Source organism: Bradyrhizobium xenonodulans, assembly GCF_027594865.1.
GTDB lineage: Bacteria > Pseudomonadota > Alphaproteobacteria > Rhizobiales > Xanthobacteraceae > Bradyrhizobium > Bradyrhizobium xenonodulans.
Window position 1 is genome coordinate 4,523,594 of record NZ_CP089391.1, and the last position, 54,880, is coordinate 4,578,473.

Here is a 54,880-nt window from a genome sequence, read left to right on the forward strand (position 1 = left end):
AACTGAGCGGCCGTGCCCGACGACACGTTCCACAGGTTCGACTGGCCGTTGGTCGCCGTCGTCTCATCCTGCAACGCGAACGAAGCAGTGATGCCCTGGCCGAAGTCAGCCGTGTAGGCGACCTGGTTCACACCGTTGGTGTGGTTCGAACCGCCCGGAATGGTGTCGGGACCGCCAGCCGGATAGCTCTGCCACGGGGCATCGAAGATCGAGACCGTGCGGCCGAAGGTGAAGCCGGCGAACTGGATGAACGCATGATAGAGGCCGAGCGCAGCCGAGCCGGTCGAGAACGCCGACGGGTTGCTGCCGGTGACCGACTGGGAGTCCCAGGTGAAGACCATGTCGGCGTAGGTGCGCACCACGCCGTACTCGGTCGCCGTGCGGGTGTCGACGTTGAAGTCGAAACGGGCGCGGCTGGCATAGTAGTTGGTCAGACGGTTGTTCGAGCCGGCGTTCGCGCCTTGCTGGAAGTTATAATCGCCTGCGCCGCCAAGGATCGCGTCGGCACGCAGATAGCCGCCGAGCTTGATGCAGGTGTCAGTGCCCGGCATGTAGTAGAATCCGGCACCGTACAGCGAGCAGATCTTCACGTATTCGACCGCCTTGGCCTTCACGGGAAGATCGGCCGCCTGCGCCCCGCTCACGGCGATCAGACCCGCCGCTGAGCCGAGCAAGAGGCTCTTCACCAATTTCATATTCAATCTCCAAGTTGCTCATTTGCGAAGGAGCCCGAACCATTCGCGGCCCCCATGCTCTTTCGCTTTCAAATCCGCTCTGGGGGCTTCTCGACTTCGCACCCACCGCATCGACGCGAGGGACTTGGACGAACCACCTGCAACGGGACGATTGAGATTCCCCCACCGCCGCGGTCAATATGCATATGTATCTTCGGTAATTAAAATAGTTTATCAGCTCAGCTATTGGATTCCGGCCGCATTGTGTCGCACGAGCAACACCGCTGTCGACGCAGCCAAATTGCTGATCAGCTCATATTTGTAAAATGACTGACACAATTACCTTGCCCTGCACTTGCGTCAGAGCAGACTTGCGTGAACAATGGTCATCAAAGCGTCAGTGGCGAATGATCGAACCGGGAGCGCAGGGATGTCCACGTCGAGGAAGGAGGTCGCGCGATCTCGTCCCATCGGCAATCTGGATCTCATCAGGCGCTTCACCTGGGAGATATCGTCGATCAACATGTATCTTGAGGAGCTGCGTCAGTTCTGGGCGAGAACGCTCGGCATCAGCGGCCCGCAATGGCTGATCCTGATGGCGATCTCCGACCTCGACAAGGACGACGGCGTGCCCGTCAACGTGGTCTCCAAGCTGCTCCACGTCGATCCCTCGTTCGTCACCACCCAGTCCAAGCTCCTGGAGAAGAAGGGCTTGCTCCGCCGGCGGCCCTCGCCGACCGACGCCCGGGTCGTGCGGCTGTCGCTGCTCGACAAGACCCAGAAGCACATTGCGAGCCTCAACGAGCAGTACAAGACGATTCGCGAATTCGTCTTCGAGGAGTTCAACGAGAACGAGCTGACGGAATTCACCACCAAGCTCGCGACGCTGAAGGACCGGCTCGAAAAAGCCTGCGTCAGGATATCGCTCGACTTCTGAGACGCGAGACCGCGCTCAGGTCCGCCGGACGGTGGCGCCGAGTCGCGATTCGAGCCAGTCGAAGATGTATTCGTTGGCTAGGCTCGGATTGTCCGCATGGGCCTGCGCGGCGCCGGTCTCCGCTGCCGTGAATACCTTCAGCACGATATCGGAGCTGCCGAGCCGGGATTTCTGGACGATCTGACGCGCCCGGTCGGCCTTGAGCCAGCCATCCTCGCCGAGCGTGATCAGCACCGGACAGTCGGCGCTGGAGACCATCAGCGGCGCATGCGGCACCGGGACGATGCCGATGCCGCTCATCGCGAAGCGGCTGGCGAAGAAGGATCGTTCGTGCATGTCCCACAGGCCGCCATCGCAGACGGCGGCGGCGAGCCGCGGCTCCTGCAACACCGCGCGCGCCACGAAAGAAGACCCCCACCCGTCCGCCACGATGGCGACGCGATCGAAATCGACGTCGCCGCGCGTTTCCAGATAGTCCATGACGCTCGCGATCGAGCTCTCGAGGTCGCGGCGCTGCAAGAGCGTGTCGGCATAGTCATCGCGCTCGTCGCCGAGCAGGTCCAGCGCGAGCATCGACAGTCCGCGCTCGCGCGCATGGGGCGCGAGCTTGAACAGGAATTCCTCCTTGCGGTGTCCCGGCTCGCCGATGCAGATCACCGTCGGGGCCCGCCCGCTCGCCGACGGCGCGGGCAGGAAATAGCCCTGCAAGGCATGATCGTCGACCCAGGGAATCGTCACGACCTCGCCGGCCGGTGCGCGCGCCGTGAGGTAGCGGCGGGCGCATTCCTGCATCGCCAACACCGCGACCCAGCGTCGCTCGTCGGCCTGATCGAGCGGCATTGCCGCTGCACTATAGTAATTCATCGCCCGCAGCCAGTTGCGCTGCGCGGTCGCCATATGGCCCTCCGCGAACGCGGCCTCGGCGCGCTGCCGGTTGGCTTGCGCGAGCCTCTTCCACTCGCGATGCCAGGATTGCTCGTCGTCCCGCTTGAGCTGCCGCGCGATCATCAGGCATTCCGCGATCGTGGCGCCGCCCTCCTGGGCTGCGGTCAGGAGCCGCGTGAATTCAGCGGAGATGTCCTCTCTCTCCGGGCACAAGGTCCAGCCGTCGGAGAGGCATGCGGGTATCATCGGAGCTGCGCTTTGTGATGGCGTTACCCCTGATTGAGTAAACCATTTCAGTTCGACAACCAAGCTGCCGTGCGCCGGATGAGAGCCGTTTGACATCACCATCGCTTGAACGATCGGGCATGCCGCATGCGTGACATTCCAAATCGTCATAAGGCGGCAACGACTGGCAACAGATGGCACGTATTATTACCTGCGCACCTCTTGCCATGATGACCATCATACCCATATTGACGCGCGCTCACCGACGGTCTCGGCCAACAATCTCAGCCGAGCTTCCAGCCGACCTCTTGCGTAAAACTTTCGTAGAAGGCGCGGTCATAGGCCTGCTCCGGCGTGGAGCGTACGCGCGCGTCGAGGCGTTGGGCGTCCTCGCCCACGAGAATGCGCCACCGCTCCGCCCTGACGCCGTCCAGGATGATCTTCGCGGCCTGCGCTGCGGTCGTCGGCGCATCCTCGAGGAAGCTGCGGGCGCGCTCGGCGAACGCCGCCTGGATGTCCTCGTCCGACATTTTGTCGGCATCCGGCACCCCGGCGGCGACCATGCGCTTGCGGGTCAGCGCGACCTCGTCGGCGTTGAGTCGCTCCGACCCGTCACTACTCTGCACCTTGCGCGAATTCGAGACGATCGAGGTGCCGATATGGCCGGGCATCACCACCGAGCATTTGACGTGCGGCGCGTGCAGGCGGAGGTCGTTGATCAGCGCTTCGGTAAATCCCTTCACCGCGAACTTGGCCGAGCTGTAGGCGGTGTGCGCCTGGTTCATGCCGATCGAGGCCCAGAAGCCGTTGACGCTGGCCGTGTTGACGATGTGCGCCTCGTCCGCCGCGACCAGCATCGGCAGGAACGTACGCACGCCGAGATAGACGCCGCCCCAGCAGATGTTGAAGGTGCGCTCCCACTGCTCGCGCGTGTTGGTGAACAGGCTGCCGCCGCCACCGATGCCGGCATTGTTGAACAACAGATGGATGCGGTCGGTCTTCTGCTGCTCGGCGAGCTCGTCGCGAAAGCGCTTGAGATGATCCTCGATCGAGACGTCGGCGACGTGCGTCGTGACGCGCAGGCCCTGCGGCAGCTTCTCGACCTCGCAGAGCCGCCTGGTCTCGGCCATCGCGGCCTCCGAGACGTCGCACATCGCGACATTGCAGCCCTCGGCAACGAGTTGCCGCGCGAGCTCGCGTCCCATTCCCGTGCCGCCGCCGGTAATGACGGCAATCTTTCCTGCAAAATCCTTCATGGGACTTCGGTTCCTCCCCTTGTCGGTATGTTTCTTCACAGCTGGCGCCGCGCATCGGGGCGCGCGCGAAATGTAGCAGCGCCGCATCCACAGGTAAAAGCGGATCGGCGCTGCATCTTCACATCAATTATTTCGGCCGGCGGATTATTCCGCCGCCTCGACGCGCGCTCCGTTCAACGCACCGAGCGCCTCGAGCGCCTTGCGGGTCGCCGCCTGCTGCGCCGGCGAGGCCTCCGGCATCGGCGCGCGCGGATAGGTCTTCGGCAGGCCCTGGAGCGTCTGGGCGTAGCGCGTGCAGGCCGGCAGATTGTCGGCAATGATCGCGTTCCACAGCGTCAGCAGCTTCCTGTGCAGATCGAGCGCGCGCGGATGATCGCCCGCTTTCACCGCATCCCACAGCGCGACCGAGGCATGCGGCGCCGCGGTCAGGATCGCGGCGATCGAGCCATGGGCCCCGAGCGTATAGGACGGATACATTAGCGCATCGACGGCGCTGTAGATCAGCTTGTCCGGCGCCATCATCATGAGGTCGGCGAACAGCTTTAAATCGCCCGCGCTCTGCTTGACGCCGACCACCAGCGGCACCTCGGTCATGATCCGCGTCAGCAGCGCCGGCGACAGATACGACCACGGCACCACGTTGTAGATGATGATGGGCATGCCGGTCTCGTCGGTCATGGCGCGGAAATGTGCGACCATCGCCTCGTCATCCGGCTTGAACAAATAGTGCACCGGCGTGACCTGGAGGGCTGCGACGTTCATGTCGCGCACGAGCTTGCCGCGGCGGATCGCATCGCGCGTGGAGTCCACGATGATGCCGGCGATCACGGGGATGCGGCCGTTCACCGCCTCCACCGTCGCTGCCATCAGGTCGCGATATTCCTCGTGATCGAGCGTGTGGCCCTCGCCCGTCGAGCCGCCGGCCGCAACGCCATGCGCGCCGGCGCCGATCATCCAGTCGACCTGCGGCGCCACCAGCTTGCAATCGATCTCGCCGTCCTTCCGGAACGGCGTCGTCATCGGCGGGATCACGCCGGTCGGTCTTGCTTTCATGGTCTGCCCTCGCGTTTCCAGAGGTCTTGTGGCGGTCCCGCTCTCATGACGAGTATCCGCAACGCGTCCGAGCCTATCGGCTGCCCGGGCCCTGTGAAGGGCCGCCGGCGCGGCGCTGCCCCCACAATCGGTCATTCCAGGCTCATTCGCGCGGCATTCCCTGTGGGTTCCCCGTATTTGTCCGGCTTCGGTTTAAGGGCAATTTTTTTACAATCCGAATCGCCAAATGGGGTTGGACGCTGGGTCGAGTCGGCCAGGCCAGCGTGTTGTTCGTGTCACAGGCTCTGGCACTCCGCTTGCATCCTCTTCGTGGTCAGAAACTACCGATGAGGTGACTGGAATGTTCGTGACCGTCGTAGCCGTGCTCTGCCGGCTGAGCGCAGCCAGCTCAGGCAGTTGCATCGAGGAAATCGTGACCGACAGCAACATGACGCCCGAAATGTCGATGATGCAGTGTGCGATCGGCGCACAGGCGCCCTTGGCGAAATGGATGGGCGAGCATCCGATCTATCGCGCCAACTGGCGCCTCGAGCGTTACAAATGCGTGCCGGGCCACTACGAGATCAAGGGTCACGCCTAAGGCCCCGCAGAATTACGGACAGCGAGGAAACGCCCGGGGGCCGCATGTCCCACCGCACGGGCTCAAGCAGCGCCAGACCCATCGCGGCAGCGCTTTGTGACAACGATCACGCTCTCCAATTAAGCAACCTCACGCAAAATGATCGCACGCGCCTTGCGCCCCTCCGGCGTCGGCATCAGCGCATAATTGTGCGGCTGGTCGCGCAGCAGATGCAGCTCCACCGGCACACCCACCGCCCGCGCCCGCTCCGCCAGATCGACGCTATCAGGGTAGAGCAGATCGCGCGTACCTGCGAAAATCGTCATCGGTGCCAGCGCGCGGAAAGCGCCGTTGAGCGGACTGACGAAGGGATGGCCGACATCGAGCTCGCCGGCATAAAGCCGCCCCGCCTCGACGATCCCCGGAATGTCCTGGATCGGATCGCGGCTTGCGATCTCGACCTGCTCCGGGCGGCTGACCGATGCATCGGCCGCGGGCGAGATCAGCATCATTCGGTTCGGCTGCCGGTGCCCGCGATCGCGCAGCCACTGGCAGGCAGCGAGCGCAAGACCCGCGCCGGCGGAATTGCCGACCACCGTGACCTTGGCGGGCCCCGCATCCTCCAGCAGCATGCGCAGCAGCTCGGCCGTCGCCGGCACGATATCCTTCGCGGTCGCACGCGGCGCCAGCGGGTAGATCGGCACCACGCAGACGACGCCCGCCTTGCGCGTCATCTGCCCGACGAAGCGCCAATGCGCCGGCACGATCTCGTTGATGAAGCCGCCGCCATGCAGGAACATGACGAAGTTGCAGCCCTCATGGCCCGACGACGGCGCGGTGTAATAGACCGGCCAGCCGCCCATCTTGGTCAGGGTTGCCTCGACACCGCGCCCCAGGCCTGTCGGCTCGAATGAGGTCGGCTCCAGTGCGAGCTTCTGCACGCGTGCCTGCACGGCCTCGGCGGATGCCAGCTGCTGCTTGTAGGGAAGCTGCCCGAGCAGCAGGTTGAGGGCGCGGCTCTGCAAGCTCGGCGCGGGATCGCGCCGGGCCGGTGGACTGAACACGCAGCCGCCCGGGCAAAACTGCAAGGCCGACACAAGTCTTGCAACGCTCATGGCCACATCCCCATCTGGCTCTTTCGACACCGCGACAAAGAGGCTTGCCGACCCGCCGCCGCTTGCCGATATAATGCGAGCATTCACTCGCTTTTCCTACTCGCATTCAGATCACAAGGCCGTGGCCCGCAAACCGCCCACAACACCCCGGAAAAATGCCTCGCAGGAGCGATCCCGCGGCACCGTCGACGCATTGGTCGAGGCAACTGCTCGCATTCTGGTCAAGGACGGTTTTGAGAAGACCAGCACCAACCGCATCGCCGAGATCGCCGGCGTCAGCATCGGATCGCTCTATCAATACTTTCCAAGCAAGGAGGCCCTCGTCGCCGCCGTGATCGACCGTCACAACGAGGAGATCATGGCCATCGTCCGCACCACGCTCGCCGAAGTCGCGGACATGCCGATCGAGAAAGCCGTGCGCCGCCTCGTCACCGTCGCGATCGACGCGCACCGCATCAAGCCCGAACTGCATCGCGTCCTCGCCGAGCAGATCCCGCGCGCCGGAAAGCTCGACGTCGAAGCCTTCGACCGCGAGGTCCACACCCTCGTCCGCGGCTATTTCGAGAACCACCGCAAGGAAATGCGCAAGATCGACCTCGACGTCGCAACCTTCATCTGCGTCAGCACGATCGAAGCGGTCGCGCACAACATTGTGCTGAACCAAGCCGAGGCGCTGCCGGAGAAGAAGGTGAAGGTGCTGGTGGACGAGACGACACGGATGGTGGTGGGGTTTTTGAGGCCATCCACCTAACATTGGCTATTGGACAAAGCTCCGGCGCCCAACGAAATCCACGAGCGTTAAGTTCAGCCACCCAAGCAGTCGGTTTGCACGTATCGAGCCTTTGCAATCATCTGTTACGCCATTAAAGATCAATGTCGCCCAGACGCAACTATTGATTGCGAAGCGTACATTTCATATCGTTCAACTTGTTTTGCGATGCCTACAAGCCGAGATGCTCTCGAAGAAACCGATGGGAGTCTGTTGGACGAGACGAAGGATGGTGGTGGGTATTTGAGGTAGGCGGGCCTCAACCCACGGCACGCGTGCTGCTAGGGAAGCCGACGCTCCGTTAGCTCCCGAATCTGCCGCCCGATCGCGATCGCCCTCTCCTGCGCCCAAAGCTGGTCGTATTGCGCGACTTCATGCCTGACGAGATCTTCCGTCGTCGCCCCCTGGACGATCCGTTCTCTGTTTTTCTGGCTGCAGAAGTAAGCGACGAGTCCGGCAATCTTCTCCTGCTCGTCCAACGTTTGATCGGACAATCGCGCCAAGCTCTCGCGCCACAGACAATCCTCGCGCGCGATTTCGTCACGAAGGACCTGCGTGAGCCGATCCATTTCTCGATCTGCTGGCCGGTCGCCCGCCAACGTAGGCGAGGCGGTCAGTGCGAACATGCAGAGCATTGCAATCCGATACGTGACCCGACAGGCTGGCATGATGACATCATGCCCCTGTTTTGCCCGACGAGTCAAATCGCTTCGGAAAAACCTCATCCCGCCAATGACATCGCTACTGTGCATGGGGTTGTTTTCGGCATTTTGATTTGCCGACCACCAATGCCCCCACCCGCGACTGATCGGCGCGCATGCGCCACTCGGCGGGAGCGAACTCCAGTCCCGGTCAATCCACCCGACAGATGCTTTGGAAAAATGGTCGGAGCGAGAGGATTTGAACCTCCGACCCCTAGTCTCCCAGCGCTGTAGGCTAGACCTGACATTTATATGTACTTTCCGATGGTTAGCTGGCCTTGCGAGCCTGTTTTCGGGACTTTCTTGGGGACTTCTGGAACTGGTCGATACCGGCGGCGAGATCATCGTCGACTACATGGGCGTACTTCGCCGTCGTCTTGATGTTGGCGTGATTGAGCGCGCGCTGGACCAGCTTCAGGTTTTGGGTCTCCCTGAGGAGCTTTGTCGCGAAGTCGTGGCGGTAGTCGTGAAACCGGAAGCCAGCCACTCCAGAAGCCGCCCTGATGCGCTTCCAGGCCGACTTGAGGCCCGAGTAGGTGATCGGGTAGCGCTCGCCCTTGACGAGCCCCTGCGCCTTCCTGGTCCGCTCCGCCACGTAGGTGAATACAAATTCCTCATGGTGCCCACGAAGCGGCCATAGGATCTCCCGAACGGCGTCGGTGATGGGAAACGAGATCCGGCGCCCTCCCTTCCCCTTCTTCTCGATTCGACGGGCGTCCCAATTCACCTCAGGCCACCGAAGAATGCATTCCCGCATGCGCATCCCGGACTCGGCCACGAAGTCCATTATCGGCCGATAGTCGTCTCGGGTGGCTTGGTCCAGCTGGTCGGCCTCATTGCCGTGGAGTTCCCGGACAATCTCATCCGGCTCAGCGAGGATGTGGCTCTTCCATGTTGGCTCGGAGTCGAACTTGATCCCCCACGCCTTAGCTCTGGTGAAAAGCTTTTTCAGCATCTCGGTGGTGCTGCGGTTCACCGTCGCTGGAGCGATTAGCGGTGCCAGGTGCTGCCGCTTCCTGCCCTTTCCGTGGCGTGTGACGCGATGACCGCGGCGCCAAGCCACGAGCTCAGCGACGTCGTTGTCGGCGATCTCGGTTAGCAATTTCGTCTTGCCGAAATAGTCAATCAGCCTAGCGATGTCGCGGAAGGTCGTATCCGCCCCGGCATGGTGCTGCCCGATCTCGGACCAGTACCGGCCGCCGACGTATTCGAGATCCGACGACGGGCCGCGCGATTGCCTTACTTGCTGTTTGGCCTCGTCGCGCCGCGCGCGTTCGAACGCTTCAGCTTCTCGCTTGTTCGTTGCTCCCGTAGAGCCGTGAAACCGATTACCTTTGAATTGAAAGTCGTAGTGGTAAAACGGGCTGTCCTTGTGCTTGTAGACTGACATGCTCCATCTCTCTGCCGGCGATGCTCGACAAGTTGGTCGAGATCAGGATCGGTAAACATGCGGCGGGGCTTCTTCGTCCCCCGCCCCATATTGATGTACTGAAGCTCGCCAGCCTTCACGAATTCCAGCAAGGTTTTGGTGGAGACGCCAAGGCGTGCCGCGGCCTCTTTTGGAGTGCGTAGAGAGTCGCTCACCCTCGATCTCCTTTCTTCCCTGACGATAACGAACGCTCGCGAACGAAACTGATTTGCGACAATGGGCAAACAGGGAAATTGATTGATTTGGGCCTGCGCGGCCCGATCATTGGCTAAGTCATTCATCGCAGATGAAATTTCGGCATAAAAGAAAGCGGGATTAGTGGGGAAAAGCCGCCGGGCTAGAGAGCCCGGCGGCCCGCACACCCTCAAGAGGCTGTCCGGCTGCGGAAAAACGCAACTTGGCGCCGCAGCTTGCGGATCTCCGCCGCCGCCCAGTAGGTGCCCTTCGCCTTGATCTCCTCGCGGACCTCGGCCTCTTCCGCCATGTCACGGTCGATCACCGCGTTGAAGGCGTCGATGATGATGCGATCGAGAACGTCAGCCACGTCAGCCCCCTGCCTTGGCGACGAACCGATCGAGCTCAATGCAGAGGCCGCGGAGGTGGTCTATTCGCGGGTGCGATAGGTTCCTACAAAAATCCGCACTCGCACCGAGATGTTGACATCAACGGACCGGCGGAGGCGATGGAAATCGTTCTGTTGGCCAACCATCTTCTTCGCATCGTTGATGGTCGAGTGAAGATTAATCAGCCCTCACTTCCTTGCTCGGGGCCGTTGGTGTCGTCATCCGCAAGTAGCGAGCCTTAGTCTGAACAGCAAATCCGAGTTAGGCCGATTGCCCAATCGCGTCAGGGGGCGTCGGTAAGGCAACTTCTGTGTGCCTGGACCAGCCGCGCGGTTGGCCCGGCAACTTCGCGGCTCCGGCGTTTCCGCCAGCCCCAGCGCCGGGGCCGATCCTTTACTTCCAAGACAGAAGCAAAAACGCCGCCCGCTTAAATCAAGCGCGGACGGCGGCGTTCCAGCCCCGGGTGGGATGGCAAAGATCCCGGTATGGATTGGTCTCACGACTAGGCCTCGGCGCGGCCGCTCTTCCATCCAGATGGGCAACTAAGCATGATCGAGATGATGCAGTCGCGGCTTCGTGGCCAGAAAAACCGCCGCAGACCGGAGGTGGTGAAAGTGTTCCGCCGTCATCCGGATTTCGCCGGGTAATCGCCCGATGCTTTCCATGTTGCTGTCAGACAGGCGCAACAATTGCGTGACTTACTTCACACTCGGAGGTGAGGCATGTCTGATACAACCGGCCAAGCAAGCCTGGGGGCTGACGTGACCACGCAAGAACTCAACGTCACCAATAAAACGACGTTTCGCGACCGCGCCTTCCTCGCTGCCTACGCAATAGCGGTTGGTGTCGCGACGGCCGGCTGGCTCTACGCTATCATGCGTGCTGCACTAAAATTCGCCGGTTGGCTCTTGGGCTAAACGGCCGCTGCTAGTTGGCTGATCTTGATCACAACACAAACGATCATGCCCCACAGGGCGAAATTGATCTGCAACGCCTCCGCCATTTCCATTCCCCCTTTTTCCCGGGCAGCCGCGTTCTTGGTGACACGGGTCCGCGTTCGCAATGAAAGGTCAGTGCGACGTTTAACCTGACGCAATTGCTGACGGTTGGGCAAGCCCGGACGACTACTGACCACAGCCCTGAAGGGAATGAACAGGAACCAACGACGCCCCCGCAGATTGTTGCTGCGCGGATTTTTGCTCGCTCAGATTTGAGCGCGCGGGAGCGGTTCGAACAGATCACGGCTGAAGCGCGACGAGGTACCGACCGGCACAGAGGTTGCAGTTTAGACAGTGCTGGGACTTCGGTGTCCCAGTTCAAGAATAAAACTGCCGCCTGGTGTGTAAATTTGAAACCAGCGGCCCGACCAAGTGGGAGGCTAACGTTGGCCAACAACACACCGCCGCCAAGCCCTAGGTTCATCGTTCGGAAGGGAAGCGTTGACTGGATGGTCTACGATCGAGAACTCAAGAGGCCAGCGCAGTTGGGAAAAGATGGTCACTTCGGCGAGAGGTTGACGAAGGAACAGGCCGAACAGCTAAAGCAGAGGCTGATGGACGACCTCGTTAAGCAGCCGGGAACGCGCTCTGCCGCTCAGCCAACGCGCCCGGCCGAGCGTGGGCCATAATGCATCGTTCAAGTTCCACACTGCCATCATGAGCCGGCGCACCTGCCGGCATTGAAAATGCCGCGGCAATTGGACGGATGAACGGTCGGTTCGAGACGGATGAACGGTCGGTTCGAAACGGCATCGACAAGAAGTCATCTTCGCGACCGTGGAGCATTTGCTGATCTTCATGAGCGCAGAGCGTCGATCGCGTGCGCGATCAAGATCGCTACGCTGACTGCGATGAGCACTACAAGCAGCCACGTAATCACCGTTCACCTCTGTCCTGGGAAGGTGAACGCGCTCAGCGGTGCACAGTCAAAAACAACCAGCCGAAACTCTTAATTTCGGCCTTCGGCTGAGGATTAAAAGCAACTGTTGCGTCCGTTGTCGGACCTATCGGCAGAACGTAATGAAGAGCAGAACCCCAACAACGCACGCCGCGAGAGACAGTAAGAAAATACCCACGGCTCAGTTCCCCGACTCACAAGATGAGGGAACTTGAGATTTTAGGCCTCCAAGTGGTTATTGCCAACTTTTCCCCAGAGAAAAGGTCCCCTAAAGTTTTTGCGTCGGAAGGTTTTCTAAAGATGCCAGCCAGGCGTAGACGCTCCTAGTTTTAGGACACCCGACAAGTCGAATTAGGACACTCCGGAAAATCAGAGTTACGTCGGGTGCTCCGTCGCATACGCGCGACGATCATGCATGTTGATGTGCCCGGACCGGCGAAAGCCTTGGCTGGTCCGGCAACTTGGCCTCAAGTCTTGGGGCCAATTTTTTGCGGGACACCGGCAGAGAGGGGATTAGGACACTCCGAAGGGGTGCCTCTTTCGAACAATCGTCAGACTCAGTCCGTGGCCGTAGAATTGGGCCAGCCTTCGGGTTCAGGCGTCCAGCCGGCCCGGAGTGCAAGGCGGCCTCGCCATATGTAACCGCGTTGGCGGGGCCGCCGCCCAAGTTCCGCCACCCGTGCTGTCAGATTAGACACTTAGGAACATTCGCCCCGCTGCCAACTTTTCCCGATACCCTTCCCCAAGGGTGACCCCAAGTCGGCCCCAGCTCCATCGCCCCCCATTTGCGAGCTGGGGCCCCTTTTTTGGTCGCCTGCCAGAGGGGGATTGGGGCCCCGGCTTTACGGCAACTGCCGTGCTACCGACTAGCGTGGCGGTCACTTCTTTTTCCGGCCCGACTGTATTTGCCGCCATGCAAATCGACTATGTAGCTGGTTATGATACGCAATTTGCTAGTTGTGGCGGCTTGGACCGCACTCATCGCCATCACTTTTATGACCTTGTCGCCTATCGGTCTCCGACCAGAGACCGGCCATGCGGGGCCAGAACGCTTTGTGGCATACGGCGTGTTGAGCGCGCTTTTTATGAGCGCTTACCCTCGGCACTTTACCCGCGTCATGATCTTCGTCTTAACGGTCGCCCTTTCGCTTGAACTTGCGCAACACCTAACCCCCGATCGGCATGGCCACATTGCCGACGCCTTGGAAAAGCTCGGTGGCGGAATAGCAGGCTGTAGCCTCATGCGGCTTATGCAGATACTTACCGCTGAGGGCCGCCGATAATGACCCGTAGCCTCGTTTACATTGTGCTGGCGATCGCAGCGATCATCACGCTCGGCATTGGTGCGCGGTACGGTGGGCTCGTCTGGTTGCTCGTGAGCCCAGACTAGAAGGAGCGATCCTGAGGCGAGCAACCCGACACCCCTCGCTGGCCGCTATGAAGAGATCACGCCTGAGGCGCAACGCACTTAGAACAGGCTGCGCCCGGCAGCTTCAGAGATTGGGCAGGAGCGGCCCCGGTCTACCTCAAAAGTCCCCCTGTTCTGGTGCTGTCCCTATTTGGACGCTCGCGGGAGCAATTTAGGACAGGGCAGTCAGCGACCATCTTTCGACGGTGGCTTGTCGCCGGGGGCCGGGGTGATGAACACGAAGCTGAACACAGGCGCCGGGTATTTCGCTTTCAAGCGACGCACCGCCTCGGCTGCGGAATCCGCAGTTGCGCGTTCTAGGATAATCCTTCTATCGGCCTTGCTCTGAAAGCCCAGTATGAAATCTGGCAAGAGACATCGGTCTCCTAAGATTACTTCTCGGAGAGAAGGGTCGCCACACCGCACTTCATAGCCAATGAGCGAAAGCGTGTTTCGTCAGCAGGAGTTCTGTGAATCTGATTGGCTAACCACTCAAAGTCGAAAGTCTCGTCTGGAGTGAGCCCAGCCAGAATGATTTGGCCGCGCCCGTTGGTACGGTAAGGAAAATTTCGCCACATCGGATGGGTACTCGGCGAGGTCTAAGCTGGGCCGGATCGCCACAGTTATGCTGCGGCAATCCCTGGCCACCCGCCAACGCGCTAAAGAGATGGCCCCTGTTGTGAGCACAATAGAAGCCTCTCTAAATCACCGACAACTTAACTCCCCTGTTAAGCTTGATGTCCGCGCGGCGCGTTAATTCTGGAACGCGAGATCGCCGGCCCTAGCTTGCGTGAAGTGGCTGCCGTGTCCGTCTCGGACACGTTGCCACCGGTGACGGCCGATGACTCGTACCCCACGCGGCACATGAACATTCGCTAGGCGGGCCACCCTGACGTAAAGCCGCTTGGCACCGTCCCAACAAAGGCCGATGCGCCGAAGTTTGCCGTGAAGTTGTCGCCAGACGATCCCATGAACGCTACCGCTGGAGCATAACTGGCGGCGGCCGGGATAGAAGCGCCGTTTGCATTCGTGGCCGGGTCAGCCGATCCGTCGTTATTCCAATTCCCGCCGTTGCGTCTCCACCACGACTTGAGATTATCGATGTCGATAGCCACGCCGATGACATCGCCCGCGGCACCGGCGCCGATGGCCTTGGTTGTCCATCCGCCGTTGGCAAAGATCGGTCCCGCGCTGCCGACACTGCTATTCGGATAGTACCCGATTTCGTTTCCGGAATTGATGTTCGTCATGTTGGTGTAAGTGTACGAAGACACGGCGACGACCATGCAATCGAGACTGCCGTGCGACGCTCCAATCGTGATCTCGAAATAATATTTTCCCGAGTTCTTATAGGCGGTGGATCTCGCACCACCGACGCTCGTATTGCTATGCGTTGCGGTCAAGTTGCCGTTGGACAGAGTGGCGTTCGAGACCGTGCCAGTGTCAAACGTTGTGGAAGTAATCCCTCCGCCACCTGGGCCGTCCAGCGCGGCGCGCGACGACGTGATAAAGCTTGGTCTCAAAATCCAAATCAAACCATTTACTCCTGCTGATCATCGTCAGTTGCGGCTATGCGAGCGCGTCCCACGACGAAAAGCCGCTCGGCACCGAGTGTGCGAAAGCTGTCGCACCGAAATTCGAGGTCATGCTCGATCCGCCCCCTGACAATCCGCCAAATGCGTAGAACGGTCCGGTCGCAGGAGAGAACGAAATTCCTCCAAGACTCGTCGCTGGATTATTGGCGCCCGAGCCATTCCAGGGGCCGCCATTTTTTCGAAACCAGATCAGTTTCGATCCCAAATCAGCTGCAGTCGTTGAATTTGGAGGGCGGCTGAGGTAGTCTCGGTGCTGTTGACGACGATCTCATTGCTGGTGATGCTGCGATGATAGGGCCGCGCACGGTGCCCGCCGTGTCGCGGCCTTCGCTTTTCTGGAGGTGGGTGCGAGCTCGCCAACATCTTAGCGCCCTCCTCCAGCGGCCGCCCGGGCCTCTTCCGTGCGGCGCTCGGCGTCCGCTTCGAGATCGCGCCGGAATTTTAAGAGCACAGTCTCCGGCCAACACCGCTTGCCGCCAATCAGCAGAGGCGCCGGCGGCAGCCCACGCTTCACCCATCTCGACACCGTGGATCGCGCAGGCGGCGCTGGCAGTCCGATAGGTTCGTGCATCTGCACATAGGGTATCAGCTTGCTCATGATCGAAGGCCTCCAACGACAAGCGCCCCGCGGCGGGGGTCGCGCGCAGGGCGGTTCAAAGATGATGGTATTTCGAGCGAAAAGCTGGCGGTGTCAGAGACGCCGGGAATCTCAACCGCTTCTTTGCGGAAAGCCGAAATGCTCGCGAAGGCGACCCTCACGACGAATGTTGCAGCTATTGCGGTGAGTGCTGTCCCAGAAACGAAAAAGGCCCGTCGGAGCGTTCGACGCTCCACGGACCCAATTCCCGAGCACACCGGAATATATCGCTTAACCCTTGGGGTTGCCAAGCAACTGCGATCAAGCGCGCTGTGGACAAGTCGCAATCGGTGTGCCTCAGCGTCTGCTGAGGCACGTTGCGTCAACCCGAACGTCCCGGGAACAGCCTTCGGGACTATTTCGGGAGTTTTGGCGCCGAACCTTGCTTTTCGGTGCCTAAACGTTCTCTTTTTGCAAAAGTAGCGGCGGGACACCGCGTGCAGAAACCCTTTTGATTCAAAGGGCTTGATGGTCGGAGCGAGAGGATTTGAACCTCCGACCCCTAGTCTCCCAGACAGACGCAGGTGTTTGTTCCTCCATGGTAAAATCTGGAAACTAGCGAGCGGGGTCCTATTGCGCTCGCAGGACTTTTTATCTCGATTGTAAACCATTGGCGGGCCCTCCGGGAGCCGACGGGTCCCAGGGCAACTCGCTAAAGGAGCAACGTCAGCGGTCGGCAGTAGGGGGAGCCAGATCGAGCGCCCAGACCGCGGTTTTCGCAGCAAGATGCCCTAGATCCTCTAGCGCCGCGGGACCTTCAATTATCTCGATAGCGGGCGTTGTCTTCAATGCATCGGTTACAAGGTAAATGTGGTAGCGAGGACCATGTTCGAACGCTGCAGCCCACTCTTTTGCCGTGATCAGAAGCCCATTAATCTCGGAGCCGACGCTGGCTTTCACCTCAATGTAGATCGTTTCTCCGGCGGCATTAAGAGAGGTAATGTCCCATCCAGGCGTTTCACCATCCCTCGCGAGCCACCTCACCTCAGTCTCGTCAAAGCCGAGCTGACGGACTTTCTGGATTTCATAGTCGAACACGATCTGCTCACCAGCATCTCCGACCTTTTTTGACTCCTTCGACAAACGATAACGTCCATTTCCGGAGCCCGACCCTTTAGCTCTACGAGGCGCTCTAGGCTCGAATAACTTGACGTTTGGCTCAGCCTGTACAGCAGCTGGGGCAATTTCGGCCTCTAGTAGCTGCTGAAGATTGGGGAGGAGCGGATTTGCTACCAGGTCTCGATAAAGTTCCAGCATGAAGACGTAGTCAGTAACGAGATGCGCATCATCAGGCAGCGCATCCAAGTCATACCCAATTGCCACGATGCTCGACTGTTCGTAGTCGAAATGCATCCGGTCTCGGGGCTCTGCCGCAAGATCTAACGGTTCAAAATGAAGGTTTCTACCGGGATGAATCAATGCGCCGACATGTGCTGCGGCTGCACGGAGCGCAAGATGACGCTCCTGAACATTGGTGAAGTACTCGCCAAACTGGGTCGTGCCGAAAGCTAAAGAGAGATAAAGCCGCCTGAGGTCGACCGAAAAGAGATACACCAGGTAGAACCCCTGGGTTGCTGAGTTGGTAACGCTGCGATCGAATGTCGCCACCCAGGGCGCAGAGGTGATATTTCCTTTGCCTGTAGAACCTTCAATCCGGTAGGACCGACCGGCTCCAATGTGGAGCTCCAGCTCTCGACGAAAATCTCGCACCACCCGCGTGTATTCGGGATGCGCTTTCGATACCGTCCCTTCTGCTCGGTATGCCGCCCAACCCGCACGAATATCGTGGATGATCTCGTTTAGGCTCACGTCTTAGTCCCTTCTGGCAGCTCGATTGTTGGAGCTGCTGAATTTGCTCAAAACCTGAATTGCTCGGTGGGATAAGGGATCCGCTCGCCCTCAAGTGCCAGCCCAGCAGGCGTCTGATTCGATGCTCTGCTCATTAGTAAGCCACACAACTGAATATTTCATCGATTGCCCCTCGCTCTGCACAGTGGATTGTTGAAGGTTGACGTCGTTCCGGATCTGCAACGCCGGCGCCATCCAACTACATTGTCCGGCACCGCTAGGGAGCGCCACCGCGCCAGAGCGCGAAAAATTTCAGCCAGGAATCAACCTGTTACGCGTCGGGCAAAACGGCTGATACACAGTCTGCTACACAGTTTTCGCCTCGCGTTTGTTCTCCCTGCGTTCACGTGCCATAACAGCGGTACGGTCGAATGCTAGTTTCATTCGAGGAACCGAATCTCGCGCGTGGCGTTTTTGTGTCGAGGAGGGTCGCCATGACGCAGCGTCGTAGAGTGATACAGACCCGATCACTTGAAGAACGAATGGCCGAACAGGCCACGAAGCTCAAGGAACAGGCTAACCTCTTGCCCCCTGGTGCAGAACGCGAAGACTTGCTTAAGCGCGCCAGGATTGCCGAAACCGGCGCGCACCTGAGCGACTGGCTGCGTTCCCCCGGCTTGCAACCGCCCAATTAGTCTAAGCGCTGCGGCGCGACGTTTCCGCTATGTCCCGCGATCGTCTCTACATTCACTTGTCACTGATCTGGTTAGCCATCGTCGCAAGCTTCTTCCTGTGCGTGCTGATGCAGTGATCATAACACCACGCCATGACTGAGTCCGCCCTCACCCGCCGCCGCAGCGATAATCCACAGCAGGAGACCTGGCACGTCTATTTCGGAGACGTCCATGTCGGCACGATCGGCATGCGCGCCGGCGTCCCGACGACGGCCGACCAATGGGCCTGGAGCGTCGGCTTCTATCCGGGCACAGAGCCAGGCGCGCACCGGTTCGGCTCGGCCGCCAGCTTCGAGGCCGCCGCCACCGCCTTCAAGGCAGCGTGGGACCGCCTGCGCCCCACCCTCACCGAGGATAGTTTCGAGGCTTGGCGCCGCAGCCGGGACTTCCACGCATGGAAATATCGTATGTGGAGCACGGGGCGCCGGCTTCCGACGCAAAACCGGGATGGCTGGTCGACCTGCTTCTGTGGCGACCGCATCCCCATTGCCAGCGAGGCGCACATCTACACGGCTCACCGGGGCATCGGCGCATGAAGCTCGAGGAACGCCCCTATGCGGACCCGCAAGCCGCGGCCCGGAAGATCGTCGAGCTCGCCACCGCCATCGAGCCGGTCCAGGACGGCCGCATCTATATCGAGCTGATCAACGCGCCGTTTCTGTTCACACTGAGGGGGAGCGCCCGCGAGTTCGGCGCCGGGCTCGCCTGCGCGATCAAGCAAGGCTGGCTCTGGAAACACGAAAGCGGCACCTATGTGAAGCTGATGCCGCCGGGCAAAGACCTGCTGGTGCGCTGATGGGCTGGGCCGCCGCGATCGAGACGCCGAACCGCACTACCGGACGGCGGCCACGCGAAGAAGACCTTCAGGGTCGGTACTTCGTGGCAAAGTCGCTTTCCGGCATGTGCGACCTCAGTGGCCTAGATTTAAAATCGCAGTGGCCTGACTTGGTTTTAACGCGGCCATCTAACATTTGTTGTAGCCTGCATTTTTTGCGCGGACGGCTGCGATGAACGACACAGATCAGACCTGGAAGGTTTGCCCTCAATGCGAGGATTGCCACATCGCGACGCAGTTTCGGGCAAGGCTGTTTGACCCCCGTAAAAATGGTCATGTCCACCTCTACGCCTGCCCAACCTGCAAGCGGCTGTATTGGAAAGATTAAGGCTGCCCCAGTGGGCTTGATCTATTGAGGCCGCTTCAGCACCCAGAGTTCCCGGATTCGCAATCGGCAGCAGATGCGCCTATCTGCATTTTATGAGTAGCGCGTTCGAGTTTTGCCTGCCGACGCCCGCCAAGGCGGTCCCGACCGGCCCCGACTGGATTCACGAAATCAAATATGACGGCTACCGCCTGCGCGTCGAGCGCCAGGGCAAGACCGTGCGGCTATTCACCCGCAACGGCCACGACTGGACGGCGCGCTTCCCCTGGATTGTCCAGGCCGCGCTGAAGAACCGCGAAACGCACTTCGTCATCGACGGCGAGGCCGTGGTGCTCGGCGTCGACGGCGTCTCCGACTTCAACGCGCTGCACTCGCGCCAGCACGATGACGAGGTCCAACTCTACGCGTTCGACGTGCTCGCGCTCGGCGGCGACGACCTGCGGCCGCTGCCGCTGTCGATGCGCAAGGCCCACTTGGCGCGCCTGCTGCGCGGCCGGCCGGACGGCATGTTCATCGCGCCATTCGAAGCCGCCGCGATCGGGCCGGATCTGTTCGGCGCCGCCTGCCGCATGGCGCTCGAGGGACTGGTCTCGAAACGCAAAGACCGGCGCTATGGCGCCGGCCGGTCGAAAGACTGGATCAAGGTGAAGAACCGGACGCATCTTGCAATGACGCGCGTGTTCTGAGCCTCATTCCTTGTGGCCATCCTTCCCCGGTACGCCGCCGAGCATCCGATTATATAGCTGCTCGAGCGGAACAATGACCCAATCAACCCCGCATTGACGCGCGAAATACAGCAAAAAAATTAGAGTGAGTAGTGCAAGAAACACCGTGACCGCCCAAGGCGTATGCTGAAAAACCAGCGCATCCATCGCGATTACGAGAAGCAGTCCCCACCCGAACCTCTCCTCTTTTCTACCGTCGATTTCGGATTGTAGGCGACTCTGAAGTGCCGCGATATTCTCGTCAGACTTGGTAGGCTTGGTATTATCGAGAAGAATCTCGAAATCGTCAGGGTGTCGCGGCGACCGCTCGGCCGGTGCGGGCTCCGTACTCGGCAATGATGTCGGCATCGGGAATGACTTTGGATCGGACTCCTGGGACATAGTGCTTCGCCCACGCTCCATTTTCACTGTGAGTCATGGCGACAAGTTCACTCGCTCGTCGACCGATCAACAGTTCGCAAGCCTCTCGCAAAGTCTCCTCTTCTGGCGTGCCGAATATCTGAGGAGAACCAAAGAACACATCTTTGATGGGCTCATCACCGAACATGTTGACTGCTCGATAGAGCTGCGGGTTCACGGGGCCGTAGTCCCACGCCTGAAACTCGCCATCGATCAAACGTTGACCAGTCCGGCCAAGATGAACCATATGGGCGAGATAAAGGATCTTTTGGAGTGCGAGGTTGGTCACGCCCCAATCACCCCATGCGCAGATATAACGCGCTGCGGAATTCACGGGCACCGGCATAGCGGAAGCGCTTCCTCTTGGCCGTCGGTCGGCTGCTGGCACTATATATAGGATTCGTTTCCAGAAAGTCACCACTTCCAGTCGATCCGGCCTCAATTACTCGCCAAAAAAGCCCGGCGCGCAGGGTCATTGCGCGCCGGGCCAGGCCGAGGCCCCCGCCTCGGCATCCGTCCGGGAGGCGAACGCGGACGAATTCAGATTCTCAGTCCAGCCGCTCGACCCGCACGAAGCCGAGCCCGCCGATGCCGAGCGCATTGGCGCCGGCGCGGCCGAGGTCGACGCAGCGCCCGGCGATGAACGGGCCGAGGTCGGTCGACAGCGCCTCGATCGCGGCGCCAGTCTTCAGATTGGTGATACGGAACCGGCGGCCGAGATCGGCGCGCGACGGCCGCGCAATGGTGTAGGGGTTGCTGGCGTAGGTATCGAAGCGCTTGCCCGACGCGGTGGGGCGGCCGTGATGGCCGTCGCCAACGCCATATTGCGAGGCCGTGCACACTTCGGCCGCGCGCGCGGACGTCAAGGTCCCGGCCAGAACGGCCATGGCAATGATCGCGACGAGCGCCGCGCCGCAGAGCAAGCCCGCGGTCGTCGACGGCCCGCGCCGCGCCTCGACAACGGCCGCGATCGACACCACCAGCGCGATCACGATCGCAACCGCGACGACGACCGCATGCGGGTCGACAGCGTCGCGGTAGAGCAGCAACACAGGCTCGAGCTTCATTTTAGCGCCACCGAGATGTTGAGATATTTGACAACCACCCACGCCGCGCCGCCGGAGGCGATGATCGCGATGCGGTAGAGCCAGATGCTCACCCAGGACGCCCCGACCGCACGCTGCTTGACCACCTCGACGGCCTCGACGACCGGCTTCATCTCGGAAATGTCCTTGATCGCCGTCGCGAGCTGCCCGCCCATCAACGTCATGTCGTTGCGCATGCCGTCGACCTTGGCCGAGACGTCAGCACGCAGCGCATCAACCTTCTGATGCAGCTCGCGCCGGCCGCTCGACGCGCTCTGCTCCTGCTGCTGCCAGGTCGAGGTCATCGTCTTGACGGTCGACTCGAGCGCGCCGATCGAGCGCGCCATGTCTCGCAACGCCGCCTGGACGTCGTCGCTCACTTGCCGGCACCCGCCGGCGCGGCGCCCGCGCGCGATCGACAGACCGCGATCTGGTCGCGCAGCCGCTTGTAATCGCCGATGAACAGCCGCAGCGCGGAATCCTTCGGCAAAGCCTGGTACTCGGCCAGCGCCTTGTCCTGCGTCGCCTGATCGTACTGGTTGATCGTCGGGCAGACGATCTTGACCACGACCTCGCTAGAACCGTCCAGATCGCAGGCTGTCAGCGACAGCATCATCGGAAGGGCGGCTAACTTGATCCATCGCATCTTGCGTCTCCACGGTTTCGGCATTGACCTTGGCCGCGACCTCGGCGTTGCCGGCTTGCTTCAGCGCCTGGTTCGACTGGTAGGAATTCCAGCCGTCCAGGAGCAGCTTGGCGAGAGCGCCGAGCAGAAGCCCGACGCCCTTGCTGGCCAACCATGCGGTGACCGCGCTGGCGCTGAACACGGGTCAGGCCGCCCTGCTCAAGGCCACAGGGGTGCCAGGCGTCGCCGGGTTGTGGACGTCGAGCGCAATCGCCTGCGCCTGCGCCACCGCCGGCTGCTGCGGCAAGAGGTCGAGGATGCGCTTCTGCAGCGCCTCCGGCGTCAGGCCAAAGAACTTCAGCGCGTCGGGGATCGCATGCAGCGCGGTGTTGGCGGCAACCGCGAGCGCATCGTTCCCGACCTCGACCTTGAGGCCCTGCAGCTTCACCGCACCCTTGGCGACCAGGCTCGACGCCTGCCGGTTGAGGAACGCAGTCAGGGCCTCGCGGTGCTTGGCCTCGATGTCGATGTTGAACTTATTCCTGATGACGACGCAGACCCAGCCGACCAGCGCCGTGATGCCGGCCATCACCGCGCCGTTGATGGCGTCGACCAGGCCGCCGGTAAAGGCCTGGCCGACGTCGATCGTGGCGGCCGTCACCGGCGTCGCCAGAAACAACGCGGCCGCCAGCAATACGGGCGCAGACAAGGCCGCGCGGAAACAACGCTTCATAGTTCACCTCTGTGCTTTGTGATGCGTAGGGAGCCGCTACGCGCGGAACTTCAACTGTGCCGCGTCAGGTCTCGCTCGAGACGGGCTTGCCGGCGGCATTCACGATCGGCAGCGTGTCGATGGCGGTCACAGCGGGGAGCGCCGCGCCCTTCGGCCAGAAGAAGCCGACGAAGACATCGGGCGAATACGGCGAGTTGTTCACCTCGTCGTTCTGGTTGCCGCCGCAGCACACCAGCGCCCCACCCCTGGTGCGGCCGGCGACGAAGGTCACATGACCGCCGCCGTTCCGGGTCTTGACCGCGATGGCGCCGACGGCGGGGCCGCCCAGCCGCACCACCGGTTGATTCCTAGTGTCCGCATAGGACAGCGCCCAGAGCGGCTGGCTCGACGGCTTCTCGCCCGCCTTGGCGAGGCAATACGAGACCCAGCCGGCGCACCACGGCGTGGCATCGTGCTGGTAGTCCTTCGCGACCGTCTGGATGTCTGCGACCAGCTCGCGGTTGTCGATGTTGCCGGCGCCCTCCTTGAGGCCGAGATGCGACAGCGACACCGCCAGCCACAGTGGCGCCGGGGCCGCCTTCGCGGTCGCGACCGGCTGATCGAGCAGCGCCGCGGTCGCGGCATCGACGATGCCGGTCGGCGGCAGCCCGGCCTTGCGCTGGCAATCCTCGACGGCCGTATCGGTCTGCGGCCCGAAATAACCGGTGCCGGTCAGCGGATAGCCGCGCGCCTTCAGCGCGAGCTGGATCGATTGCACGGCCGGCCCGAACGCGCCCATGCGCAAGGGACCGGCGGCCACGAGGGCAGCAAGGGTCATTGTGGATTCTCCTTTCCGAACGTTGATGACTCACAACTAACAGTGGTATCGTGCACGTCACACTCGCAATGGAGCCCGCCGCCGACATGCGCCTATCGCTCACGATCACAGCCCTGATCGCCGTTCTGTTCGAGGCAATCCTGCTGTTTCTGGGCTACATCTCGCTGGGCAGTGCCGGCCTTGCGGTGCTCTACGTCGCCGGCTTCAACGCCTTCATCGGATTGGTCGCCGGCGCGATCTGGCTCAGTTGCAGACCCCGCCGGCCGACGTGGCGCCACCAGCGTTGCCAGGCAGCGCCGAACACCCGGACGCCCCCGTCCCGGTATCAACCAGCCCAAGATTGACCGCGTTGTAGCGCGGCCCGGTCGCAGACCCCGACCAGGTATTGCTTTGGATCAGGATCTGGCCGCCATTCGCCAGCACAAACGCAGATGCCCACGAAGGCGCGCCCGAGAGCGTGACCGTCAAGCCCTGCCAGGCAATGACGGCCCCGGCATTGGCATAGGCGAACGACCCCTGCCCAAAGGCCCCCGCGATCGTGAAGTTCGACAACATGTCGAACTCGGCGTTGTTGTAGGCTCGAATGCCGACATGGGCGCACGGTCCAATGATCAGATTATATCCGGCGACATAAACACCCGTCGACGACACCCAGAAGCAATCGCCCGATGTCGTCGTCGTCACCTTCATGTTCTTGAAGGCAACGGACATCTGCCCGCCGGTTTGAAACCATGTGAACGCACTGGCCGACGTCGTCGAGACCAGCACGCTGGACGGCGAGCCGGCATTCCCGTCGAAGACAAGGCACAGATAGACGCACGCGATCAGGCCCTTCTGCGAATTAATGCCGGAGGTGTAGGTCCCGTTCGCGACGCTGAAGGTCAGGATCTTGCTGTTGAAGTCGATGCGGTCGGCCGCATTGTCATAGGCTTGCTGAAAGCTTGCGAGCGCATTCCCGGACCCCGATGCAAGCCCATCATTGGAATTGCTGCCGTTGGTCACGTCGATATACATCGTCGTGTTGGCCGGAAGCACCCAGCGCTGCGGACCACATCCACCGCTGCCGCGCCCGCCGCACCGCCAGACGTTGTTCTGGTTGAAGACGATCACGGATTGCAGCGGCCACAGGATGAAATTCGAGTAGCCGTTGATTGCGAGCGTCTTGCCGCGCGTCGAGTCCTCATTGACGATCACGAAGGTGCAGGCGGTCGCATATCCCGACGCCGCCGACAGGGTCAGGGTGTAGAACGCCGAACCGCCCAGCGCGATCGTGTCGCCGCAGTCCCCCGTCACGGCGGTATAGGCCGCGGACTTGGCAAGCCGCGTGTTGCTCCAGGCGCCGCTGCCGCCGCCGCCGGACGGGGTCGCCCATGTCCCGTCACCGCGCCAAAAGGTCGTGCTGTTCGCACCGGAGCCGCCAGCAAGGCTGTCGACGGAAAGGCCGGCCGAGGTGAAGCCGCCAGCGCGAGCGTTATTGATGTAGAAATCGATCGGCTTGACGCCTCCTGCGTCGAGGATGATGCCGTTGTTGGCGGCGCCCGAATGGATGTAGGCGCGGTTCGCGATCTGCGGCAGCCCCGTATAGCCGGAGCCAGCAAGGCCAAAAGCCGACAGATCGAGGTTGTTCGTGACCGCCAACGACGCCAGGGCGCCCGTTCCGGACGTGGTGTTGCGCAGATCGATGATGGTCGCCGCATTCTGATTGACGATGACCGACAAGCCGCCGGCGAAGGTCTTGGCCGCCGTGAAGGTCTGAGCCTGGTTCAGCAGGTCGATCGTGCCGGACGCATCCGGCAGCGTGTAGGTCTTGATTGAGCTCGACGGCCCTGTGAACTGCATGAACGCATTGTTGGTGCCGCCCTTCGCGCCTGACAGCGGCGAGGTGCCGGGGTTGGTCTGGGCGAATGCTGGCGCACACAGCAGAGCGAGCGCAAGCGCGATGACGCCGCGAAGCTTCATGGTTTCAGTCCCGTTGGTTGCAAGGAGTGGAGGCGCTCAGACCCAGCCGGTGCCGTCGTCGAGCGGCACCAGCTCGATCGAGCCGCCGTTGGAGTCGATGACGTATTGCGCGCCGCCCATGATGGTCTTGGACGTCCCGGCCGAGGTGATGGTGATGTTGTTGGTCGCAGCGTCGTATTTGCGGTCGACGATGCGGACCTTCTTCGTGGTGGTCGACGGATCCGGCAGCACCACGGCCGTCGCCGCGCCGACCGTCTTCTTGATCAGGATCACGTCGGCATCGTCATTCGTGACCGTGACCGTGCCCGCGGCGGTGACGACGCGTTCGGTGGTGCCGCTGGCCATGAGGTCGGAGCCTTGGGCCAGGCCAATGCCGACATAGCGTTGCGTCTTGGTGTCGGCGCCATGCGTGACCGCGATCTGATAGAAGCCGCCAGCAACATAGAAGCCGAAATCGCCGTTGGCATCCGTCACCACGGGATTGCCGAGCGGCGTGGTGCCAGCGCGGTCGGAATAAAGCGAAACCAGCGGCTGCCCCGGGATGTCGGCGCGCACGGTCACGCTGGCGCCGGAGACGACATTTCCGAAATTGTCCGTAACCGTGCGATCGAAGCGCGCCAGCGTCATGTGCTACCCCTCAATTGATCTGCGGGCCGCGGATGTCGCCGCCGGCGGGGCTGAAGGTGATGTAAGAGACGCCATCGATCGCCTTTCCGGCGGCGCCGCCGGCACCGCCGATTAGCTCATCGAATCTCGTATTGGCCCCATTGCTGCCGGGCAGGCCCGGCCCGCCGCCATTGCCTCCAGCGCCACCGAGACCGATGCCGCCCGAACCTGCGACGCCGCCCGTTGTCGTGCTGCCAGCAGCGGAACTCCCTGCCGGCGGCGTGCTGGAGCCAGCGGAGCCTGGCACCACGCCAGCGCCACCGCCGCCACCGGCACCACCGTTACCAGGAAGTGCGCCGCCGCCCCCGCCGCCACCACCACCGCCCCATAATTCGCCCCCCGATGCGTCAAGCGTAATGGCCCGCCGGGTGTAAAGCGCGGTACCGCCAGGCGCCCCCGCGCCGCCGTTTTCGTTCCCGTTACCGCCGCTACCGCCGTTGCCTCCGGCGCCCTGGAGGCGGCCCCTCACGACAACGTTGACGGTCACGCCGACCGGCCATGAGCCGACATCGAAGGCCGGCGCGCCCATCGAATTCGATCCGATCGCGACGCCGGCATTGACGGTGCAGTTGACCACGTTGCCCGCCACCGGCGCCGGGTAGATCGCGTCGTGAATGGTGCGCAGGTTCACGTTATTGAAGCCGGAATCGAAGATGACGTTGCGCACGCCGGTGTCGGCCGCCGGCGCCGTCCACAGCATCTCCTCGCCCTCGACCGAATATATGTCCGCGCCCGGATTGAGCCGCACCACCTGCAACGGGATATCGCTGGAGGCACCGGTCGCATCCTGCACGCTCGGATGCTCGACGCGGTAGCCAACGCCGAGCGTGACGTCGGTGTTGGCGTGGCGCTGCAGCTGAAACTGCACATTGCGCGGCGGATCCCTGTAACGACCCAGCTGCACCGCGCCGAGCCTATCAGCGACCGCACGGCCGCCGGCGGGGATCCAGCGCGACAGGACAGTCTTGATGACGGCCGTGCCATAATCGGCTTCGGCATCTGCGTCGATCGACGGCGACGTCGAGCGGTAGTTGTCGAGATTGGACAGCGGCTTGGTCGGGTCGATCTGGGCGAAATAGACCTGGACTCGCGACAGCCGCTTATCCGGCTGCTCCTTGATCTTCAGCGTGCCCGCGAGCGTGTTCTCCGGCGTGAAGGTGTCGACATCGGTCACCACTGCGCGCAGCACCTGAAGCCGCAGCTTCTGCGCCTCGGCATCGTCCCAGATCGCGAGCGCCGCCTGCTCGACCAACTCGGAGACCAGCGTGGCGACCGCCGTCGGCTCGCAGATCGTCGCGGTGTAGACGTTGCCAAGGAAGGCTGCGGTTTCGGCCTGCCAGTCCGCCAGCGTGATCGTGCCGGGATCGATGTCGGCATAATTCGTCAAGAGATCATGGACGATGTCCGCGGCATCCGCGGCCGCATAGCGCAGCACCAGTTGCACGCGATCCTGCGTCTTGTGACTTGACGCAGTCGAGCCGAGCTGGCCGCGCACGATGGTGAGCGCATCGCCGGCGCGCGTGAACGACACCACCTCGTTACCGCCGATGCAGAGGTAGCCCGAGGCCGGATATTCGGCATTGCCGATGCCGGAGGGCAGCAGCGCCGCACTGGTCGCGCTGTTGGTGATGTCGGCGGCCAGGAATCCGCTCGACAACACCGGCGCCTGCGCCCGGTCGCCATCGGCCAGCTTGAGCAGATCCTTCGCCACAATCGAGAACTTGCCGTCCGGATCCGGTCCCGTGAAGCTATCAATCACGAAGTGCCAGGTCTCCATGTCGGCGAGGGCCTGGCCGACCACGCCGTTGATCCAGCGCAACGCCCGCCCGCGCAAAAACGGCTGGCGCGCACGGAACTTGCCGAAATAGCTGCCCCGCGCGTGGGGCTCATAGGCCCGCTCAGTCCGGTACTTGTCATAACCCTGCCCGGTATCGGCGTGGCGATGGTCCTGGAACGTGACCGTCAGCGAGGCTCGCTGGCCGAGGTCCTTGCCGAGCGAGACCGTCGCCGGGGAGAAATTCACGGAGGCGATCGAGGGGATACAATCGATCTCGCGCGGCAGATATTCCGCCGGCAGGGCAAAGCGCAACGTGACATCGGTCTCGCTGAAATGCGCCCGATCCTGACAGGTCTTGATCGAGTTGAAGCACTTAGCTGTTCCGGTCGCCGGGATCGACGCCGCGCAAGGCGCGACGCCATAACTCAGCTCGCAGAAAGGAATGTCGATCTCGACATAGGTGACGGACAGTGTCATCAGACGATCCCCCTCACCTTGAGATCGAAGGCGATCCGGTTTGACGGGGCCGTCGGCACCGGCATCGGATTGTCGATGATCCAGCAATAGCCGATTTCGTAGGGGTAGCTCTGCGGCCGCCAGCCGAAAAAGAACGGCGTCTCGGCCGCCACTGCCAGGAATTCATCGCCGCCGTGGTCGCGATACCAGGACGGCGATAGCAGCGACAACGGGATCACCGTCTCGCGCCAGGCGCCGAGGACAATGCGGCCGAGGAAGTTGCCGGTCTCGCTATAGCCGCTCTGCACATTGATCTTGCGGGCGTGCTTCAGCGGGGTGTGGCCGACATAGATCCTGCGCTCGAGCACCAGCAGCTTGCCGACATAGACCACCGCCGCACGCGGCAGATGAACGTCCGACGTCACGACCATCCGGATCCTGACCTGCGCCAGCGACTGCGACGTGAAGCGGAACAGCGCCGGGCTGTCGTCAGCGAGCAGAACTTCCTCGACAAGCACGTTGCCGGAGCCGTCCTCGATCCTGACCGGGATCTGATCGCTGCCGAAATTATGGCGGGCGATGCCGACATAATCGATCGCGTCCGCTGTGCCGGTCGTCACGGTCAGATACTGCACGCCATCGTCGTCGGACCGCCATTCCTCGTGCGTCGACGGGTTGGCGAGGTTAGAGGCTGGAAAATCCGGATCCTCACTGTCGGCCACGATGTTCGTCGGCGTCACGATGTTGTGCCAGCCGATCACGGGATGATCGAGTGTGACCGGAAACTCCGGCGTGGAGTCGACCAGAACGAAGTTTTGCGAGATGACGAGCGACATCAGGCCGGCTTCACGTTGAGGGTATAGCCGTCGGCGAACATCTCGTTGAGGCCGGCGATCATCTCGCGGAACGCATCGCGCGTAGTCACCGACCCCATGGCAAGGTTGACGATGGTCGGCGCGCCGCCGCCGCGGCGCCGATCGCCGCCGCTGGTCTCGTCCGGCCGCCAGATGTCGACCTGCTCGCCGGGCGACGCCATGATCGGCACGAACTGCGAATCCAGCCCACCGCTGCCGCCGACCGTGAAAGAGCCTCCGGTTTTGAAGCCAGTCGGCACCTGCTGGCTCTTGATCTGCGCGACCAGGGTAGCGCCCTTTGCGAGCACGGCCGCCATCGCCGCGAGGTTGGCCGGAAACGGCAGCTCCAGCGCCTTGGCAGCACCAGTGAACATTGAGATCGTCGCCTGGATGGCGCCGAACACCTGTGCCGCCTTGGCCATACCTGCGCTTTCCTTGCCGAAGGCAGCGGAGATGGTCGCGAAGCTGCCGGCAATCGAGGCTCCCGCCTGCCCCCACGTCGCCTGCGCCGCCTCCGCGATCTGCTTTTGACGCTCGCCATAGGTCTCCAGCGAGATGACGCCGGCGTTGTAGAGCTGAGTCAGCTGCGTCATCTGGAATTCGAATTGCTGCGCCGGATTCATCGCCTGCACCGTAGCCTGCGCGCCGGCGACTTTCATCGCAGCAAGCGCCGCCGCATCGCCGGCCTCTGAGATCTTCAGCGCCAATGCGCTGGTGATGGTGAAGTCGTTGGTCTTAGCGATCGCAGCAGCCTGATAGGCAATCTTCAGCTTCTCCTGCTCGCCGATGGTTTTACCAATCGAGTCCGCCTCTGCGGCATGCGCGGCCGTGGCCTTCGCCTGCGTATTGAGAAACTTCTGGATGGCCTCGCCGCCAGAATTGGCGGCGCTGACGATTGGCGCCGCCGTCAGCGCCCAGGTCTTGCCATACTCCATCACCTCGCGGTTGAGCTGCTTGAGCCCCAGCGCCTGGCTTTCCCAGCTGAAGGTCGGAATATCCGACCACAGCGTCGACACCGTTTGCTTCAGCCCTGAGAAGGCATCCACGGTCTGCGCCGCGCCGGACTTCATCTTGTCGAATGCCGCTGTCACCTCGCCCGAGGCGAGCAGGCCGAAGGCCTCCTTGAGGTTGGAGGCGGTCGCGAAGATCTGCTGCCAGGTCGTGACCAGCGTCACACCGACAGTCACTAGCGCTTTCATGGTGTTGGCGAGGGCATCGCCGACCGAATTCCAGAGCTCGGTATTCTTTCGGGTCTCCAGCATCACCTCGGAGAGCTGCTCGAACGACGGCAGCATCTTCGCAGTCACCGTCATCACGATGCCCTGCTTGATGGAGTCCATCCGCTTCAGATTGTCATTGAAGGCCTCGGCGGCCATCGTCGTCTTTTTGTCCAGCACAAGGCCGAATTTTTCGGCCTCGTCCCCGGCCTGCTGCAACCCGTCGCGCCCCTGATTGAGCAACGGGATCAGCGCCGCGCCGGACTTGCCGAAGATCTGGATGGCAAGATTGGTTTTCTCTGCACCGTCCTTATAGAACGCGAATTTGTCGGCAACATCCTTGAGCACGTCGGAGGAGTTGCGCAGCGTACCGTCATTGTTCTTGACGGAGACGCCCATGGCGCTGAAGGCACTCGCCGCCGGCCCCGCGCCCTCGCTCGCGGCCGACGCCATCGCCTTCGACAGCTTGCCCATGGACTTGCCGAGCGCCTCAGTCGAGACGTCGGAGAGGTCCGCGGCATATTTGAGCTTGGACAGCTCCTCGGTCGACAGGCCGGTCGACTGGGACATCTTGTTGAGCTGGTCGGCCGCCTCAATCGCGGAATGTACCTGCGACGTCACCGCCACGGCGGCAGCCGTCGCCGCAGCTGCAGCCGCCGCAAAGCCAAGCGCCAGCTTGCCGCCGAACGCGGCCAGCTTGGACTGAGATTCCGCGAGGCTCTTGTCGAGCCCGCTGGTATCGCCGCCAAGAATGACCTTGAGCTGTCCGATCACCGACATCTAGGGAACGTCCTGCTTTGAGACGATGTTGCCGTCAAACGCCTGCGTCAGCAGCTTCGCGACGGCCTTCATATCCTGCCAGCTCTGCCGCTTCTGCCGAGCGCGCGGGACACGCGCTTGCAGTCGCCGCAGCGGCGGCATCTTCTTGGTCCGCCGCAACGCCTCTGCGGTATGGACCATCCATGCGCGGTCGTTGTGCTCGCGGATAAGCCGACGCTGATGGCCCGTCATCACCACCACGATCTGGCGCGGCGTCTTGCGCCAGAACGCATCGTCATCGAGGCCGAGCGAGATCCACTGCTCTAGGAGGCCGAGCCAGTCCCATGCTGCTGGTTCTGACCCGGCTCCGGAGGGTCGGCAGGCGCCGCCCCCGGCAAATTGCCGAACGCGCCGTTGAACGCGCGCACCACTAGGCTGCACGCCTCGAGCGGATCGACCTTGGAGAAATGGAGCCCGACGTCCTTGTGATCGAGGTCGGGATGCGTATCGAGCAGCCCGGCCCAGAACATGGTGCGGATCATCGCAAAGCCGAACTTCTCCGGATTGCGCATATCCGCCTCGATCTCGCTGGTCTTCTTGCCGAGCAGCTCCTCGACGCGAAACAGCGACTCGGCCGAGAAGGACAGCTTGCGCGGCTCGCCGTCCGATCCGGTGAACGAGACCTCGCCCTTCAGGGGATTCGCCATCGGACTAGACCTGTACCAGCGTCGGCTTGCCGGTCACCTTGAAGGTGACGGACGCTGCCATCTTGTCGTCGAGCGGGGCGTCAGGCTCGTAGCCCGTGAGGATCGCCGCGAACGTGAAGTAAGAGCCGTCCGGAAAGACGATCTTACGGTTTTTTACCGCCGAACGGCCCTGCAGATCGAGCTCGGCCATCATGCTGGCCGCCTCGGCGCTGTCGGGCACGAAGTTCATATCGAACGAGACCTCGCCGCCATCCTTCAGGCCGGCGATGAACTCGCGCCAGGCCTCCGGCGACAGCTCATGGGTCGCGTCGACCGTATCGCGAGACAGCGACGGCGGCGTGATGCCGGTCACCTCGGCAAAGGTCGCGAACACTTCCGGCGTGGCGCCATTGCCGGACTGGAATAGCGTGCTCCAGCCGATCACTGCATCGGTAGACATGCGTCAAATCTCCTTGATGGTTGTCGCGGCGAATACGTCCGGCGCCGCTTACGCGGACACGCCCGACAGGGTCGGATTGAACGCAAGCACGGTGGTCGATTTGGCGACACCAATCGGCGTGAAGTATTCGCCGGTGCCGACGTCGGCGAGCGGGCAGATCCCGCCGGGCGTGTCAGACAGGAAGTAGGTCGTGCCGGCGGTCATCACGGCATTCATGGTGATCTCGCTGCCAGGCCGCGCGATCTGAAGCGGCTGGCCAGCGGACGCTCCGTTGAGCGCAACGCCGCGCACGGCACGGGCGGCGGCCGTGCCGGCATTCGAATCCGACATAAAATATTGATTGGTGGTCGCGTCGCGGTAGACCAGCTTACCGGCGGTAATCGTCTCTCCGGCCACGCCCTGCTCGGTGCGCGCGCCACTGTTCGCAAGCACGGCAGAGGCCGTAATCCCAAGATCGGTCATTTTCAAGTCCTCCTGTTGATGGTCGGGGAAAAATCAGACAGCCGCGGTCGGCGCGCCTTCGGCCGTGCGGTAAGTCGCGAGATATTCGAGACGCACGCCGCCGAGGTGCCGCTCGCCGTCGGACTCAGCAATCATCTCGGTGGAGACCAATTTGAGATCCAGCAGTAACCCGTTCAGAAACGAGCCGCGAGGATCGACAAGCCCCCACATGGCCCCTTCGATTTCGACGGCGATCTGATCAAGCGTGTCGTCCGGCACGCTTGCCATCGAGACGCGGCCCTCGATGTCGACAATAGCTCCGCGCTCGAGCGTGGGCGGGAAGCCCTTAACCGCCCGCGCCGCCGTCTCCGAACGCACATAGACCAGGAGCGTCGGTGCGTGCCCTTTCGCAAGGGAGCGCGTGCGACCTGCAAACACGCGGTCCGCTGTCGTCGGCAGACCGGTCAGCGCAGCGACCAACGCGTCGCGAGTCGTCTTGCGAACATGATCAGTCATCAGGCAGCTTTCGGCAGCTTGGAGAGCACGAATTTCTCGAAGCCAATGCGCGCATTGGCGACAAGCTTCTGATCGAACACGGCCGCAGCCCGCTCATAGAAAGGAAAGCGCTTCTGGTAGCGCGGCGCCCGCACGAACATGATGACGGGCACCATCGCCTGCAGGTCGGCGCGGTAGTAGATGCCGGCAGCGACCTTGCGATCGGCATTGCCGGCAATGCCTGGCCGCAGCACGAAGTAGCGACCAACAGCCTTTTTCTTCGCCCGCGCCCGCGACTTCTTGGTTTGGTTGGCCTGATAACCCGCCTTCTGCTCGGCAGCACCGAGCTGCGACAGGATCCGCTCGATCGTCGAGCCCGAAATGTTGCCGTAGGAATCCAGCTTGACGCCACTGCCCGGCACCGCGAACTCGTCGGACTGCATCAGTCCGGCCCGGATCAACCGCCGCTCGAATGCCTTATGGACGCGCGCCCCGCCTTCGACCTGCGGACGAAGATAGCGCCAGGCCGGCACCGAGCCGAAACCATCCTTGAAATAGACCTCGGCGACCAGGTCGCGCTTCGTGGCCGGCTTCACATACAGCGCATTCAGCGTGAACCGTGTCGGCCGATCGAACACGCCCTGCATGGTCTCGACCTCGGCCGCCTTGATGTCCTTGGCGGTCTGCGTAAGCGCATAGGCCGTGACGAAGGGCGCATCGCGCTCGGAGAGATCGCGCAGCGCACGGCGGACGTCGTCGACCTCGACGCGATAATGAACGCCAGCGGCCATCAGACCAGCGCCCCCAGCCGCAGCAGCGCCATGCCCTGCCCGTCCGGCTCGATCGAGACCACCTCAAACGCGCCCTCGCCGGTGACGGCCAGCTGGTCTCCGGCGTCACCATCCGCCGCCCCCGGCAGGTCCGCCATGCGGCAGAAGAACGTCGGCCGAGCGTCGATCGAGGCGACCTGGTTGAGGTCGGTGCTGATCGACGGGCGGTCGAAGATGCCGGAGAACGGGTCCGACGCCGCGCCGGCCGCGCGCGTGTAGATGCCCTCGGCGCCGAATTCATCGGCGTTGAGGAACACGGCGCGATCGGCGGCGGACTCGATCGACATCGGTCAGGCCTTGTCGGGCTGAGCCTTGGAGGCTTCAGCAAATTCCTTGCGACGCGCGGCAACGTAGTCCCCGACCTTGGGATAATCTTTCTTGACCGCCTCGGTCGTGGCCCACTCTTCGGCCCACGCCGACTCGCGGGCGGCCGTCTCGCGCTGCTCCTGCTCTGCGAGACGCGCAGCCTCCTCCTGCTCAATCTTCCGGGCGCGCTCCTCTTCGGCCCGGTCGGCCATGGCGTTATGGATCTTCAGCGCCTCGAGGAATGCCAGCACGGGATCGTCACGATCGCGCTTGCCCTTGACGGGCACGACATCCTCGACCAGCTCGAGCTGGCCTTTCGGCGGCTCGGTGAGGCCGAGCAACTCGCCGGCCTTGAACGCCTGCGTTTCCTTGGCCCGCGCGAGGCCAAAGCCATCGCAGACCCGCCCGCCGCCGGGCAGCGGCTCGAGCTTGTGCGCGCGCCCTGTCGCCTGCGCGGTGCTGAGCAGCAGCAGCGCGCCGGCGCCGACATGAAAACCACGACCGATAACGCGATAGGCCTGCATAGGACGTCTCCTTTGAGGTTGATGAAACAGGGCTGTCGACGGCAGCGGCTTCTCACGGCTGCCCGCGACAACCCTCCCCGGCAGGCGAGCCGGGGAGAGAAGCGGAGATGACACTGAGGATCAGTTGAGCGTGACGTGCACGCTGCGCTGCCAGTAGCCGTATCCCGCGCCGCGCCAGGCATCGATGCCCATCTGCCAGGCGTCGTTGTCGAACTCGAACTCGGACCCTTCGGCCTTCATCTTCATCTCGACTTCCTGCTCGGTCTGGCGGATCAGCGCCTTGATGGGCGAGTCCGTACGGAACACGGTGAACTGGTTGGTCCAGCCGGCCGCAGTCAGGCGCACATTCAAGACGACCTCGACCTTGAAGTTGCGGAGCAGATTGGGGTTGAGGTTCTGCACCGACATCGCCGGCACCAGCGTCGAGACCGCCGCGAGTGCGGACTGCATCAGGCCGAGCGGCACCATTACCGTGAAGCTGGTGGCGTTCTCGTTCATCGGCTCACCCTTGTCGTCCTTGAACGACAGGATCTGCACGATCGCCTTGATGATGGCCTGCTGCATCTCCTCGGTCGAGGGATTGGCGGGCGTGCCGTGAAGAACGCAAGGCAGACCGGCGATGGCGACGCCGATCTTGTTCGACTGCACGCCGGAGTCGCCCTCGACGTGGTCGGTGTCGTAGAAATACTGGCCGTCATAGCAGAGCGACGACACGCCGTTGACGATCAGGGTCGAGGTCAGCGAGGCCCAATGGGTCTGGCTGCGATCAGCGAATTCGTCGATGCGAGCGCGGATCTGGCCGGTCTTGTCGCGGCGCGCATCCTTTTTCTGGATCTCGAGCGTCGCTTCATAGTGCTTGTTGATGATGGTCAAGCCGTTGCCGGTGAATCCCTTAGCCTGGCGCTGGCCGATCCATTCCCGCATCATCGGGGTCTGGCCGAGGAAGTTGTAGGTTTCCGAGGACTGGTCGGAGCCAAAATAGTTCGAGACGCCGTCCAGCCAATTGGTGCCGGGATCGGTCTCGAGCCGGGCGAAATACATGCCCCGGATGGCACGGCTGGAAAGCAGGGAAAGATCAGACATGGTCTAGCGTTCCTTGTGGTTGAGATGGTGAGCCCCGCGGCCGTGCGGCCGGGAAAGTGGGAGCGCGGCGACCAGGATGGCCGCCGCGCGGGTGACGCCTTACGCTTCGCGCGCCCAGGTGCCGAACACGCGGGCGGACCAGCCGTTGGCGTCGCCCTGTGCGATCTCGGCCCAATCACCACGCCGCGCCGTCGCCTTGGTGTTGATGAGGTCCTTGTTGTCGGCCGCGGCGATGCCGGGTCCCTCGATCATGTCGGCGGCGTTCGGGCTGATCGCGACGCCGACCGTGCCGAACGAACCGAGGTTGCCAATGCGGACAAAGTTGATGCCCTCGACCGCCGGCAGAGTGATGACCACGGCGTCGGTATCGACCCACAACCACTTGCCAGTGTCGGTCGCGTCAACCGCGTAGTTCGCGCTCTTGAGCACGTGCGTGAAGCCGGCATAGGGATCGCGCAGGCCATCCGCGTCGAACTCGACCAGGACGATACCGGCCGAGATGAAGCGATGCACGAAGCCGACAAAGGATCCGCCGACCGGCGAGAACGAGAACGTGTCGTCGTCGGAAGCGTAGACCGGCAAGCCGCGATCGGTGATGACGGCGCCGGTGACCGGCAGCACAATCATGCCGAAGGTGCGGAGGTCGACGTTGATCGCCGCAGCGGCGCCGGCCGAGTTATCGGCTTGCGCGTTGGCAAAGCCGGCGAAACGGTCGCCGGCGACCAGCGGGCGGCCATGACCGGTCGCATCGACGCTGCCGACGGCGGCGCCTTCATAGATGATATCGGCTGCAATCACCGGCAGCGCGCTGTACTCGATCGCGGTCCGGCTGCCCTCATAGACGCGCGGCTTATTGACGGCCAAAGTGGTCATTGGCTGGTTTCCTGTTTCGGAATGTTGGAAGGAAAGCGCCGGCGCGGAATGCGGGACGGCGAAAAACGCGAACACGCAAACCGGGCGGCTGACGGAGCCGCCCGGAACTGGTCGAATTACCTGCGGGCGCCGAGCACGCGGACCTTGCCGGCAGACTCGGCGACCTTCAGCGAGACATAGTCGTCGACCGTCGCGAACTCGGCCTGGAGCGCGGCCGAGCTGGCGTATTCGGCCTTCCAACCGTCCGGCGTCGAGCCCTTCTCGACCTCGGACGCCGCAGCAGCGGTCGGATGCGACTGCGGCGCGGCCACGACCTTGCCGGTGACCTTCTCGACGTCGACGATGGCCTGCGCCTGCTGCCCGCGCGCAACCTTCTCCGCAGCCAGGATGCGGCCGGCCGCCATGTCGGGCGTCACGGTCGCGTCCGCCTTCATCGTCGCGATCAGCGCCTCATGGCCCGCCATGGCGTGCGCCTCGATGCCGATGATGCGCGCGCGCTCGGCGGTGGCACCCTCGGCGCGGATCGCCGCGCAGAGATCCGGGAACGCGCCAGCGAGCTCGGCCGCGGTGGTCACAGTCGCAGCAGCGGGCGGAGCCGCCGCGCCAGGCGCCGGCGGCACCTGCACTGCGGTCGACGACATCGCAGCCGCATGCACGGCCGCCAAAGCAGATCCAGCACCAGACATGTAGTTCACTCCTCTTGGGTTGTTGGCCGGTAGCGGCCTAGTTGACGCTCTTGACGAACTCGGAAAACGCGACTTGCGGATCGATGATGCCGTCGACCAGGCCGGACGTGACGGCGTCCTCGCCGTGATAGACCTGCGCCTCGGTCGCCAGCGCTTTCTGCACCGACAGCCGCGAACCGCGGCCGCTTGCGACCGCCGCAGCGAACGCGTCGCGACGGCGATCGACGCGCGCCTGCAGAGAGGCACGCAAATCGTCGGGCAGCGGCTCGGTCGGATTGCCGTCGGCCTTGTGCTTGCCGGACGTGATCAGCGTGATCTTGACGCCGTCCTGCTCGAGCTTTTTCGACATGTCGGCATGCATGGTGATGACGCCGATCGAGCCGGCCGCGCCGGTTTCGGGCATCACGATCTGACGGGCTTGCGAGGCGAGCAGATACCCGGCCGACAGCGAGAAATCGGTTAGGATGGCAATGGTCGGCTTTTGCGCCGAGAGCTGGCCGATCATAGCGGCCGTCTCGAATGCGCCATTGACCTCGCCACCGAACGAGTCGACCTCGAACGCCACGCCCTTGATGTTCGGGTCGCGGCCGGCGCGCGCGATCTGCGCTTGCAGGCCCTCATAGGAGGTTTCGCCGGACGACTGGCCGATAAATTTGCCCTTGTGGACGAGCGTGCCCTCGATCCCGATCACGCCGACATTGCCGACGCGCTGCACCAGGCGGTCGCCGGCATTGGCGCGCTCGTAAGCACTGCCGATGGGATCGCCGAGCTTACCCATCGCATCAGAAGGACGGCCGTGCTCGAACGCGACATGGTTCACCGCCGCAATACCCGGCAGCGTCACGCCGCCGTCGACGATGCGCGCGCCGAGGCCGATCAGGAAGGCCTGCAGCTTGCCGGGATCAACCATCAGCTCGGCGCCGAACAGGCGGCTCGCGATATGCGGCATCAACAGCGTCATTTGGCGGCCCTTTTCGGTTCGGGTTGCTCGTCACCGTCATCCGGCTCGGCGTCCGGATCGTCAGGCTGCGCCGGCGCGTTCGGGTTGGCGGCGGGCGGTGGCGGCGCGACGACGCCGGTCTGCTTGCGCATCGCGGTTTCCTTGGCGCGCTGCGCGTTCTTTTTCTCGAACTCGCCGCCGGTCCGCTCCATACAGACCTGCTCGATGGTCTTGAAGCCTTGCTCGACATCCTGCGTGTCCGCGTCCGATTCCTGTTTCGGGTTGAGGCTGGCGCGCTGCGGCCCGATCCACTCGGCGCCGCAATAGGCTTTGCGCAGCATCGGGTCGGCAAAGAAGCCCGGACGATTGAGGCGGCCGGTCGCAACCGCCTCCTCCATCATCCATTCGTACGCCGGCTGCACCAGGCGCGCGGCGAGCCAGGTGCGGCGCCGGCGGAAATACTGCCAGGCCATCTCCAGCGCGGCCCGGGAGGCCGAATAGGACGCTGTGAAATGCTTGACCAGCAGCTCGAATGGGATCTCCAGCGCGACGCCGATCTGCCGGCAGAACGACATCACGAACGGGTCGAAATTCGAATTCGGCCGCGACGGATTGAAGGTGTTGAGCTTCTCCCCCTCCGCGAGCCCGACGACCGCGGCCCCGCCGAGCTTGACCTCGTTGGAGTTGAGGCTCGCATCGGTCTCGCCGAGCGGCGGCTCCGAGCCGTCATCGTTCGGCGCCTCGATCACAAACGCGACCATGGCGGTTGCGACTGCGGCGTCGACCTCGGCCTCCGAATAGGTCGCGAGCTGCTTCAGGAACTCGATCACCGGCGCCAGATACGGCACGCCGCGCGTCTGCTCCGGCCGCAGACGATCGTAGAGGTGCAGCACCACCGGCAGGCCGGTCTCCGTGCGCGCGGCGACCCGCTCCCACTCAAGGCCGAGGACACGCAGCCCGCCCGGGTGCTTGTTGGTGACGTGATAGGCGACGTGCACGCCGTGCTTGTCGACCTCGACGCCGCCAGCGATGGCGTCGGTATCGGCCGCGCGCTGCGGATTGCAGACGCGGTCCGCCTCGATCATCTGCAGCTTGGTGCCGTAGGCATCGCCGGGGTCCTTACGATAACGGCGCAGCATGAACAGGTCGCCCGACTCCAGGACGCCGCGATAGGAGGTCGCCTCCAGCTCGTCCATGCACTGCACGCGCGTGAAATCACAGGTCGCGCAGAACAGCTCCCATTCCCGCTCCTGCTCGCGTTCCATCGCGTCGGCCTGCTCCGGCGTGATGCCGAGCGCCTCATGATCGACATTGGCCTGCAGTTTGAGGCCATCGCCGACCACGTTGGTGACGTTGGTCGCGATGGCACCGGTTGCGATCGGCGCGTTGCGCGCGAGGTCGCGCGAGCGGCCGCGCAGATCCGGCAGGTCGAGCAGCGTATCGGCATCGGCCGAGCCATCCCTCGGCCGATAGCGCTTGGTCGCTCGCCGCTCGCGTGCCCCGCCATTGTAGCCGCCGGCGCCGGTCGCCGAGGCGAGCTCGGTCCGCGCCTGCGCCCGCGCCAGGCCGCGCTGCGGATCGAAGGTCGCGACGACGCGGTCAATGAAATTCAGCTGCATCGGCTGCCTGGTCGAAGGATTGGCCATGGTCACTCCGGCACGATGTAGCGGGTACGGCGGCGGCCGCCGGCCGCGGCCGGCGTCAGGGTCTTCACCTGTGCGTCCCAGAATTCGATCATCTGGCGGATCTCCGCGGCGTCGGCGCGCTGCAGCTTGCGGCGGCCGTTGCCGGTCTCGATCTCGTAGGACTGGCTCGCAGCGACCGCCGTCGACGCTGCAATCCAAGTCGCGAGCTGGGCTTGCGCCTGCTCGAGCGTGATGCCTGCCATGGGGCGGGCTCCTGCGATGTGGGGTGGTTCTACTTAAGGAACGGACACGGTGCTAAGGTCGGCCCATGGACTGGCACCGGGCTGCCTTCGCGACGTCGCTGATATTGCTGGCAATCGTCGCCGCCGTGCTGCTCTACGTGCTGTACGCTGCCTAGCAGTCACGATCCGCGACGAAAATGGGGCCTATGTTCGAGACCGTCGCAACGTTCGAGACCAGGACGCTGCCCTGAAGGGAGTGGACGACTTTAGCTTGATCAGGCTAGGTTGCCGCTCAGAGCCGGAGGAGCCCAATGCCGTATTTCACCTCGAAACAGACCCGCGACATTCGCATTTGCAAGGTGCTCGCAGACGTGTTTTGCGCACTGTTACTGCTAACGTTTTCAATTGTCTTCTTCGGCTGGCTCGGCGGCCTCATCGCCTTCATTATTGCCGAAGCCGGCCTACTCGCCGTTGACTGGCTTGTTCCTAGCGAGGACGACGCTGCTGCCGTAGTTCGCTGATAGATCGGAGCATGAACGGCCGGTCGCCTGCCCCTGAATCTGGATCAGATGAGCCAAGAAGACGCCGAGCGATTCCGGGCCGAAGCCGAAGAATGCCGCCGACAAGCAGCAAAGGCGAGGACGTCAGCGGACAAGAAAGCGTGGCTGCGGCTTGCTGCCGACTGGATCAAGCTGGCAGAAGAGGCCACCGTTCGCCGGAGCCGATTTGACTAGGAGACGACAGCTCGTCCGGTTCGATTGACGTCCGATAACCGCCCTTAGCGGACTCCAGCACTCGAATGTCCATCCTGGTCGGCGTCAGCTTCTGATCTTTAGCAGGCCTGATCTTCGCAGCAGCTGGAGGCTCGCTGTAGCGGGCTGCAGCTCAAGGTCTTGATTTTTCCGGCATCATTAAAAGCCAAGTCCGCCTTCACTACATTTTCCTCGCAAATGTAGGAGATCGTTGCCCCACCGCGCGAGGGCCGAAGATTGTCCAGCTCGGCAGCGGGGTATTTTTGCAGACGGGCAGCCCAGTAGCTTCGGAGGCCTTCTCTGCCGGTGATAACCAACCCGTCACAATCGCAGTACATCACGGCATCTTCGGCGTACATTTCGAGGATCGCTTCGATATCGCCGGCACGGTAGGCATCGAGCCAATCAACGGCAGCGGCCATTGGGTCAAACGACATAGAAGCACCTCCAACCGCCAGAGCAGAGATTTGGCCGGGGTACCCAGCTAAGTCTCCTCACGAATCGAGCCGGAATTTTTGATGTTTTCACTTGGCCAAGCCCATATGCCGATCGCCATAGGGAACTTTTCCGGGCTCAAGCAATTCGCTGCCCCTCCCTGAGGGAGTGGACCGCTAAACCCCGCTGAACGTCCCCTGCCAGATTCCGAAGGCCTTGTTGCCCATGTCGGTGTGCGCGACCAGGTTCCAATGGGTGCCGTCCCACCTGGTGTAGCTATCGGTGTCGAGCAGGAAGATCTTGACCTGGTCTCGCTTGGCGAGTTGCGCGTCGCGCACGGTCGTTGATGACGCGCCTCCCGTGGGGGACCGAACCAAGATTGTTTTTGCGTCGGTCGCATAGCCGGGGATGTCCGCCGTAAACCGGGCATAGATGTTGTCGAGGTCGGTCGCGAATGCCGCTGCAGTCGCAAGGGCGATATCGTTCGTGCCAATATTATGGACGTGCGCGACAATCTTCGGAGTGGTGAGCAGCGCCATTCCCGCAACAATTCGAGCGCGGGCGCCGTTGGTGATCGAAGCCGAATTTCCGTTGTAGGTGAGACCCTCCGTCGACGACCACGACAGAGTGCCGTTGTACTGACCCGACAAATCGACAGGGCCGAAGGCTGGGGCGGATCGACCGCCCGCGACGCCAACCTTGGACAGGAAGCCAGCAAAGGGGACGTACACGCCGGTTTCGATGCCGGTCCCAGTGATCAGGGTGTTGGCTCCGTTGAGGATCGACCCCGAGTTGAGCGTGTAAGTATTGCCGCCAGCCGAAGTCAGATTCGCGGCGGTCGCGGCATTTAGGCCTCGCGTTTGATACGAGCCGCTCGCAGCCTCTTTGATGATGTAAAGCGTATCGTTCGGGAACGCTGCGCGGAATAACGCGATAAACCCGATCTCAGTCCCAACCTTCCCCGTGTTGGCCCCGAAATCGACTCCCGTGATGGTGCCGGGCGTATAGGTGACGAACGCGCCGGCGATGTTGCGGACTTTGATTTTCGACGTCGGCACATAAGCCGCAACAGCCGCATTCTGATCCGTGGTGCTGAGCGTGCCTGCAGCCTGACTGTCGCCCGTAATCAGAAGGACGGGCGAATAAGCCAACGCGGGGCCACCGCCCCCAAAGACAGCCACATCTTGCGGTAGCATCGTCGGCGCAAACGCGATCTGCTGTGCGCCAGCGCCGGCCGACGGCGCCGCCAGCGCGACGAGCAGCAGCGCCCAGCACTTCGCGAGCGAGCCGCGCATCCTGTTTGCGATCGACGGCATGAGAATCAATTCTGCAAGATTTCGAGCAGGATCGTGAACGTCTGTGCGTTGGTCGGCGCGTAAGCCGCGCGCGCCTCCAGCAATCCGTAAATCGCGGTCGTCCCGGAGTCGGGCACGCCGACGATGTAGCTGCCGCTGCTCGGGACCGCGATGCCCTTGGCGCCATCGGTGAACTGCCGGTCGAAGGTGACGTCCATCGACCCCATGTAGTTGGAATTCGTCGTCGACCAGGCGCCGTTGTCGCCGTTGGCGATCGTCGGGCTCTGGCGGTACAGATGCAGCCGGAACGAGGCATTGGTCAGCGTCGTGTTCGACGCGCTGATCCGCGCGCGCGGGATCAGGAACGACTTGTCGGCCTGCCGGGAGACCGCAAACGTGAGCGGCGCGCAGCCGCTTGCAGAGACGGTGGTCGACTGGCAGACGATGTCGCCGCTGGCATAAGCCGTGGTGTCCGCCGGCCGCGTGAAGGTGACGGCGGCAGTGTCGCCATAGCCGACCACCGAGGCCTGCGCCACAACGGACGTTGCCACGAAAGGCGACGCGCACAGCGACAGCGCGACCGCCAGCACGGCAGCGCCGTGGCCAAACAACTTGCTCATGGTCAGAAAACCCCTCGGCTGTGAATGGTCATGCCACGCTTTTTCGGCCTGCGGGTGAGCAGCGGCCGCACCGGCGCGGGCTCGGCGGCGGCGATCTTGACGGCATCCGGCGCAAGCAGGTCCGGCTGCTGCAGCACCTGCGGCACGCCGCGCTCTTTCGCGATGGCCGCCCATTGATCGGCAGTCAGGCGCGACAGGCCGAGATATTCGGCCATCGCCATCGCGTAGATCCGGCAGTCGAGCAGATGGTTCGGCCCGGTTTCCTGCCACTCCTTGACGGTGCGGCCGCGGCGGACCGTGGTCTTGAGATATTCCGCGGTCTGCTGCTTGAAATAGCGCTCGTCGCAGCCTGCGTGGTGGTGGCAGTAGCCGTCCGGATCCTGCTCGGCGCCGGCGCGGCGGCCGTCCTTGACCAGGTTGGAATAGAACGTCGCCTTGAGCGCCCACGTGCCGACCGGCCAGAGCGTGGCGCCCTTCTTGATTTTCTTGCCCGACAGCTTGATGTCGACCTGGATCGGCGTGCCGATCGCCGGCGCGCTCCAGCCCGACACGCCCTTGATGGCGAAGGCGCGGGCGCGGCCGCGGCAGAACCGGTAGACCTGGTTGGCGCGACCGCCGTCGCCGGCGTCGATCGCCATGCAATCGACCAGGCGGGTGCCGCCGAACGCGTCCGGGAATTTCTGGTCGTACAGCTTCTCGAGCTTGGCGAAGGCGCCGCCCTTGTGGTCGGTGGTGTCGCCCTCGAGGAAGTCGTGCACCACGCTCCAGGACTCGCCGTTCGAGGCGAACGCGACACCCTCGACCCAGATTCCGGTATGCTGTACGTCCGCGCCCATCACGAACAGCAAGCCGCGCGCCGGAACGTGGCCCTGCTTGTAGTCCTCGCGGCGCGCGAGCAGCCGGTCGAACTCCGGCGCCTCGCCCTTCAGCTCGAACGGCAGCCCCAGCGTCAGATTCCAGAACGCCTTGAGCTTGATCGGATTGTCGCCGGCCGCGACGTACTCTTTCGCGATCTCGTCCCACGGCACGAACGGCGACGACAGCGCGTCGAAATGATAGCTCTTGTAACGCCCCTCGCCCGGCGCGGTCGCAACCCAGCGCCCCGTCGCATAGACCGCGAATTTTTGCCAGCCCTCGATCACTACGCCGCAGCACGGCGGAATGTAGCGCGCCCGGTACGGCGGCTTTGGATCGAACTCGAAATGACGGTTCTTTTCCGACCACTCGAACTGCAGATTGTCGTCGTCGCAATGCGGGCAGACCATCGTCCAGCGTCGCTGGTCGCCTGCCTCGAACTTGGACTCGATCGACGAGGCGCCCTTGATGGTCGGCGTCGAGAAATAGGCGCGCTTCCACGTGCCGGAGCGCAGGAACGAGATTTGCCGCGCCCGGATCATGTCGAGCGGGTCGCCCTGGTCGTTCAGATCGGCCGGATATTCGTCGATCTCGTCGCACAGCGCTTTCTTGATTGTCTTGGAGCGCAGATCCGCAGTCGAGGACGCCAACGACAGGAACAGCGAGCAGTCCGGCGAGAACTTTTTCTCGTAGGTTTTCGACGCGTTACCCGCGCGCGCGGTCTGCGGAAAGACCTTCTTGCGCATGATCGGCGACAATTCGAGCGCGCGGCCGAGCTTCTGCGAGTTGAAGTCGCCGAGGGCCGAGTCGGTCGGCTGCACGATCATCATGTCGCAGGGGTCGCGGTCGATCGAATGGCAGGCCGCGATCTGCAGCAGCGTGGTGAAGGCCGATTGCGCCGACTTCATCACCGCGATTTCGTTGTCGGGCGCGTCCGGGCCGAGCGCGTCGAGCGGCTCGACCAGGTGCGGCGTGCGCGACAGGTCGATCAGCTGGCTCTTGCGCTCGCCGTCCGGCAGGAAAAAATGCTGGTTGGCCCACGCCGACGGCGTGATCGGTGCCGGCGGCGAGAACACGGCCGCGAAGATGCCGGCGATGATCGGGAGGGCGCGCGGAATCGTTTTCATGACGTCACTTCCTCCTTTCCGGTCTCATCCTCGGCGGCCACAATCCGCATGTTCTGCTCGAGGGCCGCCCGAATGTTGCGCGCCATGTTCTTCAGCGCCTGGCGGACGCCAGGGATGCCGTCCCTTGCGAGCGCGGCGGCCACGTCGTCGGCGAAATTCGGCAGGCCTTCCAGCTCACGGACGATGACCGCCGCGCACTTTTCCATCGAGCGCGTGACGTCATCGGTCTTTAGAAGCTTGCCAACCCGCTGCTCGTATTCGAGCTCGGCCGTGCGCCCCCTGTAGAACTCTGTTTGAGCCCGGAACTTGGTGAGATACTGAACCGAGCTATCCTGTGCGGCACCGGAGCCGGCGCGGCTACCAAAGGTCGGATCAACATCATCGTTGACGTCCGCCGGCTCTTCCGACCTGATCCGCTCGCGGGTCTCGCCAAGCGCAAAGTCGGCCGCAGCCGGATCGATCATACGCTTACCGTCAGCGCCGATCTTGAACGCGCTCGCCGGAATTTTGCCGGCGCTGATCAACTTCGTGATGGCCGGCCGCGAGACGCCCCGATGGCGCGCGTACTCAGCCTGGGTCATCAACTGGTCCATCACGATCACGCCGCCGCGCGCACACCGCGCGTGATAGCGACCTCCTGAAACGTGTGGCCATCGCCATCCAGGATGGCGACGCCGCCCGTAAAATCCTGCCAACGCTTCACGGCCACATCGACGTAAAGCGGGTTCAGCTCCATGGCAAAGGCACGACGACCGGCGACATGAGCAGCGATGATGGTGGAACCTGAGCCATCGAAGGGCTCATAGATCGCATCGCCGACGCGCGAATTGTTCACGATTGGCCGGCGCATGCATTCGATCGGCTTCTGCGTGCCGTGGCCGGTGTCGTTCTTGACCATCGGGATCTCCCACACGGTCGACTGCTTGCGGCCGCCGCGCCACTGCGCGGTCGCCTTGTCCTTAACGGCATAGCTTCCGATTTCGTGATCGTCCTCGAACCGCTCGTTCTGCCAGTTGTCGTCCTCACCATCCTTGGCGACGTAGAACGCCGGCTCGTGCTTCCAATGATAGGCGCCGCGGCCGATCGCCATCTTGTTCTTCACCCACACGATCTGCGCTTTGAGCTTCAGGCCCGCGTCCTCGAGCGAGCGCTGGACCGTCGCCGAATGCATTCCGCCATGCCAGACGTAGGCGACAGCGCCAGGAAACAGGCGCCAGGCCTCGGTCCAATCGGCGATGTCGTCGTTAAGCACCTTGCCGGCCGCCGCGCCGGCGCCGTTGAGGCCGGCCGCCTGGCGCCAGGACGGGTCGTAGTTCACGCCGTAGGGCGGATCGGTCACCATCAGGCGCGGCTTTTCGCCGGCGAGCAGCGCCGCGACATCCTCCGGGTTCGTCGACGACCCGCAGCGCAGCCGGTGATGGCCGCCGAGAAGCCAGGTGTCGCCGGGGCGAGAGACGGCCACCTTTGCCGGCTCCGAAGGCGCGTCTAGCTCCGTGCGCCCCGGTGAGCCGCCGTGGGCCCCTTTGAGCAGTCGCTCGATGTCCTTGGTGGCGAAGCCGACCACCTCCAGCTCGAACTTGACGCCGGCGGCCTTCAGGAACGCCAATTCCTTGGCGAGCAGGTCCTCGTTCCAGGTCGCATCCTCGGCGATCCGGTTGTCGGCCATGGTGTAGGCTCGACGCTTCGCCTCCGACATCGCCGGCAGGACTAGGACGGGCACCTCGGACAGGCCGAGCAGTTTCGCGGCCGCCAACCGACCATGGCCGGCGACGATCATTCCCTCCGGATCGACCAAGATCGGCGCGTTGAAGCCGAACGCCTTGATCGAGGCGACGATCTTCGCGACCTGCTCGGGAGAATGCATCCGCGCATTGCCCTCGAACGGCACGATGGTGCCGAGCTGGCGATATTCGAAGCGGCTGCGTTCTAGCTGGTCCAACGGAAAAACACCCCTCTGTTAACTGCGAGGTGTTAACCGCGTTAACCGTGTTAACCTAAGTTTTGGACCCCTCCGGCTAGCGAAACGGCGCGGTCCGAATTACCCGCGGGCGAGTTTGAAACGCCAGAGGGACCCATCGACCCAAATAAAAAAGGGGCGAGGCCGATCGCTCGACCCCGCCCCGTGCAAGTCTAGGGAGGAAACGCCCAAGGAGGGCAGCGGCAGCGCATCTCCGAACTGCCGCACACCCTAGATATGCGAAAGCCCGGCGCGATGGCCGGGCTGGTCTGTCTTACGCTTCGCGCGTCTACCTGGAATCAGGTGCTGCGCATCTGGCTGTTGAGCCTGACATCGAACAACCTCAGCCGCGTGGCGTACTGGCGATCGGTTCGATCTGCATCTCATCCATTTGGAGCGAGACGCTGCGCTTGAACGCGTCGATGAGAACAGTGAGTCGCCCCCTTGAGTCAAGCCGTGCCACCCTGCCGACGAATGATGAGAACGGACCATCCACCACCCTGATGGCCTCGCCGACCTTCAGCTTGCCGCGATGACCACGTTGCGAGCGCGGCGTGTTGAGGTAGGCCTCGATACCGCGCAACGTCGCCATATCGCCAGGAGACAGCTGCGCGAGGCACTCGCCAATGCGATGAAAACCATCGACACCGGGGAACGACAGCATCTGGTCGCTCGTCTCGGTGGACGGCACGAAGATCAAACCTGGCACAAGCGGTCGAACGATACGACGGCCAAGATGCGGCCTGCGCGCAGCTGCTCCCGTCGAGCGGTTCACGTGCCTAACCTCGATCGGATACCAGCCGGAAAGGCCGTAGTAGCCGAACCACCGCATGACCGTGGACTCGCGGCCCGGATAGACGTCGAGCAGATACCAGCAACTCGGCACAGGCTCGGCCGCGAGCAATTCCCCCCGTTGCAGCTGCATGTTCATTCGTCTCCCCCTGCCTGTGATGGTTCGTCGTGTGATGCGGAGAGCGTGCCGTCGACGCGCGGAGGCCAGTCGAACGGCACGTAGAAACCGGACTTGTCGCCGCGCTGCTGCAACAGCGCGGGTCTGCCCCCGAACACGTGCTTTGCCAGGAACGCCTGCCAGGCGGCGAGCTGCTGCCTGTCATCGATCCACAGCCAGGCATCGCGCGCCGGCGCCTGCGCGAAGGCGAGCAGCTGCGGCGTCATCATGCCGGAATAGATCACCCGGCCCTTGCTCTCGAGCGGCCGCATCCGCGCGACCGCGTAGAGCACCTCAAGCGCGCTATGCTCGACGCTGCCCAGCTCGATCTGCGGTCTCACAGCAGGACCGCCCTCGGCAGCCCCTTCGCCCTGCTTCAACAGCGTCCAGCGCTTCTCCTCGAGATAGCGCCAGCCCGCCGGCACGGACTTGCGGCCCTGTCGCTTCAGCTCTTCGAGGAACGGATCGATGCCGTCGAGCGCCGCTTTCTCCTCCTCGGCCGAGAGTGCATCGGCGGCATAGTCGGTGCGCTGACGATCGTCGACAGCCGCGGTCGGCCATCGCTTGCGGAACTCAGCCTTGAAGCGCTCCTTGCGATCTCTCGCGCGCGCGCCCGCGTCTCTCTCAATCGTTTTAAGGGGTCGTTCTAAAGGGTCGTTATTGGTGCCCGCGTATGTGTGGGCACCCGTGCCCGCGTATGTGTGGGCACCCCTGCCCATGGGCGGGCACCCCTGCCCACCAGCGGGCACCCCCTCCCCGATTTCCGGCACTTCCGCGTTTTCTGCATGGCTCTCGTCGTCGACGTCGTCGGGCTCGCGCGCAAGGCTCTTGAGGTCGAAATCGTCGCGGTCGAGCTTTACGCGATACGCATAGCTCGACGAAGGTGCCGAATCCTCCGGCCGCCAATGGTCGCGGCGCCGCTTCTCCACCCAGCCTGCTTCATACAGGCGGTCGAGCGAGCGCTGCAGCGTGGCGCGGCCGCAGCCGAGTTCGGCCGCCATGCGGACCTGGCTGCGCGTGCACCAGCCGGCACGATCGATATGACGGCCGAGCAAACACAGCGTTTGCAGGTCGCGCGGCTCGAGCGAGCGATCAGTCACCGCCCCCGCGGGAATAATCGACAGACGAGGATTGGACACGTGATGCTTTCAGAAATGGAGTCAACTGGACGCGCTAAACAACTGGCACTGGACGAGGTTTTGCTATCGCGCCCGTCATCATGGCGGGCTTGCCACCTGATGCGAGGGTTGCGAGTATGATCGACGCGTCAGCAACGACGCGCCTCGACATTCGGTGTGCGATGCCAGACACATCCAGCGCTGCACTGACCGCCCACTCGCTCTATGACTTCGTCAAGGATTTTCAGCCCATGTTCGCCGCAGCGGTCGCCCTGACGGCCGCGGCGATCGCCTATCGAGGCGTCATGGCCAAAGTCAACTTCGACCGAAGCATCGACAGCCGGACACAACGAAGTATCGACCTCGCTCTTTTCTTGCGGCTCCGCACGCAACTCGAATCGGCAGCGTCGTTGGCCTTGATCTTGCGCCAAAATCTCAATTCGCCATCCATGAGGCAAATGAAGGTGGATTGGGATAAAACACTCTATTGGGAATGTGACGTTTCCGAACTTGACGAAGCATGGAAGCATCTTGATCGCATTCCAACGCCCTGCATCATTGCAGTCGCGCGTGCCCGAAACGCCGATAAGATTCTCAGGTCTTGTGACGCGGAGGGACGCCAGGCGGGGCATGCGACGCCTGACCTGAATGGCAGGTACTGGACCGCAGCTCACGAGTTCGCCACAAACGCTAAACAGGTGCTCGAGGTCATAAAGCCTGAGATAGAGCGCTTGCAAAATAGCTAGCGATACGCTCATGCCGGCACCTCGACCACTTCACAGACCGGCGTGTTGCCGCCGATCTGGATTTTTTCGCTGCCGCGCCACCATTCCCTGAAATGATCCTGCCGCCCGTGATCGTCGATGCGATGGCACGACACGCAGACGATCTCGCAGCCCTCACGCGTGCAGATCTTGCGGCTGTCGCCGTTCGGCTGGCGGGTCTTTTCGCTCCAACTGTGCTTCATCGCGCAGCCCCCAGTCACAGATGCTGCCCTACCCTGGTCGGCTTGATGCTCCACATCGCGACTTCATCGCGCAGCCGGTCCAATTCGTCCGGCGTCATCGGCATGTCGCAGGCGAGCGCGTTGTTGACGGGATCGAAGGTGATGCGCGGCCCGCTGCGGCGCTGGCGCCAGGCGATCGCGTAGCCGAGCATGAAGCCGGCAAACATCACGATGGAGCTGGCGCCGACAGCGACATTGATGCTGATGGTGATCATGCAGCCGCCTGCGTCAGCTCGGCAAAGCGCTGCAGGAAAAGTCCGCGGGCGTGCAGCGGTGCCCACCCGACCAGCTCGCCACCGAGCGGCTGCTCATTGTCGATGACCCAGGGCTCACCGATATCCCGCATGATCTGCAGCCGTTCGGTCCGCAAGGCGCGCCGATCGGCCTGCTTGACGGATGGTGGCGTCGCCTCAGGGAGACCAAACGCGCGATAAACGGCTGCCTGGCAGCGCTTCTCTGCCGCCTTGTAATCCGGCATGAACTGCTTGATGGGCGACAGCATGTCGAGCAGATACGCCTCGCTGCCGTCGTGCAGCAGTCCGGCGAGCGCATCGTCGCCGCAGTGGCGCGAGACCAGCACGGAATGCTCGGCGTTCGAATAGAACCGAAGGCAATGGCCGCCAAACCGGCACTGCATCGCAAGCGCGTGCGCGATGTCCTCGATGTCGACGTCCTCTGGCCGCGGATCGAGCGGCCAGAACTTCTTGCCTGTGTAGGTTTGAATCCATCCGGCGAGCTTCATCGTGCGATTTCCCCCTGCTGTTGAACGGATGCCGGAGCGACCAACTGCGCCAGGAAGGCCCGGCCGCGCTCGGTGATCTTGAGTTGCCTGGTGCTCGCGATCAGCAGGTCGCGGCCGACCAGGTGGCGGGCCATCTCGCCGTCGACCTGCTCGCCCGCATCGATCGCGAGCAGCGCGAGCTGCTCGGCGAGTTCGTCGGCATCGACCGGGAGGCGCGTCTGCAGAACGCCGTCGACCACCTCCGCCGGCGGCGCGTCGTCGAGTTGCCGCGCGACATCGAACAGGCTCGGCTGCGGCGCGCGGTAGGGCTCGGTCAGAATGGCAGGCGCAACGGGCCTGGCCGTGGCGGCCTCCAGCTCGCGAAGCCGGTCCCAGCCCGCGCCGCGCAGCTGCCATTGCTCGTTCGAGACGTAGGACAGGCCGCGGTCGACATAGAGCGGGCCGATGACGGGCGCGAGATCGCGGCGCGCGTGGCAGAAGTCGGACAGGATCTTGAGCTGCTGCAGCCCGGTCAGGGCCTGCGCCTCGGCGGCCAGGTCATCGGCCGAGGGAGCAGACGGCGCCAGCCATTCGGAGCCGGCGAGCTGGTCGATGGTGACGACGTCGTCGGCATTGTACGGGGCCTCGACGGCCGCAGCGGCGCTGGCCCCTTGCGATGTTGCATCCGCCGCGGCCGTCTCGTCCTCACCGGAGGGCTCCGGGAGACCGTGCGATGACGGCGAAGGCGCCGCATCGGTCGGGGTGGAGATCGCGCTTGTCAGCGCGACGCCGGCCTGATTGCCCCATGCATCCCAATTTTCCGGCAGCGGATGCTCGGCGTCGACGCGGGCGAACAGCTCGAGCACGGGCAGCGGCGCGCCGTCGCTGTCCTTACCGACCATGGTCGCGATCATGTTGCGGTAGTGGTCGGGTTTTCGCGAGTGCTCGCGCGGTCGCTCGCGATGGTTGGAGCCGAACTTTTCGGACGCATCCGGTTTCGGCAGGCCCTTGCCGCGCTTGAACTGCAGCAGCAGCTCGTCCTGGTCCCACACCAAGAGGCCGGAGCCGGAGACGTCGGGATGTTCCTCGTCGGTCTTGGTCCAGACGTAGCAGGTCGAGTAGCTGTCCATGCCGAGCGCGAGCATGCAGGCATAGGCGAGCGGCAGGTCGACGGTCGCGAGCACGCCCTCGCCATCCGCCAGCATCACCTCGGTCTTGACCGGGATTTTCGCGAGCAGATGCGCCCGCGGAATCCACATCCAGAACCAGGCGTCGGGCAGCAGCGCCTCGCCGGCCCGCTTGAGATAATCGAGGATCTCCGGCCAGGGCATGGTCGGGTAGTGGTTCTCATAGGCGCGGTTGCCGATGCCGCCTTGGCGCTTCCACGGCGGATCGCCATAGCCCGCCGGGTAAAGCCGGCCGGAAGGCGCCATCGCCGAGGCCGAGGACAGCGCCGAGGCGAGATCGCGGCGATGAACGCGGCCATCCTCCTCGGCGCCGATCTTAAGCAGGTCCATGGCGACCCGGCCTTTGCCGGACAGCATCTCCTCCGCGTGCCGCTCGACCAGGGCTTCGAACTTCTCCGGCGGCAGCGCAGCGAGCTTTTGGGCCTGCGAGGAGAAGCGATGCGTCACGCCGATGTCGCGCAGCGTGATCTCCGGCAACTCCTCCGGCTCGCCGGAAACCCCTGACAACTCGTCAGAGGTTTTTTCCGACCGCGGCCGCCCGCCCCTCGCCACCTTTCCGGCGGCGTGCTGCTGCTCCATCAGCTCCCCGAACCGGCGCTGCGCCCGGAAACGGATCTGCGCGGCCTGGATCTCCAGCTGCTTGTCCCCAGCAATCCTCGCCGCATGCCGCAAGGCCTCGGCGTGGTCATGGATCGCCTTGACCTCGTCGACCGCGACCGCCTCGGCCAGGGCGCGCCGCGCCGCCTCGTATCGGACCAGCTCAGTCAAAGGGAATCTCCTGCATCGACCGCGCCGGTAGGCCCGCGAGCAGATCGCGCACGATCTCATCCAACGTCGGCGCTGTGCCGCGCGGACGGCGAATGACGGCGTTGTGGGGTTTCGTCAGCCAGCGCCGGTTGGCCTTGCGGTTGTCCAGCGTCTGGCCGTTGATATGGTCGACGACGTGCGCACGCAGGAACGCCTCGTCGAGGCTTGGCTCATCCTTGATCGACAGCTCGCGATGCATGCGCAACGTGTCGCGGCGCACGCCGGTGTTGCGCTTGGCGTAGAGCATCCAGCTGTCGCCGCGGTTCTTGCCGGCATGCCAGACGTTCCAATGCCATTGCATCAGCCAGGTGACGTCGTCGGCATCGACCAGCGTCCACACCGGCTCGCGCGACGACAACCAGATCCGCGCCCATGGCGTACCGGTCAGATCCGGCAGGCCGGAGACGTCGAAAGCGACCTCGCGTGCATCGGTGGTGACGATGGGAGCCTGCATCATCACAGCATCCCCAGCGCGTGCATGTAGGTTTCGAGGATGGTCTCGAAGGCCTGACGCTCGATCGGGTCCTGCTGGCGCATCTTGATGATCGCCTTGAGGGCGCCGGTATCGTAGCCATTGCCTTTCGCTTCCGCGTAGACATCGCGGACGTCGTCGGAGATGGCTTTCTTCTCCTCGAGGAGCCGCTCGATGCGCTCTATGATCGACTTGAGCTGATCCTTCGCGATCTGCTCGGCGCGCTTCGCGGCAATGTGGGTGACCTTGCTCACGACGCCCCCTCGCTTTGCGAGACGCCAGCCGCCTCTAGCAGGCCCGCGTCGGCGCGATACGGCCGCTCCTGCCCGTAAGCGAGCACGGCCTTGGCGTCCCAGCCGGGCGGCACCTGCATCGGCAGAAACGGATCGCCGTCGTAGAGAATGACCTTCGGCGCATCGTCGGCGATGACGACGCGGACGGCGCCAACGATCACGCGCCGGTCGAGCCCGAACAGGATGGCGCGAGCGGACTTCATTGGCGCTTGACCCAGCGGAAGCCGAAACCGCGGTCGATGCGATGCAGGAACGGCTGCGCACCGGCCGCGACGGCCAGGCCGGCGCCGACCATCAGCACGGCAGCGAACATCACCAGGAAGCGCAGATCGTCCGGATCTGCAACGCGAGCAGCAAGGTCGGTCACGGCTCAATCCCCCTTTCGGCTTCGGCAAGACGACGCTGCGCTGCCTCGACCTCCGCGCGCGCAGCGGCGAGGTTTTCGATGCGGCGATGGCGTTTGACCCAGGCCTGCCCCGACCCGTGGGTGAGCGCGCGAATGACGAGGTCGCCATGGGCTGAAGCGATCATGCGGGCGAGCGCCTCACCGCTGGGCGCCCGGCTGCCGTCGAGCCACAACTCGGCCGGGCGGACGTCGCGGAGACCCGCAATGTCAGCCAGAACCTCGGCGGTTTTCTT

At 63.3% G+C, this 54,880-nt stretch carries 65 protein-coding genes (2 of these 65 cut by a window edge); 11 read left to right on the forward strand and 54 right to left on the reverse strand.

Annotated elements, in window-relative coordinates; all coding sequences use genetic code 11:
• On the reverse strand, positions 1–695 hold the start of the coding sequence (locus I3J27_RS21280) for a porin (protein WP_270160387.1). 784 nt of this gene lie to the left of the window's left edge; only the first 695 of its 1,479 coding nucleotides appear in the window; its start codon is at positions 693–695; the stop codon falls past the left edge of the window.
• Positions 696–1,104: 409 nt separating this feature from the next.
• Between I3J27_RS21280 and I3J27_RS21285 the strand changes: the two genes are divergently transcribed.
• Positions 1,105–1,611, forward strand: a complete 507-nt coding sequence (locus tag I3J27_RS21285; RefSeq protein ID WP_270160388.1) for a MarR family winged helix-turn-helix transcriptional regulator — start codon at positions 1,105–1,107, stop codon at positions 1,609–1,611.
• 15 nt (positions 1,612–1,626) lie between these two features.
• Here I3J27_RS21285 and I3J27_RS21290 read toward each other — a convergent pair whose 3' ends face one another.
• From I3J27_RS21290 to I3J27_RS21300, 3 genes are all read right to left on the reverse strand, one after another.
• Positions 1,627–2,742, reverse strand: a complete 1,116-nt coding sequence (locus tag I3J27_RS21290) for an alpha/beta hydrolase family protein (protein ID WP_270160389.1) — start codon at positions 2,740–2,742, stop codon at positions 1,627–1,629.
• Positions 2,743–3,005: 263 nt separating this feature from the next.
• Complete coding sequence (locus I3J27_RS21295; protein WP_270160390.1) at positions 3,006–3,977, reverse strand: SDR family NAD(P)-dependent oxidoreductase; 972 nt, start codon at positions 3,975–3,977, stop codon at positions 3,006–3,008.
• Positions 3,978–4,121: 144 nt separating this feature from the next.
• The gene (locus I3J27_RS21300; protein WP_270160391.1) at positions 4,122–5,030 is read right to left on the reverse strand and encodes a dihydrodipicolinate synthase family protein; all 909 of its coding nucleotides are present in this window, start codon (positions 5,028–5,030) and stop codon (positions 4,122–4,124) included.
• A gap of 340 nt (positions 5,031–5,370) precedes the next feature.
• Here I3J27_RS21300 and I3J27_RS21305 point away from each other — a divergent pair, with 340 nt between their 5' ends.
• Positions 5,371–5,610, forward strand: coding sequence for a hypothetical protein (locus I3J27_RS21305; RefSeq protein ID WP_270160392.1), 240 nt, complete (start codon positions 5,371–5,373; stop codon positions 5,608–5,610).
• A 119-nt stretch (positions 5,611–5,729) separates the two neighbouring features.
• On the opposite strand, the gene I3J27_RS21310 is transcribed toward I3J27_RS21305, so the two are convergent.
• Complete coding sequence (locus I3J27_RS21310; protein ID WP_270160393.1) at positions 5,730–6,704, reverse strand: alpha/beta hydrolase fold domain-containing protein; 975 nt, start codon at positions 6,702–6,704, stop codon at positions 5,730–5,732.
• A 121-nt stretch (positions 6,705–6,825) separates the two neighbouring features.
• Between I3J27_RS21310 and I3J27_RS21315 the strand changes: the two genes are divergently transcribed.
• Entirely contained in the window at positions 6,826–7,455 is a 630-nt protein-coding gene (locus tag I3J27_RS21315; protein WP_270160394.1) for a TetR/AcrR family transcriptional regulator, read from the forward strand.
• 299 nt (positions 7,456–7,754) lie between these two features.
• Here the strand turns inward: I3J27_RS21315 and I3J27_RS21320 are convergent, their stop codons facing one another.
• The 3 genes from I3J27_RS21320 to I3J27_RS21330 all read right to left on the reverse strand — a co-directional run bounded on the left by I3J27_RS21320 (position 7,755) and on the right by I3J27_RS21330 (position 10,147).
• Positions 7,755–8,099 carry a hypothetical protein gene (locus I3J27_RS21320; RefSeq protein WP_270160395.1) on the reverse strand — a complete coding sequence of 115 codons (345 nt, stop codon included), beginning with the start codon at positions 8,097–8,099 and terminating at the stop codon, positions 7,755–7,757.
• 343 nt (positions 8,100–8,442) lie between these two features.
• Positions 8,443–9,564 carry a tyrosine-type recombinase/integrase gene (locus I3J27_RS21325; RefSeq protein ID WP_270160396.1) on the reverse strand — a complete coding sequence of 374 codons (1,122 nt, stop codon included), beginning with the start codon at positions 9,562–9,564 and terminating at the stop codon, positions 8,443–8,445.
• Between the two features lie 403 nt (positions 9,565–9,967).
• Positions 9,968–10,147, reverse strand: coding sequence for a hypothetical protein (locus tag I3J27_RS21330; protein ID WP_270160397.1), 180 nt, complete (start codon positions 10,145–10,147; stop codon positions 9,968–9,970).
• 75 nt (positions 10,148–10,222) lie between these two features.
• Between I3J27_RS21330 and I3J27_RS39190 the strand changes: the two genes are divergently transcribed.
• The gene (locus I3J27_RS39190; RefSeq protein WP_370691982.1) at positions 10,223–10,408 is read left to right on the forward strand and encodes a TIGR02391 family protein; all 186 of its coding nucleotides are present in this window, start codon (positions 10,223–10,225) and stop codon (positions 10,406–10,408) included.
• Between the two features lie 480 nt (positions 10,409–10,888).
• Positions 10,889–11,083, forward strand: a complete 195-nt coding sequence (locus I3J27_RS21335) for a hypothetical protein (RefSeq protein ID WP_270160398.1) — start codon at positions 10,889–10,891, stop codon at positions 11,081–11,083.
• A gap of 3,262 nt (positions 11,084–14,345) precedes the next feature.
• Here the strand turns inward: I3J27_RS21335 and I3J27_RS21340 are convergent.
• Entirely contained in the window at positions 14,346–15,005 is a 660-nt protein-coding gene (locus tag I3J27_RS21340; RefSeq protein ID WP_270160399.1) for an SPRY domain-containing protein, read from the reverse strand.
• A gap of 1,363 nt (positions 15,006–16,368) precedes the next feature.
• Positions 16,369–17,511 (reverse strand): MrcB family domain-containing protein, encoded by a 1,143-nt coding sequence (locus tag I3J27_RS21345; protein ID WP_270160400.1) that lies wholly within the window; start codon positions 17,509–17,511, stop codon positions 16,369–16,371.
• Positions 17,512–17,984: 473 nt separating this feature from the next.
• Here I3J27_RS21345 and I3J27_RS21350 point away from each other — a divergent pair, with 473 nt between their 5' ends.
• The 4 genes from I3J27_RS21350 (at position 17,985) to I3J27_RS21365 (ending at position 20,070) form a co-directional block, all read left to right on the forward strand.
• Positions 17,985–18,185, forward strand: coding sequence for a hypothetical protein (locus I3J27_RS21350; protein ID WP_270160401.1), 201 nt, complete (start codon positions 17,985–17,987; stop codon positions 18,183–18,185).
• Positions 18,186–18,316: 131 nt separating this feature from the next.
• Positions 18,317–18,760 (forward strand): hypothetical protein, encoded by a 444-nt coding sequence (locus tag I3J27_RS21355; RefSeq protein ID WP_270160402.1) that lies wholly within the window; start codon positions 18,317–18,319, stop codon positions 18,758–18,760.
• Positions 18,757–19,020, forward strand: a complete 264-nt coding sequence (locus tag I3J27_RS21360) for a hypothetical protein (RefSeq protein WP_270160403.1) — start codon at positions 18,757–18,759, stop codon at positions 19,018–19,020. The genes I3J27_RS21355 and I3J27_RS21360 overlap by 4 nt, the downstream gene beginning before the upstream one ends.
• Positions 19,021–19,479: 459 nt before the next feature.
• On the forward strand, positions 19,480–20,070 hold the full coding sequence (locus tag I3J27_RS21365) for an ATP-dependent DNA ligase (RefSeq protein ID WP_270160404.1): 591 nt from the start codon (positions 19,480–19,482) through the stop codon (positions 20,068–20,070).
• Positions 20,071–20,073: 3 nt separating this feature from the next.
• Here I3J27_RS21365 and I3J27_RS21370 read toward each other — a convergent pair whose 3' ends face one another.
• The 27 genes from I3J27_RS21370 to I3J27_RS21500 form a co-directional block, all read right to left on the reverse strand.
• Positions 20,074–20,256 (reverse strand): hypothetical protein, encoded by a 183-nt coding sequence (locus tag I3J27_RS21370; protein WP_270160405.1) that lies wholly within the window; start codon positions 20,254–20,256, stop codon positions 20,074–20,076.
• A 139-nt stretch (positions 20,257–20,395) separates the two neighbouring features.
• Positions 20,396–20,854 carry a Panacea domain-containing protein gene (locus I3J27_RS39195; RefSeq protein WP_270160406.1) on the reverse strand — a complete coding sequence of 153 codons (459 nt, stop codon included), beginning with the start codon at positions 20,852–20,854 and terminating at the stop codon, positions 20,396–20,398.
• Positions 20,855–21,056: 202 nt separating this feature from the next.
• Positions 21,057–21,575, reverse strand: coding sequence for a septal ring lytic transglycosylase RlpA family protein (locus I3J27_RS21380; RefSeq protein WP_270160407.1), 519 nt, complete (start codon positions 21,573–21,575; stop codon positions 21,057–21,059).
• The gene (locus I3J27_RS21385) at positions 21,572–21,973 is read right to left on the reverse strand and encodes a DUF1515 domain-containing protein (RefSeq protein ID WP_270160408.1); all 402 of its coding nucleotides are present in this window, start codon (positions 21,971–21,973) and stop codon (positions 21,572–21,574) included. The genes I3J27_RS21380 and I3J27_RS21385 overlap by 4 nt, the downstream gene beginning before the upstream one ends.
• Positions 21,970–22,239 (reverse strand): hypothetical protein, encoded by a 270-nt coding sequence (locus I3J27_RS21390; protein ID WP_270160409.1) that lies wholly within the window; start codon positions 22,237–22,239, stop codon positions 21,970–21,972. The genes I3J27_RS21385 and I3J27_RS21390 overlap by 4 nt, the downstream gene beginning before the upstream one ends.
• Entirely contained in the window at positions 22,169–22,420 is a 252-nt protein-coding gene (locus I3J27_RS21395; RefSeq protein ID WP_270160410.1) for a hypothetical protein, read from the reverse strand. Before I3J27_RS21395 ends, I3J27_RS21390 begins: the two co-directional genes overlap by 71 nt.
• A gap of 3 nt (positions 22,421–22,423) precedes the next feature.
• Positions 22,424–22,951 (reverse strand): hypothetical protein, encoded by a 528-nt coding sequence (locus I3J27_RS21400; RefSeq protein ID WP_270160411.1) that lies wholly within the window; start codon positions 22,949–22,951, stop codon positions 22,424–22,426.
• A gap of 64 nt (positions 22,952–23,015) precedes the next feature.
• A complete protein-coding gene (locus I3J27_RS21405; protein ID WP_270160412.1) occupies positions 23,016–23,768 on the reverse strand; it encodes an NlpC/P60 family protein in 753 nt (250 codons plus the stop codon).
• Positions 23,769–24,011: 243 nt separating this feature from the next.
• Positions 24,012–25,727, reverse strand: a complete 1,716-nt coding sequence (locus I3J27_RS21410; protein WP_270160413.1) for a hypothetical protein — start codon at positions 25,725–25,727, stop codon at positions 24,012–24,014.
• A gap of 36 nt (positions 25,728–25,763) precedes the next feature.
• On the reverse strand, positions 25,764–26,354 hold the full coding sequence (locus I3J27_RS21415) for a hypothetical protein (protein ID WP_270160414.1): 591 nt from the start codon (positions 26,352–26,354) through the stop codon (positions 25,764–25,766).
• Between the two features lie 10 nt (positions 26,355–26,364).
• A complete protein-coding gene (locus I3J27_RS21420) occupies positions 26,365–28,647 on the reverse strand; it encodes a hypothetical protein (RefSeq protein ID WP_270160415.1) in 2,283 nt (760 codons plus the stop codon).
• Positions 28,647–29,462 (reverse strand): hypothetical protein, encoded by an 816-nt coding sequence (locus I3J27_RS21425; RefSeq protein WP_270160416.1) that lies wholly within the window; start codon positions 29,460–29,462, stop codon positions 28,647–28,649. The genes I3J27_RS21420 and I3J27_RS21425 overlap by 1 nt, the downstream gene beginning before the upstream one ends.
• Entirely contained in the window at positions 29,462–31,477 is a 2,016-nt protein-coding gene (locus I3J27_RS21430) for a hypothetical protein (protein WP_270160417.1), read from the reverse strand. The genes I3J27_RS21425 and I3J27_RS21430 overlap by 1 nt, the downstream gene beginning before the upstream one ends.
• Positions 31,478–31,717, reverse strand: a complete 240-nt coding sequence (locus I3J27_RS21435) for a hypothetical protein (RefSeq protein WP_270160418.1) — start codon at positions 31,715–31,717, stop codon at positions 31,478–31,480.
• Positions 31,718–31,779: 62 nt separating this feature from the next.
• Positions 31,780–32,163 carry a hypothetical protein gene (locus I3J27_RS21440; RefSeq protein ID WP_270160419.1) on the reverse strand — a complete coding sequence of 128 codons (384 nt, stop codon included), beginning with the start codon at positions 32,161–32,163 and terminating at the stop codon, positions 31,780–31,782.
• A gap of 4 nt (positions 32,164–32,167) precedes the next feature.
• On the reverse strand, positions 32,168–32,602 hold the full coding sequence (locus I3J27_RS21445; RefSeq protein WP_270160420.1) for a phage tail tube protein: 435 nt from the start codon (positions 32,600–32,602) through the stop codon (positions 32,168–32,170).
• A 48-nt stretch (positions 32,603–32,650) separates the two neighbouring features.
• Positions 32,651–33,064 (reverse strand): hypothetical protein, encoded by a 414-nt coding sequence (locus tag I3J27_RS21450; RefSeq protein ID WP_270160421.1) that lies wholly within the window; start codon positions 33,062–33,064, stop codon positions 32,651–32,653.
• Positions 33,065–33,097: 33 nt separating this feature from the next.
• Positions 33,098–33,559 (reverse strand): hypothetical protein, encoded by a 462-nt coding sequence (locus I3J27_RS21455; protein WP_270160422.1) that lies wholly within the window; start codon positions 33,557–33,559, stop codon positions 33,098–33,100.
• Complete coding sequence (locus I3J27_RS21460) at positions 33,559–34,329, reverse strand: hypothetical protein (protein ID WP_270160423.1); 771 nt, start codon at positions 34,327–34,329, stop codon at positions 33,559–33,561. The genes I3J27_RS21455 and I3J27_RS21460 overlap by 1 nt, the downstream gene beginning before the upstream one ends.
• Entirely contained in the window at positions 34,329–34,655 is a 327-nt protein-coding gene (locus I3J27_RS21465; RefSeq protein WP_270160424.1) for a head-tail joining protein, read from the reverse strand. Before I3J27_RS21465 ends, I3J27_RS21460 begins: the two co-directional genes overlap by 1 nt.
• Positions 34,656–34,658: 3 nt before the next feature.
• Positions 34,659–35,198, reverse strand: coding sequence for a hypothetical protein (locus tag I3J27_RS21470; protein ID WP_270160425.1), 540 nt, complete (start codon positions 35,196–35,198; stop codon positions 34,659–34,661).
• A 120-nt stretch (positions 35,199–35,318) separates the two neighbouring features.
• Positions 35,319–36,281, reverse strand: coding sequence for a Mu-like prophage major head subunit gpT family protein (locus tag I3J27_RS21475; RefSeq protein WP_270160426.1), 963 nt, complete (start codon positions 36,279–36,281; stop codon positions 35,319–35,321).
• 99 nt (positions 36,282–36,380) lie between these two features.
• Positions 36,381–37,154: a hypothetical protein gene (locus tag I3J27_RS21480; protein ID WP_270160427.1), complete on the reverse strand. Its 774-nt coding sequence runs from the start codon at positions 37,152–37,154 to the stop codon at positions 36,381–36,383.
• Positions 37,155–37,270: 116 nt separating this feature from the next.
• The gene (locus I3J27_RS21485; RefSeq protein ID WP_270160428.1) at positions 37,271–37,840 is read right to left on the reverse strand and encodes a hypothetical protein; all 570 of its coding nucleotides are present in this window, start codon (positions 37,838–37,840) and stop codon (positions 37,271–37,273) included.
• Positions 37,841–37,877: 37 nt separating this feature from the next.
• Positions 37,878–38,801: a S49 family peptidase gene (locus I3J27_RS21490; protein ID WP_270160429.1), complete on the reverse strand. Its 924-nt coding sequence runs from the start codon at positions 38,799–38,801 to the stop codon at positions 37,878–37,880.
• Positions 38,798–40,426: a phage portal protein gene (locus I3J27_RS21495; RefSeq protein WP_270160430.1), complete on the reverse strand. Its 1,629-nt coding sequence runs from the start codon at positions 40,424–40,426 to the stop codon at positions 38,798–38,800. Before I3J27_RS21495 ends, I3J27_RS21490 begins: the two co-directional genes overlap by 4 nt.
• 2 nt (positions 40,427–40,428) lie before the next feature.
• Positions 40,429–40,668 carry a DUF6148 family protein gene (locus I3J27_RS21500; protein WP_270160431.1) on the reverse strand — a complete coding sequence of 80 codons (240 nt, stop codon included), beginning with the start codon at positions 40,666–40,668 and terminating at the stop codon, positions 40,429–40,431.
• A 290-nt stretch (positions 40,669–40,958) separates the two neighbouring features.
• Here I3J27_RS21500 and I3J27_RS21505 point away from each other — a divergent pair, with 290 nt between their 5' ends.
• Positions 40,959–41,168: a hypothetical protein gene (locus tag I3J27_RS21505; protein WP_270160432.1), complete on the forward strand. Its 210-nt coding sequence runs from the start codon at positions 40,959–40,961 to the stop codon at positions 41,166–41,168.
• A 311-nt stretch (positions 41,169–41,479) separates the two neighbouring features.
• Here the strand turns inward: I3J27_RS21505 and I3J27_RS21510 are convergent, their stop codons facing one another.
• The 8 genes from I3J27_RS21510 to I3J27_RS21545 form a co-directional block, all read right to left on the reverse strand.
• On the reverse strand, positions 41,480–41,836 hold the full coding sequence (locus tag I3J27_RS21510) for a YybH family protein (protein ID WP_270160433.1): 357 nt from the start codon (positions 41,834–41,836) through the stop codon (positions 41,480–41,482).
• A 174-nt stretch (positions 41,837–42,010) separates the two neighbouring features.
• Complete coding sequence (locus tag I3J27_RS21515; RefSeq protein ID WP_270160434.1) at positions 42,011–43,150, reverse strand: hypothetical protein; 1,140 nt, start codon at positions 43,148–43,150, stop codon at positions 42,011–42,013.
• Between the two features lie 5 nt (positions 43,151–43,155).
• On the reverse strand, positions 43,156–43,749 hold the full coding sequence (locus I3J27_RS21520) for a hypothetical protein (RefSeq protein WP_270160435.1): 594 nt from the start codon (positions 43,747–43,749) through the stop codon (positions 43,156–43,158).
• A gap of 2 nt (positions 43,750–43,751) precedes the next feature.
• A complete protein-coding gene (locus tag I3J27_RS21525; protein WP_270160436.1) occupies positions 43,752–45,731 on the reverse strand; it encodes a phage terminase large subunit family protein in 1,980 nt (659 codons plus the stop codon).
• Positions 45,728–46,324: a helix-turn-helix transcriptional regulator gene (locus I3J27_RS21530; RefSeq protein WP_270160437.1), complete on the reverse strand. Its 597-nt coding sequence runs from the start codon at positions 46,322–46,324 to the stop codon at positions 45,728–45,730. The genes I3J27_RS21525 and I3J27_RS21530 overlap by 4 nt, the downstream gene beginning before the upstream one ends.
• Positions 46,325–46,329: 5 nt before the next feature.
• The gene (locus I3J27_RS21535) at positions 46,330–47,670 is read right to left on the reverse strand and encodes a site-specific DNA-methyltransferase (RefSeq protein ID WP_270160438.1); all 1,341 of its coding nucleotides are present in this window, start codon (positions 47,668–47,670) and stop codon (positions 46,330–46,332) included.
• Between the two features lie 361 nt (positions 47,671–48,031).
• The gene (nusG, locus tag I3J27_RS21540; RefSeq protein ID WP_270160439.1) at positions 48,032–48,619 is read right to left on the reverse strand and encodes a transcription termination/antitermination protein NusG; all 588 of its coding nucleotides are present in this window, start codon (positions 48,617–48,619) and stop codon (positions 48,032–48,034) included.
• Positions 48,616–49,776, reverse strand: a complete 1,161-nt coding sequence (locus I3J27_RS21545; protein WP_270160440.1) for a helix-turn-helix domain-containing protein — start codon at positions 49,774–49,776, stop codon at positions 48,616–48,618. The genes nusG and I3J27_RS21545 overlap by 4 nt, the downstream gene beginning before the upstream one ends.
• Before the next feature lie 116 nt (positions 49,777–49,892).
• Between I3J27_RS21545 and I3J27_RS21550 the strand changes: the two genes are divergently transcribed.
• A complete protein-coding gene (locus I3J27_RS21550) occupies positions 49,893–50,501 on the forward strand; it encodes a hypothetical protein (RefSeq protein ID WP_270160441.1) in 609 nt (202 codons plus the stop codon).
• Positions 50,502–50,509: 8 nt separating this feature from the next.
• Here the strand turns inward: I3J27_RS21550 and I3J27_RS21555 are convergent, their stop codons facing one another.
• The 9 genes in view from I3J27_RS21555 to I3J27_RS21595 are tightly spaced (at most 14 nt apart) and all read right to left on the reverse strand, a layout consistent with a single transcriptional unit that may run on beyond the window.
• Positions 50,510–50,722 (reverse strand): cytochrome C, encoded by a 213-nt coding sequence (locus tag I3J27_RS21555; protein WP_270160442.1) that lies wholly within the window; start codon positions 50,720–50,722, stop codon positions 50,510–50,512.
• 14 nt (positions 50,723–50,736) lie between these two features.
• A complete protein-coding gene (locus I3J27_RS21560; protein WP_270160443.1) occupies positions 50,737–50,976 on the reverse strand; it encodes a hypothetical protein in 240 nt (79 codons plus the stop codon).
• On the reverse strand, positions 50,973–51,503 hold the full coding sequence (locus I3J27_RS21565) for an HD domain-containing protein (RefSeq protein WP_270160444.1): 531 nt from the start codon (positions 51,501–51,503) through the stop codon (positions 50,973–50,975). The genes I3J27_RS21560 and I3J27_RS21565 overlap by 4 nt, the downstream gene beginning before the upstream one ends.
• Positions 51,500–53,437 carry a methyltransferase-A70 family protein gene (locus tag I3J27_RS21570; protein WP_270160445.1) on the reverse strand — a complete coding sequence of 646 codons (1,938 nt, stop codon included), beginning with the start codon at positions 53,435–53,437 and terminating at the stop codon, positions 51,500–51,502. Before I3J27_RS21570 ends, I3J27_RS21565 begins: the two co-directional genes overlap by 4 nt.
• A complete protein-coding gene (locus I3J27_RS21575; RefSeq protein ID WP_270160446.1) occupies positions 53,430–53,933 on the reverse strand; it encodes an HNH endonuclease family protein in 504 nt (167 codons plus the stop codon). Before I3J27_RS21575 ends, I3J27_RS21570 begins: the two co-directional genes overlap by 8 nt.
• Positions 53,933–54,202: a DUF2312 domain-containing protein gene (locus I3J27_RS21580; RefSeq protein WP_270160447.1), complete on the reverse strand. Its 270-nt coding sequence runs from the start codon at positions 54,200–54,202 to the stop codon at positions 53,933–53,935. Before I3J27_RS21580 ends, I3J27_RS21575 begins: the two co-directional genes overlap by 1 nt.
• Positions 54,199–54,444: a hypothetical protein gene (locus I3J27_RS21585; RefSeq protein ID WP_270160448.1), complete on the reverse strand. Its 246-nt coding sequence runs from the start codon at positions 54,442–54,444 to the stop codon at positions 54,199–54,201. Before I3J27_RS21585 ends, I3J27_RS21580 begins: the two co-directional genes overlap by 4 nt.
• Positions 54,441–54,608, reverse strand: a complete 168-nt coding sequence (locus tag I3J27_RS21590; protein ID WP_270160449.1) for a hypothetical protein — start codon at positions 54,606–54,608, stop codon at positions 54,441–54,443. Before I3J27_RS21590 ends, I3J27_RS21585 begins: the two co-directional genes overlap by 4 nt.
• On the reverse strand, positions 54,605–54,880 hold the 3' portion of the coding sequence (locus tag I3J27_RS21595; protein WP_270160450.1) for a hypothetical protein. Its footprint extends 117 nt past the window's final position; only the last 276 of its 393 coding nucleotides appear in the window; the start codon falls outside the window, past its right edge — the gene reads right to left on this strand; it ends in the stop codon at positions 54,605–54,607. Before I3J27_RS21595 ends, I3J27_RS21590 begins: the two co-directional genes overlap by 4 nt.

Bases quoted from the DNA above. Each gene is read 5' to 3' on its own strand.
- I3J27_RS21285 (WP_270160388.1), top strand. From the start codon at position 1,105: ATGTCCACGTCGAGGAAGGAGGTCGCGCGATCTCGTCCCATCGGCAAT.
- I3J27_RS21290 (WP_270160389.1), bottom strand. From the start codon at position 2,742: ATGATACCCGCATGCCTCTCCGACGGCTGGACCTTGTGCCCGGAGAGA.
- I3J27_RS21295 (WP_270160390.1), bottom strand. From the start codon at position 3,977: ATGAAGGATTTTGCAGGAAAGATTGCCGTCATTACCGGCGGCGGCACG.
- I3J27_RS21300 (WP_270160391.1), bottom strand. From the start codon at position 5,030: ATGAAAGCAAGACCGACCGGCGTGATCCCGCCGATGACGACGCCGTTC.
- I3J27_RS21305 (WP_270160392.1), top strand. From the start codon at position 5,371: ATGTTCGTGACCGTCGTAGCCGTGCTCTGCCGGCTGAGCGCAGCCAGC.
- I3J27_RS21310 (WP_270160393.1), bottom strand. From the start codon at position 6,704: ATGAGCGTTGCAAGACTTGTGTCGGCCTTGCAGTTTTGCCCGGGCGGC.
- I3J27_RS21320 (WP_270160395.1), bottom strand. From the start codon at position 8,099: ATGTTCGCACTGACCGCCTCGCCTACGTTGGCGGGCGACCGGCCAGCA.
- I3J27_RS21325 (WP_270160396.1), bottom strand. From the start codon at position 9,564: ATGTCAGTCTACAAGCACAAGGACAGCCCGTTTTACCACTACGACTTT.
- I3J27_RS21335 (WP_270160398.1), top strand. From the start codon at position 10,889: ATGTCTGATACAACCGGCCAAGCAAGCCTGGGGGCTGACGTGACCACG.
- I3J27_RS21350 (WP_270160401.1), top strand. From the start codon at position 17,985: ATGACGCAGCGTCGTAGAGTGATACAGACCCGATCACTTGAAGAACGA.
- I3J27_RS21355 (WP_270160402.1), top strand. From the start codon at position 18,317: ATGACTGAGTCCGCCCTCACCCGCCGCCGCAGCGATAATCCACAGCAG.
- I3J27_RS21360 (WP_270160403.1), top strand. From the start codon at position 18,757: ATGAAGCTCGAGGAACGCCCCTATGCGGACCCGCAAGCCGCGGCCCGG.
- I3J27_RS21365 (WP_270160404.1), top strand. From the start codon at position 19,480: ATGAGTAGCGCGTTCGAGTTTTGCCTGCCGACGCCCGCCAAGGCGGTC.
- I3J27_RS21370 (WP_270160405.1), bottom strand. From the start codon at position 20,256: ATGGATGCGCTGGTTTTTCAGCATACGCCTTGGGCGGTCACGGTGTTT.
- I3J27_RS39195 (WP_270160406.1), bottom strand. From the start codon at position 20,854: ATGCCGGTGCCCGTGAATTCCGCAGCGCGTTATATCTGCGCATGGGGT.
- I3J27_RS21380 (WP_270160407.1), bottom strand. From the start codon at position 21,575: ATGAAGCTCGAGCCTGTGTTGCTGCTCTACCGCGACGCTGTCGACCCG.
- I3J27_RS21390 (WP_270160409.1), bottom strand. From the start codon at position 22,239: ATGCGATGGATCAAGTTAGCCGCCCTTCCGATGATGCTGTCGCTGACA.
- I3J27_RS21400 (WP_270160411.1), bottom strand. From the start codon at position 22,951: ATGAAGCGTTGTTTCCGCGCGGCCTTGTCTGCGCCCGTATTGCTGGCG.
- I3J27_RS21405 (WP_270160412.1), bottom strand. From the start codon at position 23,768: ATGACCCTTGCTGCCCTCGTGGCCGCCGGTCCCTTGCGCATGGGCGCG.
- I3J27_RS21410 (WP_270160413.1), bottom strand. From the start codon at position 25,727: ATGAAGCTTCGCGGCGTCATCGCGCTTGCGCTCGCTCTGCTGTGTGCG.
- I3J27_RS21415 (WP_270160414.1), bottom strand. From the start codon at position 26,354: ATGACGCTGGCGCGCTTCGATCGCACGGTTACGGACAATTTCGGAAAT.
- I3J27_RS21420 (WP_270160415.1), bottom strand. From the start codon at position 28,647: ATGACACTGTCCGTCACCTATGTCGAGATCGACATTCCTTTCTGCGAG.
- I3J27_RS21425 (WP_270160416.1), bottom strand. From the start codon at position 29,462: ATGTCGCTCGTCATCTCGCAAAACTTCGTTCTGGTCGACTCCACGCCG.
- I3J27_RS21430 (WP_270160417.1), bottom strand. From the start codon at position 31,477: ATGTCGGTGATCGGACAGCTCAAGGTCATTCTTGGCGGCGATACCAGC.
- I3J27_RS21440 (WP_270160419.1), bottom strand. From the start codon at position 32,163: ATGGCGAATCCCCTGAAGGGCGAGGTCTCGTTCACCGGATCGGACGGC.
- I3J27_RS21445 (WP_270160420.1), bottom strand. From the start codon at position 32,602: ATGTCTACCGATGCAGTGATCGGCTGGAGCACGCTATTCCAGTCCGGC.
- I3J27_RS21450 (WP_270160421.1), bottom strand. From the start codon at position 33,064: ATGACCGATCTTGGGATTACGGCCTCTGCCGTGCTTGCGAACAGTGGC.
- I3J27_RS21455 (WP_270160422.1), bottom strand. From the start codon at position 33,559: ATGACTGATCATGTTCGCAAGACGACTCGCGACGCGTTGGTCGCTGCG.
- I3J27_RS21460 (WP_270160423.1), bottom strand. From the start codon at position 34,329: ATGGCCGCTGGCGTTCATTATCGCGTCGAGGTCGACGACGTCCGCCGT.
- I3J27_RS21465 (WP_270160424.1), bottom strand. From the start codon at position 34,655: ATGTCGATCGAGTCCGCCGCCGATCGCGCCGTGTTCCTCAACGCCGAT.
- I3J27_RS21470 (WP_270160425.1), bottom strand. From the start codon at position 35,198: ATGCAGGCCTATCGCGTTATCGGTCGTGGTTTTCATGTCGGCGCCGGC.
- I3J27_RS21475 (WP_270160426.1), bottom strand. From the start codon at position 36,281: ATGTCTGATCTTTCCCTGCTTTCCAGCCGTGCCATCCGGGGCATGTAT.
- I3J27_RS21480 (WP_270160427.1), bottom strand. From the start codon at position 37,154: ATGACCACTTTGGCCGTCAATAAGCCGCGCGTCTATGAGGGCAGCCGG.
- I3J27_RS21485 (WP_270160428.1), bottom strand. From the start codon at position 37,840: ATGTCTGGTGCTGGATCTGCTTTGGCGGCCGTGCATGCGGCTGCGATG.
- I3J27_RS21490 (WP_270160429.1), bottom strand. From the start codon at position 38,801: ATGACGCTGTTGATGCCGCATATCGCGAGCCGCCTGTTCGGCGCCGAG.
- I3J27_RS21495 (WP_270160430.1), bottom strand. From the start codon at position 40,426: ATGGCCAATCCTTCGACCAGGCAGCCGATGCAGCTGAATTTCATTGAC.
- I3J27_RS21500 (WP_270160431.1), bottom strand. From the start codon at position 40,668: ATGGCAGGCATCACGCTCGAGCAGGCGCAAGCCCAGCTCGCGACTTGG.
- I3J27_RS21505 (WP_270160432.1), top strand. From the start codon at position 40,959: ATGCCGTATTTCACCTCGAAACAGACCCGCGACATTCGCATTTGCAAG.
- I3J27_RS21510 (WP_270160433.1), bottom strand. From the start codon at position 41,836: ATGTCGTTTGACCCAATGGCCGCTGCCGTTGATTGGCTCGATGCCTAC.
- I3J27_RS21515 (WP_270160434.1), bottom strand. From the start codon at position 43,150: ATGCCGTCGATCGCAAACAGGATGCGCGGCTCGCTCGCGAAGTGCTGG.
- I3J27_RS21520 (WP_270160435.1), bottom strand. From the start codon at position 43,749: ATGAGCAAGTTGTTTGGCCACGGCGCTGCCGTGCTGGCGGTCGCGCTG.
- I3J27_RS21525 (WP_270160436.1), bottom strand. From the start codon at position 45,731: ATGAAAACGATTCCGCGCGCCCTCCCGATCATCGCCGGCATCTTCGCG.
- I3J27_RS21530 (WP_270160437.1), bottom strand. From the start codon at position 46,324: ATGGACCAGTTGATGACCCAGGCTGAGTACGCGCGCCATCGGGGCGTC.
- nusG (WP_270160439.1), bottom strand. From the start codon at position 48,619: ATGAACATGCAGCTGCAACGGGGGGAATTGCTCGCGGCCGAGCCTGTG.
- I3J27_RS21550 (WP_270160441.1), top strand. From the start codon at position 49,893: ATGATCGACGCGTCAGCAACGACGCGCCTCGACATTCGGTGTGCGATG.
- I3J27_RS21555 (WP_270160442.1), bottom strand. From the start codon at position 50,722: ATGAAGCACAGTTGGAGCGAAAAGACCCGCCAGCCGAACGGCGACAGC.
- I3J27_RS21560 (WP_270160443.1), bottom strand. From the start codon at position 50,976: ATGATCACCATCAGCATCAATGTCGCTGTCGGCGCCAGCTCCATCGTG.
- I3J27_RS21565 (WP_270160444.1), bottom strand. From the start codon at position 51,503: ATGAAGCTCGCCGGATGGATTCAAACCTACACAGGCAAGAAGTTCTGG.
- I3J27_RS21575 (WP_270160446.1), bottom strand. From the start codon at position 53,933: ATGATGCAGGCTCCCATCGTCACCACCGATGCACGCGAGGTCGCTTTC.
- I3J27_RS21585 (WP_270160448.1), bottom strand. From the start codon at position 54,444: ATGAAGTCCGCTCGCGCCATCCTGTTCGGGCTCGACCGGCGCGTGATC.